Source organism: Flavobacterium sp. P21, from assembly GCF_050632225.1.
Taxonomy (GTDB): Bacteria; Bacteroidota; Bacteroidia; order Flavobacteriales; family Flavobacteriaceae; genus Flavobacterium.
Genome location: NZ_CP192585.1, coordinates 3,227,777 through 3,285,447, shown reverse-complemented (window position 1 = coordinate 3,285,447; position 57,671 = coordinate 3,227,777). Strand labels below are relative to the sequence as shown.

General features: G+C 32.9%; 39 protein-coding genes, 3 tRNA genes and 18 pseudogenes (2 of these 60 running past the window's edge). 27 read left to right on the top strand and 33 right to left on the bottom strand.

Annotated elements, in window-relative coordinates:
• The 4 genes and pseudogenes from ACQ9BO_RS16465 to aroB form a co-directional block, all read right to left on the bottom strand.
• Positions 1–54 (bottom strand): annotated as a pseudogene (locus ACQ9BO_RS16465) (deoxyhypusine synthase family protein) (it extends 916 nt beyond the left edge of the window).
• Positions 55–157: 103 nt separating this feature from the next.
• Positions 158–1,561 (bottom strand): arginine decarboxylase, encoded by a 1,404-nt coding sequence (locus ACQ9BO_RS16460; protein ID WP_431241604.1) that lies wholly within the window; start codon positions 1,559–1,561, stop codon positions 158–160.
• A 60-nt stretch (positions 1,562–1,621) separates the two neighbouring features.
• Complete coding sequence (locus tag ACQ9BO_RS16455; protein ID WP_026728688.1) at positions 1,622–1,801, bottom strand: hypothetical protein; 180 nt, start codon at positions 1,799–1,801, stop codon at positions 1,622–1,624.
• Between the two features lie 56 nt (positions 1,802–1,857).
• Positions 1,858–2,923: pseudogene (aroB, locus tag ACQ9BO_RS16450) on the bottom strand (3-dehydroquinate synthase).
• A gap of 264 nt (positions 2,924–3,187) precedes the next feature.
• Between aroB and ACQ9BO_RS16445 the strand changes: the two are divergent.
• Positions 3,188–4,358: pseudogene (locus ACQ9BO_RS16445) on the top strand (proline dehydrogenase family protein).
• 287 nt (positions 4,359–4,645) lie between these two features.
• On the opposite strand, the pseudogene ACQ9BO_RS16440 reads toward ACQ9BO_RS16445, so the two are convergent.
• A pseudogene (locus tag ACQ9BO_RS16440) lies at positions 4,646–6,437 on the bottom strand (ABC transporter ATP-binding protein).
• A 266-nt stretch (positions 6,438–6,703) separates the two neighbouring features.
• On the opposite strand from ACQ9BO_RS16440, the gene ACQ9BO_RS16435 reads away from it, so the two are divergent.
• The 4 genes from ACQ9BO_RS16435 to ACQ9BO_RS16420 all read left to right on the top strand — a co-directional run bounded on the left by ACQ9BO_RS16435 (position 6,704) and on the right by ACQ9BO_RS16420 (position 7,319).
• A tRNA-Val gene (locus tag ACQ9BO_RS16435) sits at positions 6,704–6,778 on the top strand.
• Between the two features lie 87 nt (positions 6,779–6,865).
• Positions 6,866–6,940: transfer RNA gene (locus ACQ9BO_RS16430), tRNA-Val, on the top strand.
• A gap of 26 nt (positions 6,941–6,966) precedes the next feature.
• Entirely contained in the window at positions 6,967–7,251 is a 285-nt protein-coding gene (locus ACQ9BO_RS16425; protein WP_431241603.1) for a GIY-YIG nuclease family protein, read from the top strand.
• Positions 7,246–7,319 (top strand) — tRNA-Lys (locus tag ACQ9BO_RS16420). Before ACQ9BO_RS16425 ends, ACQ9BO_RS16420 begins: the two co-directional genes overlap by 6 nt.
• Positions 7,320–7,393: 74 nt before the next feature.
• Here ACQ9BO_RS16420 and ACQ9BO_RS16415 read toward each other — a convergent pair.
• On the bottom strand, positions 7,394–8,179 hold the full coding sequence (locus ACQ9BO_RS16415; RefSeq protein ID WP_431241602.1) for a hypothetical protein: 786 nt from the start codon (positions 8,177–8,179) through the stop codon (positions 7,394–7,396).
• 398 nt (positions 8,180–8,577) lie between these two features.
• Between ACQ9BO_RS16415 and ACQ9BO_RS16410 the strand changes: the two genes are divergently transcribed.
• From ACQ9BO_RS16410 to ACQ9BO_RS16395, 4 genes and pseudogenes are all read left to right on the top strand, one after another.
• Entirely contained in the window at positions 8,578–9,186 is a 609-nt protein-coding gene (locus ACQ9BO_RS16410) for a hypothetical protein (RefSeq protein ID WP_431241601.1), read from the top strand.
• Positions 9,183–9,881, top strand: a complete 699-nt coding sequence (locus tag ACQ9BO_RS16405) for a M20/M25/M40 family metallo-hydrolase (RefSeq protein ID WP_431241600.1) — start codon at positions 9,183–9,185, stop codon at positions 9,879–9,881. The genes ACQ9BO_RS16410 and ACQ9BO_RS16405 overlap by 4 nt, the downstream gene beginning before the upstream one ends.
• Before the next feature lie 172 nt (positions 9,882–10,053).
• Positions 10,054–11,654, top strand: a pseudogene (gene lepB / locus ACQ9BO_RS16400) (signal peptidase I); the annotation flags it as partial.
• Between the two features lie 266 nt (positions 11,655–11,920).
• On the top strand, positions 11,921–13,129 hold the full coding sequence (locus ACQ9BO_RS16395) for a PQQ-binding-like beta-propeller repeat protein (RefSeq protein WP_431241599.1): 1,209 nt from the start codon (positions 11,921–11,923) through the stop codon (positions 13,127–13,129).
• 53 nt (positions 13,130–13,182) lie between these two features.
• Here the strand turns inward: ACQ9BO_RS16395 and ACQ9BO_RS16390 are convergent, their stop codons facing one another.
• Positions 13,183–14,028, bottom strand: a complete 846-nt coding sequence (locus ACQ9BO_RS16390) for a class I SAM-dependent methyltransferase (RefSeq protein ID WP_431241598.1) — start codon at positions 14,026–14,028, stop codon at positions 13,183–13,185.
• Positions 14,029–14,343: 315 nt separating this feature from the next.
• Here ACQ9BO_RS16390 and ACQ9BO_RS16385 point away from each other — a divergent pair, with 315 nt between their 5' ends.
• The 5 genes and pseudogenes from ACQ9BO_RS16385 to ACQ9BO_RS16365 all read left to right on the top strand — a co-directional run bounded on the left by ACQ9BO_RS16385 (position 14,344) and on the right by ACQ9BO_RS16365 (position 18,395).
• Positions 14,344–15,186, top strand: a complete 843-nt coding sequence (locus ACQ9BO_RS16385) for a chromate resistance protein ChrB domain-containing protein (protein ID WP_431241597.1) — start codon at positions 14,344–14,346, stop codon at positions 15,184–15,186.
• A gap of 80 nt (positions 15,187–15,266) precedes the next feature.
• Entirely contained in the window at positions 15,267–15,764 is a 498-nt protein-coding gene (locus ACQ9BO_RS16380) for a hypothetical protein (protein WP_431241596.1), read from the top strand.
• Position 15,765: 1 nt separating this feature from the next.
• A pseudogene (locus ACQ9BO_RS16375) lies at positions 15,766–16,887 on the top strand (chromate transporter); the annotation flags it as partial.
• A 123-nt stretch (positions 16,888–17,010) separates the two neighbouring features.
• Positions 17,011–17,580 carry a Crp/Fnr family transcriptional regulator gene (locus ACQ9BO_RS16370; RefSeq protein ID WP_431241595.1) on the top strand — a complete coding sequence of 190 codons (570 nt, stop codon included), beginning with the start codon at positions 17,011–17,013 and terminating at the stop codon, positions 17,578–17,580.
• Positions 17,581–17,658: 78 nt separating this feature from the next.
• Positions 17,659–18,395, top strand: a pseudogene (locus ACQ9BO_RS16365) (SDR family NAD(P)-dependent oxidoreductase).
• Positions 18,396–18,473: 78 nt separating this feature from the next.
• Here ACQ9BO_RS16365 and ACQ9BO_RS16360 read toward each other — a convergent pair.
• The gene (locus tag ACQ9BO_RS16360; RefSeq protein WP_431241594.1) at positions 18,474–18,632 is read right to left on the bottom strand and encodes a VOC family protein; all 159 of its coding nucleotides are present in this window, start codon (positions 18,630–18,632) and stop codon (positions 18,474–18,476) included.
• A 380-nt stretch (positions 18,633–19,012) separates the two neighbouring features.
• On the opposite strand from ACQ9BO_RS16360, the gene ACQ9BO_RS16355 reads away from it, so the two are divergent.
• A complete protein-coding gene (locus tag ACQ9BO_RS16355) occupies positions 19,013–19,456 on the top strand; it encodes a PepSY-like domain-containing protein (RefSeq protein WP_431241593.1) in 444 nt (147 codons plus the stop codon).
• Between the two features lie 275 nt (positions 19,457–19,731).
• Positions 19,732–21,183, top strand: a complete 1,452-nt coding sequence (locus ACQ9BO_RS16350) for a glycosyltransferase (RefSeq protein ID WP_431241592.1) — start codon at positions 19,732–19,734, stop codon at positions 21,181–21,183.
• A 69-nt stretch (positions 21,184–21,252) separates the two neighbouring features.
• Here the strand turns inward: ACQ9BO_RS16350 and ACQ9BO_RS16345 are convergent, their stop codons facing one another.
• The 11 genes and pseudogenes from ACQ9BO_RS16345 to ACQ9BO_RS16295 form a co-directional block, all read right to left on the bottom strand.
• Entirely contained in the window at positions 21,253–22,308 is a 1,056-nt protein-coding gene (locus tag ACQ9BO_RS16345) for a linear amide C-N hydrolase (RefSeq protein ID WP_431241591.1), read from the bottom strand.
• 132 nt (positions 22,309–22,440) lie between these two features.
• Positions 22,441–22,815, bottom strand: a complete 375-nt coding sequence (locus ACQ9BO_RS16340; RefSeq protein WP_132990985.1) for a hypothetical protein — start codon at positions 22,813–22,815, stop codon at positions 22,441–22,443.
• A 177-nt stretch (positions 22,816–22,992) separates the two neighbouring features.
• A pseudogene (locus tag ACQ9BO_RS16335) lies at positions 22,993–23,926 on the bottom strand (transglutaminase).
• 19 nt (positions 23,927–23,945) lie between these two features.
• Positions 23,946–24,796, bottom strand: a pseudogene (locus ACQ9BO_RS16330) (substrate-binding domain-containing protein).
• A 53-nt stretch (positions 24,797–24,849) separates the two neighbouring features.
• A complete protein-coding gene (locus ACQ9BO_RS16325; protein ID WP_431241590.1) occupies positions 24,850–25,323 on the bottom strand; it encodes a DUF4265 domain-containing protein in 474 nt (157 codons plus the stop codon).
• Between the two features lie 87 nt (positions 25,324–25,410).
• Positions 25,411–25,482 (bottom strand): hypothetical protein, encoded by a 72-nt coding sequence (locus tag ACQ9BO_RS16320; RefSeq protein ID WP_431245137.1) that lies wholly within the window; start codon positions 25,480–25,482, stop codon positions 25,411–25,413.
• A 10-nt stretch (positions 25,483–25,492) separates the two neighbouring features.
• Entirely contained in the window at positions 25,493–25,804 is a 312-nt protein-coding gene (locus ACQ9BO_RS16315) for a VOC family protein (RefSeq protein WP_431241589.1), read from the bottom strand.
• 6 nt (positions 25,805–25,810) lie between these two features.
• Positions 25,811–26,251 carry a DinB family protein gene (locus ACQ9BO_RS16310; protein WP_431241588.1) on the bottom strand — a complete coding sequence of 147 codons (441 nt, stop codon included), beginning with the start codon at positions 26,249–26,251 and terminating at the stop codon, positions 25,811–25,813.
• Between the two features lie 90 nt (positions 26,252–26,341).
• Positions 26,342–27,212 (bottom strand): annotated as a pseudogene (locus ACQ9BO_RS16305) (nucleoside phosphorylase).
• A 94-nt stretch (positions 27,213–27,306) separates the two neighbouring features.
• Complete coding sequence (locus tag ACQ9BO_RS16300; protein WP_026729839.1) at positions 27,307–27,639, bottom strand: translation initiation factor; 333 nt, start codon at positions 27,637–27,639, stop codon at positions 27,307–27,309.
• A 113-nt stretch (positions 27,640–27,752) separates the two neighbouring features.
• A pseudogene (locus ACQ9BO_RS16295) lies at positions 27,753–28,704 on the bottom strand (isopenicillin N synthase family dioxygenase).
• A 173-nt stretch (positions 28,705–28,877) separates the two neighbouring features.
• Here ACQ9BO_RS16295 and ACQ9BO_RS16290 point away from each other — a divergent pair.
• The 3 genes from ACQ9BO_RS16290 (at position 28,878) to ACQ9BO_RS16280 (ending at position 32,666) form a co-directional block, all read left to right on the top strand.
• Positions 28,878–30,854, top strand: coding sequence for an alpha-ketoacid dehydrogenase subunit alpha/beta (locus tag ACQ9BO_RS16290; RefSeq protein WP_431241587.1), 1,977 nt, complete (start codon positions 28,878–28,880; stop codon positions 30,852–30,854).
• Positions 30,855–30,922: 68 nt separating this feature from the next.
• Positions 30,923–31,438, top strand: a complete 516-nt coding sequence (locus ACQ9BO_RS16285; RefSeq protein ID WP_431241586.1) for a hypothetical protein — start codon at positions 30,923–30,925, stop codon at positions 31,436–31,438.
• Entirely contained in the window at positions 31,395–32,666 is a 1,272-nt protein-coding gene (locus ACQ9BO_RS16280; protein ID WP_431245136.1) for a DUF885 domain-containing protein, read from the top strand. Before ACQ9BO_RS16285 ends, ACQ9BO_RS16280 begins: the two co-directional genes overlap by 44 nt.
• Positions 32,667–32,993: 327 nt before the next feature.
• Here the strand turns inward: ACQ9BO_RS16280 and ACQ9BO_RS16275 are convergent, their stop codons facing one another.
• From ACQ9BO_RS16275 to ACQ9BO_RS16260, 4 genes are all read right to left on the bottom strand, one after another.
• Positions 32,994–33,869 carry a quinone oxidoreductase family protein gene (locus ACQ9BO_RS16275; RefSeq protein WP_431241585.1) on the bottom strand — a complete coding sequence of 292 codons (876 nt, stop codon included), beginning with the start codon at positions 33,867–33,869 and terminating at the stop codon, positions 32,994–32,996.
• A gap of 78 nt (positions 33,870–33,947) precedes the next feature.
• Entirely contained in the window at positions 33,948–34,283 is a 336-nt protein-coding gene (locus ACQ9BO_RS16270) for a Crp/Fnr family transcriptional regulator (protein WP_431241584.1), read from the bottom strand.
• A 263-nt stretch (positions 34,284–34,546) separates the two neighbouring features.
• Positions 34,547–35,026, bottom strand: coding sequence for a hypothetical protein (locus ACQ9BO_RS16265; protein ID WP_431241583.1), 480 nt, complete (start codon positions 35,024–35,026; stop codon positions 34,547–34,549).
• 8 nt (positions 35,027–35,034) lie between these two features.
• Positions 35,035–35,442 carry a glyoxalase gene (locus tag ACQ9BO_RS16260; protein ID WP_431241582.1) on the bottom strand — a complete coding sequence of 136 codons (408 nt, stop codon included), beginning with the start codon at positions 35,440–35,442 and terminating at the stop codon, positions 35,035–35,037.
• Between the two features lie 133 nt (positions 35,443–35,575).
• On the opposite strand from ACQ9BO_RS16260, the gene ACQ9BO_RS16255 reads away from it, so the two are divergent.
• Positions 35,576–36,022, top strand: a complete 447-nt coding sequence (locus ACQ9BO_RS16255; protein ID WP_431241581.1) for a hypothetical protein — start codon at positions 35,576–35,578, stop codon at positions 36,020–36,022.
• A gap of 61 nt (positions 36,023–36,083) precedes the next feature.
• Here ACQ9BO_RS16255 and ACQ9BO_RS16250 read toward each other — a convergent pair whose 3' ends face one another.
• The gene (locus tag ACQ9BO_RS16250; protein ID WP_431241580.1) at positions 36,084–37,343 is read right to left on the bottom strand and encodes a mechanosensitive ion channel family protein; all 1,260 of its coding nucleotides are present in this window, start codon (positions 37,341–37,343) and stop codon (positions 36,084–36,086) included.
• Positions 37,336–37,623 (bottom strand): DUF3817 domain-containing protein, encoded by a 288-nt coding sequence (locus tag ACQ9BO_RS16245; RefSeq protein WP_431241579.1) that lies wholly within the window; start codon positions 37,621–37,623, stop codon positions 37,336–37,338. The genes ACQ9BO_RS16250 and ACQ9BO_RS16245 overlap by 8 nt, the downstream gene beginning before the upstream one ends.
• A 105-nt stretch (positions 37,624–37,728) precedes the next feature.
• Here ACQ9BO_RS16245 and ACQ9BO_RS16240 point away from each other — a divergent pair, with 105 nt between their 5' ends.
• The 4 genes and pseudogenes from ACQ9BO_RS16240 to ACQ9BO_RS16225 all read left to right on the top strand — a co-directional run bounded on the left by ACQ9BO_RS16240 (position 37,729) and on the right by ACQ9BO_RS16225 (position 42,782).
• On the top strand, positions 37,729–38,262 hold the full coding sequence (locus ACQ9BO_RS16240) for a DUF6155 family protein (protein ID WP_431241578.1): 534 nt from the start codon (positions 37,729–37,731) through the stop codon (positions 38,260–38,262).
• 109 nt (positions 38,263–38,371) lie between these two features.
• Positions 38,372–39,911, top strand: a pseudogene (locus ACQ9BO_RS16235) (DEAD/DEAH box helicase).
• 185 nt (positions 39,912–40,096) lie between these two features.
• Positions 40,097–41,430, top strand: a pseudogene (locus ACQ9BO_RS16230) (DEAD/DEAH box helicase).
• Positions 41,431–41,513: 83 nt separating this feature from the next.
• Positions 41,514–42,782 carry an NAD(P)/FAD-dependent oxidoreductase gene (locus ACQ9BO_RS16225; protein WP_431241577.1) on the top strand — a complete coding sequence of 423 codons (1,269 nt, stop codon included), beginning with the start codon at positions 41,514–41,516 and terminating at the stop codon, positions 42,780–42,782.
• Between the two features lie 121 nt (positions 42,783–42,903).
• Here the strand turns inward: ACQ9BO_RS16225 and ACQ9BO_RS16220 are convergent, their stop codons facing one another.
• Both ACQ9BO_RS16220 and ACQ9BO_RS16215 read right to left on the bottom strand, forming a co-directional pair.
• On the bottom strand, positions 42,904–43,176 hold the full coding sequence (locus ACQ9BO_RS16220) for a DUF4242 domain-containing protein (RefSeq protein WP_320567445.1): 273 nt from the start codon (positions 43,174–43,176) through the stop codon (positions 42,904–42,906).
• 159 nt (positions 43,177–43,335) lie between these two features.
• Positions 43,336–44,565 (bottom strand): multidrug effflux MFS transporter, encoded by a 1,230-nt coding sequence (locus ACQ9BO_RS16215; RefSeq protein ID WP_431241576.1) that lies wholly within the window; start codon positions 44,563–44,565, stop codon positions 43,336–43,338.
• A gap of 226 nt (positions 44,566–44,791) precedes the next feature.
• Between ACQ9BO_RS16215 and ACQ9BO_RS16210 the strand changes: the two genes are divergently transcribed.
• The 3 genes and pseudogenes from ACQ9BO_RS16210 (at position 44,792) to ACQ9BO_RS16200 (ending at position 48,387) form a co-directional block, all read left to right on the top strand.
• Positions 44,792–45,130, top strand: a complete 339-nt coding sequence (locus ACQ9BO_RS16210; RefSeq protein WP_431241575.1) for a hypothetical protein — start codon at positions 44,792–44,794, stop codon at positions 45,128–45,130.
• Between the two features lie 737 nt (positions 45,131–45,867).
• Positions 45,868–47,787, top strand: a pseudogene (locus tag ACQ9BO_RS16205) (DUF294 nucleotidyltransferase-like domain-containing protein).
• Between the two features lie 3 nt (positions 47,788–47,790).
• Positions 47,791–48,387, top strand: coding sequence for a 3'-5' exonuclease (locus ACQ9BO_RS16200; protein ID WP_431241574.1), 597 nt, complete (start codon positions 47,791–47,793; stop codon positions 48,385–48,387).
• A gap of 176 nt (positions 48,388–48,563) precedes the next feature.
• Here the strand turns inward: ACQ9BO_RS16200 and acs are convergent, their stop codons facing one another.
• The 6 genes and pseudogenes from acs to leuB form a co-directional block, all read right to left on the bottom strand.
• A complete protein-coding gene (gene acs / locus ACQ9BO_RS16195) occupies positions 48,564–50,471 on the bottom strand; it encodes an acetate--CoA ligase (protein ID WP_431241573.1) in 1,908 nt (635 codons plus the stop codon).
• A 505-nt stretch (positions 50,472–50,976) separates the two neighbouring features.
• Positions 50,977–52,446, bottom strand: a pseudogene (ilvC, locus tag ACQ9BO_RS16190) (ketol-acid reductoisomerase).
• A gap of 59 nt (positions 52,447–52,505) precedes the next feature.
• Positions 52,506–53,027 carry an acetolactate synthase small subunit gene (gene ilvN / locus ACQ9BO_RS16185; protein WP_035643804.1) on the bottom strand — a complete coding sequence of 174 codons (522 nt, stop codon included), beginning with the start codon at positions 53,025–53,027 and terminating at the stop codon, positions 52,506–52,508.
• A gap of 87 nt (positions 53,028–53,114) precedes the next feature.
• Positions 53,115–54,804 (bottom strand): annotated as a pseudogene (ilvB, locus tag ACQ9BO_RS16180) (biosynthetic-type acetolactate synthase large subunit).
• A 122-nt stretch (positions 54,805–54,926) separates the two neighbouring features.
• Positions 54,927–56,599 (bottom strand): annotated as a pseudogene (gene ilvD, locus ACQ9BO_RS16175) (dihydroxy-acid dehydratase).
• Between the two features lie 272 nt (positions 56,600–56,871).
• A pseudogene (leuB, locus tag ACQ9BO_RS16170) lies at positions 56,872–57,671 on the bottom strand (3-isopropylmalate dehydrogenase); it runs 318 nt beyond the window's last position.

The window sequence follows — 57,671 nt, the reverse complement described above, 5'->3', positions numbered from 1 at the left end:
AGAATTAAAGTGCAAATAATGTTTTTCAATAAACTGACTGATTGGTCCTTTCATTTCCTCTTTTTTTGTTTTTTTTTGAATTAAAGATTTTAACCTTCTGTGTTGTATGCAAATTAAGCATTTTTAAAATATTAACATTTAATTTGCAGTTGTTTTTTTACATTTTTTTCTTGTATCCTAAAATCTTCAATACATCATCAGAAGTTTGTTGCTCTGAAAACACTTCGGTTGCTAAAATACCGTTTTCATCACGGTCTATTAGAATATGCTTAGGCTGGGGAATTAAGCAGTGGTGCAAACCTCCATATCCACCAATTGTTTCTTGATACGCACCAGTATTAAAGAAACCAATATACAATGGCTTTTCTTTGTTGTATTTAGGCAAATAAATGGCGTTCATATTTTGTTCTGAATTGTAATAATCGTCACTATCGCAAGTCAGTCCACCTAATAAAACCCGCTCGTAAGTATCATTCCAGCGATTGATTGCCAGCATGATAAAACGTTTATTTATTGCCCAAGTATCCGGCAAAGTAGTTATGAACGATGAATCGATCATATTCCATTTTTCTCTATCATTTTGTTGTTTTTGATACAAAATCTGATAAATAGCGCCACCGCTTTCGCCAACTGTGAACGAACCAAATTCTGTAAAAATATTTGGAACATCAACTTCAGCTTCTTCACAAGCAATTTTAATTTGATTGATGATTTCATCAATCATATATTGATAATCATATTCAAAAGCAAGTGAGTTTTTGATCGGGAAACCACCACCAATGTTCAAGCCATCTAGAGTAGGGCATTCCTTTTTTAGTGCAATGTATACTTTGATACATTTTACTAACTCATTCCAATAATATGAAGTATCATTAATTCCAGTATTAATGAAAAAGTGAAGCATTTTAAGCTCTAATTTGTCATTTTCCTGGATTTGTTTTTTATAGAACGAAACTATGTTTTTATAACCAATTCCTAATCTTGAAGTATAAAATTCAAATTTAGGCTCTTCCTCAGCGACGATACGAATTCCAATTTTAAATTTTCCTTTGATTTCGCCTTGAAGCAGATCAAGTTCTTCATAATTATCAATAATCGGAATAGTGTTTTTATGTCCGTTATTGATTAATCTTGCAATATTTGTAATGTATTCGTCTCTTTTAAAACCATTGCAAATAACATATGTGCTTTTGTTGATTTTTCCGTTTTCCAACAAATTCTCAACAATATTTACGTCAAATGCAGACGAAGTTTCAATATGAATGTTATTTTTAAAAGCTTCATTCATAATATATTCAAAATGAGAACTTTTTGTACAATAGCAATAGTAATATTTTGCTTCGTATTTATTCTTTTCCATTGCTTTTCTGAACCAAGATTTTGCCTTGTTGATGTTTTCAGAAATTTGAGGTAAATAAGTAAACTTTAAAGGTGTACCATATTGTTCAACAAGCTTCATCAAATCGATATTATGAAACTGAAGATTGTCCTTATTTAGTTTAAATTCCTCTTGCGGAAAATAGTATGTTTGGTTTATTAGATCAGAATATTTTGTATTCATTTAATTTTCAATATTTTAATTTGTATTTAAATTTAGTAAAAACGGCGCTAAATCTAAAATTCAAACTCTAATATTGGCAAAAATAATCGGCAGTTTTTCGTGCTCGGCTTTTGAACATAAGAAAACATCAAAACAAAACGGACTTTTACTATTATAAAAACGGTTCAGCATTCTTAATAAAGAACTGTTGAGTCTGTTTCTGTAAGAGCTGAAATGTCTTTGTTTTCTGTTTGTTTTCATCGAGGCAAATGTAAAAAATAATATATACCTAAAGCAATCCTTTTGATTAAAAAAAATTAAGATTTATAATCCTGAAACGCTTCTAGAATTAATTTATTTTCAACAGATTGGTTAATTTTTATTTTCCCGATTCCTTCAATTAATGCAAATTGAATTAATCCGTATTCATTTTTTTGTCGTGAATAAGCAATTCTAATATCGGATCAATGTCATTTTCTTCAAAAATCACATCATCATAAATACCTTTAATTATTGCTTTTATTTCTCTATATTCTTCTTGAGAAATCAAACCTTTTTGAAGCGAGATATAACTTTCTAAAATCATTCCAACTGCAATGGCTTCTCCATGCAATAAGGTAGTTTTTCCTCACTCTCTAAAAAGTAGCCTTCAATAGCATGTCCTAATGTGTGTCCAAAGTTTAAAGCTTTACGAATATTTTTCTCGGTTGGATCCTGAACAACAATTTCATTTTTAATTTCTACAGAACGATAAATCAATTGATCCAATTCGTCAAAAACAATTGATTTTAGATCTGAAAACTGTCTCCAGTACGGTGCATCGTATATTAAACCGTGTTTCAGCATTTCTGCTAAACCAGAACGCATTTCACTTTGTGGCAAAGTCTCTAAATATGCTGTATCAATTAAAACCATTTGAGGTACATTGATGACTCCAATTTGATTTTTAAGATTTCCTAAGTCAACTCCTGTTTTTCCTCCAACAGAAGCATCAACCATAGATAATAAAGTAGTTGGTACATTTATAAAATCTACGCCTCTTTTAAAAGTAGAAGCAACAAAACCTCCTAAATCAGTAACAACGCCGCCGCCTACATTAATAATAAGTGTTTTTCTGTCAGCTCCAAGTTCGGTCAGTATATTCCAGATCTCGATACAAGTTTCAATGTTTTTATTGGCTTCACCAGCTTCAAATTCTATGATTTCAATTGCTAAATCTGTTTCCAAAAGAGGAATGAATTTAGGCAAACAATATTCATTTGTTTGATCATCTACGATTATAAATATATTGGAGTATTTATTTTCTTTTAAATGTTTATTTAAAGCTTCGTAGGCATTTTGGTTGAAATGAACGAAATAATTATTGGCTTGAATAGATTTCATAATTTGCAAGTTAATTGAAACCGCAAAATAAGGCATTTTTTAACAAATAATATTCAAACTTTGATTCTAATTTGTTGGATAAACACCAGATTTTATTCCATAATTTATGTATCAAGCTACGTTACACGGATTGTGTGCTAATATTCTTAATTCTTTAAACTTTTGCTCCAAATGGTAACTTTAACTAAAAATATGCAAAATTATAATGCTGTTTTGTAAACAATATTCAAAACACTCTATATCTTTGCATAAAAATTAAACTTAATGGAAAAAATATTCGATAACACTCAAGTTGCATTTTCGCTAAAGAGTGATACAGAACTAGACAGAGCTTACTTTCTTTTTAAAATGATTGATAGTGAGCCACTTGTTAGGATTGGAACTGCTGTTACTAATTTTGCTATCAAAGCGCATCTTCCGGTAGAAGGACTTATTCGCGCAACTGTTTTTGATCATTTTTGTGGTGGTGTAAATGAAAATGACTGTCTTACAGTTGTTGACAAAATGTTTACTAAAGGTGTTTCATCTGTTTTGGATTATTCTGTTGAAGGAAAAGAAGAAGAGGAGCAGTTTGATGCTCGCTTTGGAAATGACATTAAGAACAGTAGAATTTGCAAAAGAACGTTTGGCGATTCCTTTCGCTGTTTTCAAACCAACTGGTTTAGGACGTTTTGAATTGTACGAAAAATTAGGTGAAAAACAAACTTTGTCTCCAGCTGAGCAAGAAGAATGGAATAGAGTAGTAGCTCGTTTTGATAAAATATGTAGTGAAGCGCATAAAAAAGATGTGGCATTGCTAATTGACGGTGAAGAAAGCTGGATGCAAGATGTCGCTGATGACTTAGTAACGGATATGATGCGCAAATACAATAAAGAAAAAGCAATTGTATTTAACACATTACAAATGTACCGTTGGGATCGTTTAGATTATTTGAAAAAATTACATGACATTGCAAAAACAGAAGGCTTCTTTATCGGAATGAAATTGGTTCGTGGTGCTTATATGGAAAAAGAACACAAAAGAGCCGAAGAAAAAGGTTATGTTTCACCAATTTGTGTTTCTAAAGAAGCAACTGACGTAAACTATGATGTTGCTGTACATTATATGCTAGAGCATTTAGATACAATGGCTATTTTTGCTGGGACTCACAACGAATTGAGCTCATACAAATTAATGGAAATGATGGATCAAAAAGGAATTGCTAAAAACGACAATAGAATTTGGTTTGGGCAATTATACGGAATGAGCGATAACATTAGCTACAACTTAGCTGAAAACGGATACAATGTTGCGAAATACTTGCCATTTGGGCCTGTTAAAGATGTTATGCCGTACTTAATTCGTCGTGCTGAAGAAAATACTTCTGTAGCTGGACAAACTAGTCGCGAATTATCGATGATTAAAGCGGAACGCAATAGAAGAAAAGGAAAATAGTTCGCAGTTTTCTGTGTCAGTTTGCGGCGCTCATTATAACAAAAAAAGCTCCAATTTATAATTGGAGCTTTTTTTGTTATTCTTTGTGTAAACTGGACTGAAGTCCAGCTCTACAATATGGTTTGTTCCTTCGGAACTGCTTAAGAGCCTTTGGCTCGATTTATATTGTCAGGTTGGACTTCAGTGCGGTTTATCGTGTTTATGCATAAATGAAAACCCGACAGGTTTTTAAAACCTGTCGGGTTTGCTCTTATATCTTTTTCCAAATTTGGAATTAGAATTTTTATTTATGAGTTGCTAAACTGCAAATTGCTTAAGTTTTTGTAAATTCCGTTTTCAAGATTTATTAGTTCTTGGTGCGTTCCTTCTTCGGAGATTTTTCCGTTATCTAAAACTAGAATTTTATCTGCGTTTCTAATAGTTGAAAGTCGGTGCGCGATGATGATGCTTGTTCTTCCTTCCATTAAAACTTCTAGAGCTTCTTGAACTAGTTTTTCACTTTCGCTATCTAAAGAAGATGTTGCTTCGTCTAAAATCAAAATACTAGGGTTTTTAAGCAAAGCTCTTGCAATTGCAATACGCTGGCGTTGTCCGCCTGACAGCTTCACGTCGCGTTCTCCCACCAAAGTCTCAAATTTTTCTGGAAAACCTTCTATAAAATTAAAAGCATTTGCTTGTTTTGCGTACCGCAACAATTTCTTCATTTGTAGCATCGGGTTTTCCGTAAGCTATATTTTCTCTAATTGTCCCTCCAAATAAAATCACGTCTTGAGGAACAATACTCATATTGCCTCGAAGGTTTTCTAGATCATAATCGTGAATGTCTTTTCCATCAATTAAAATTTCACCGGCTGTAATATCGTAAAAACGCAACAATAAGGACGAAATAGTCGATTTTCCAGCACCACTCGGACCAACAATTGCAATTTTTTGGCCAAATCCGGCTTCGAAATTTACATCTTTTAAAACCTGAACTTCTTTTCGTGATGGATAATGGAAAGCAACATTTTTAAAAGCCACATTTCCTTTGATTTTTTCTATAGTCGATGCATGTGGATTTGCATTGATTTCCTCTGGAGTTTCTTCTAATAATTCAAAAACGCGTTCTGTTGCGCCAACCGCTTTTTGAATTTGAGCATACATTTCGGCAATTCCTCCAAAAGATGCTCCAATAAAAGTGGTGTAAAGAACAAAAGAAATCAAATCTCCAACGCCTTCTACTTCTCCTTTGATTGTCAAAGTAATTCCGTACCAAACCACGGCAACTACACATCCAAAAAGACATAAAATGATAAATGAAGCAAAATATCCTCTGTATTGTCCGCCTTTGATAGCGATTTTTACAATTTCTTTGATTTTGTTTTTATAGCGCTGAATTTCATACCATTCGTTGGCAAAAGCCTTAACATTGCTAATTCCCTGCAATGTTTCTTCAACAATTACCTGGCTCTCGGCAACTTTATCTTGTGTTTTCTTTCCGTATTTACGAATGAATCTTCCAAAAACTACGGCGACGACAGCTACAACCGGAACAATAGCCAACATCATTAAAGTCAGTTTTGGACTGATACTTCCTAGAATTACAAATCCACCAATAATTAAGATAAATTGACGAAGAAATTCAGCAATTGTTGTTGTAAAAGTGTCTTGAAGTTGTGAAATATCTGCACTGATTCGGCTATTTAATTCTCCGACACGTTTTTGCGAATAAAACGACATTGGTAGTTTTACCAAATTCTCATATAATGCAAAACGGATGTTTGATAGTGAATTCTCGGTAAAATTAACAAAAAGCGAAATTCTGAAAAAAGAGAAAATTGCTTGTAAAGTCAGAATTCCCATTAATGCAAGCGCAATTTCATTTGCCTTGTCTAAATCTTTATTAGTGACGCAATCTACTAGCATTCCCATTAATTTAGGAAAGGCAAGGGCAGTGGCGCTAGTTAATAAAAGGAAAATCAAGCCTAGGAAAAATTTCCATTTGTGATTTTTGGCGTATTTAAAAATTCGGAGTGCTTTTTGAAGCGAGTTAGAGTCTAATTTAGCTTTCGGTAAATCATTTTCTTGAAATCTTGCCATTGGAGTTTACAATTAAAGTACGACAAAGGTATGATTATAGCAAGTCAATACAAAAGAATATTCTAATTTCCCTTTTGAGTTTGCCATTTTTAACTAAAATTAAGAAAAGGGGTGTTTTTTTTTCATTTTTTAATCAGCTCAAAAATAGAGTTCTAAATATTTTTTCGAAATTACTTTTAAATTTTTCCTCAAAAATACTTGCAAATACAAAATCTAACTGTACATTTGCACTCGCAATCACAAAATGATAGCAACCTAGTAAAATAGGGCGATTAGCTCAGCTGGTTCAGAGCACCTCGTTTACACCGAGGGGGTCGGGGGTTCGAACCCCTCATCGCCCACTAAGTTTTTTATAAAAAGACTTGTAAATACAAATTCTAAGTGTATATTTGCACACACAATCTTAAAGATTGCAACCTAGTAAAATAGGGCGATTAGCTCAGCTGGTTCAGAGCACCTCGTTTACACCGAGGGGGTCGGGGGTTCGAACCCCTCATCGCCCACAGAATTCCAAAAACTCCAAAGTCTTATGATTTTGGAGTTTTTTCTTTTATATACTTTTATGAATTTTATTGTTTATATCCTATTTAGCGAAAGCAAGAATAAGTTCTATATTGGCTATACTTCTAATTTAGAAGAAAGGCTTATTAGACACAATCAAAAGAGTAAAGGTTTTACAGGAAGCGTAAATGATTGGAAAGTAGTTTATACCGAAAATTATGAAACCAAGGAACTTGCACATAAAAGAGAATTGCAGATTAAATCTTGGAAAAGCAGGATTAAACTCCAAGAATTAATCAAAAGTAAAGATTAGCTCAGCTGGTTCAGAGCATTCCGATTTTTCATCGGAAGTGGTCGGGGGTTCGAACCCCTCATCGCCCACGAAGAAACTCCTTAAGAAATTAAGGAGTTTTTTTATTATTATCTTTTATATACTTATCCATTATCTAATATTTCTACAAAATCGGATCATATTCTATTTGTTTGAAGATGAAATTTTCAATTTTCAAAATAAAACCATAATCATTTTGGAGATAATCATACAAAGTTATCTCAGTAAGGAAATTATCATTTCTATCAATACTAATAGAAAAGTCTGAAATTCTTAAGCCATCAAACCAATCTGTTGACACATTTTGAAGTTTATCTATAATATCAGATCCATTATAAAAATCAATCATTTCGTCTTTTATCTGGCCCAACCATAATAAATATTCACTCAATAACAATAAAATATATAGATCTGGCCTTTTCTCTGAAAAAATAAAACATGCCTCATCTCCCCACACAGCTTCATTGGGAACATTCTTATTTAAAATGACTATGTTTTTAATTTTTTCTGAAATTTTAATATAATAGTTTCCATGACGAGTTTGAGAAACGATAAAATTTTCAATGATTACCTTTGTAAAATCTTTTTTCATTTTAGAATCACGTAAATCTCTATAAATTTTAGTATTCCAAACGTCACGACTTTCAATTTTTGATTGCAGTTCTTTTAATTTTAAAGTCTGGATCAAATCGCTTTCTTTTAAACTTTTATCAATAATTTTGGAAGCAATTATATTACTTCCTAATAGATTATAAACTTTAGCTAAAATATATTCTTCTTCAAAAGTCAATTTTTGCAAATTCTCTAAAAAATAAACAATGTCATATAATTTTTCAACACTTTTTTCAGAACCATTTGATTTAAAAAAATCGGATTCAGCATCAATAAACTCTTGAGTTATGCTTTTCATTTATTTTTTCTTTTTTAACGAATATAAGGAGAATTTTCCTAAGATCATTTATTCTAAATCCTTTTAAATCCTGTATAAAATGGTTCGTAAACAGCTTCACAAGAACCACTATAATTTAGAAACCTCCAAAGCCATTTGATTTTGGAGGTTTTATTATATATATCATGAATTTTATTGTTCATATCCTAGTTTAGTAAAAAAATAAATTCTATATCAGATTTATTTATAGTTTGCTTGAAAAACTTATTCTTCATAATTTAAAAAACAAACTGATTACAGGAAACGAGAACGACTAAAAAAGTTTATACTGAAGACCTCAATTTTTTCAATCCCGATAAATTTTTCAAATAATTAAAGTATTTTTGGTTTAACCAAAATGTTATTTATATAAGTAAAATATGAAAAAAATCATTGTAAGTATTCTTGTTCTAAGTCTATATTTGAATGCACATGGACAATCGAATGATAAAATTATAACAACCAAGGAAGTAACTCGTATTGAGAAAATACTTTCGGCCGATGATATGCAGGGCAGAAGGACTTTTACTCCTGGTATTGACAAAGCATCAGCCTTTATAGAATCAGAGTTTAAAAAAATTGGTTTGCAAACTTTCAATGGAGCGACAAATTACAGACAAGAATTTTCGATGACTGCCTCTAAAGCAGTTTCTTCAAAAATTACTATTGATGGCAAAGAAATAAATAATAATCAAGTTGTAACATTCTCATATCTTCCTCAGGTTTCTCTAACTGAAAAAAGCGATATTTCTGTTGTAAAAATCAATAAAGGGGATAACGTTGGGCAGAAATTTAATGAATATTATAAAAGTCCGAAAAATCTTTTGGTACTAGTTGACCCTTCATTCGAAAAAGTTTTACCAAATATCCAGCATATTGATCGAATAAATGCTAATCCTGGAAACAATACGGTTATGTTTGTTTTTGGAACTACGGAAGCGACTACTTTTTCTGTTGAATTGACAAATACAATCTCCAAAAAACATTGAATAATGTTGTTGGAATATTACCGGGAAAAACGAAACCAAATGAATATGTGATTTTTTCAGGACATTATGATCATTTAGGAATAGGCTCTCCTGAAGAAGGTGCGCCGCATACTGCAACAGATTCTATTTATAACGGCGCTAATGATGATGCCGCTGGAACAACAGCAGTAATTATGCTTGCGAAATATTTTAAAAAACAAAATAACAACGAGCGAACTATTATTTTTACCACATTTGTCGCTGAGGAAATAGGTGGCTATGGAGCCAAATATTTTTCGAAACAGCTTGTGCCAGAAAAAGTGATTGCGATGTTCAATATTGAAATGATAGGAACAGAATCTAAATGGGGTAAAAATTCTGCTTACATTACAGGTTACGAAAAGTCGGATATGGGGCAGATTTTACAAAATAATTTAAAGGGAACAAGTTTTACATTTTACCCAGATCCTTATCCAGACCAACAATTATTTTACCGTTCAGATAACGCGACATTAGCAAGGCTTGGAGTTCCTGCGCATACGATTTCTACTTCAAAAATGGATAATGAGCTAACGTATCATACAGTCGATGATGAATTTGAATCTTTAGATATTGACAACATGACCCAAATAATAAAATCAATTGCATTAAGTTCTTCAACAATTATTAATGGAAAAGATACGCCAACAAGAGTAAATACTACTCAATTGAAATAACATAAGTAAATTATAAAGAATCGAAAAGCACAGAAAACCAATTGTTTTCTGTGCTTTTTTTATTATTTTTTTGTTCTGTTTCTGATTTATGTAACAATTTTTCTAAAAAGCTACATATATAAAAACGATATAGATTTCGGACAAGCAAAACAACCATTAAAACTTCGGAAATATGAATTTATCACAATGGCTCATCTTTATTTTTATTCTACAAATCATCCATGGATTATCTACTTGGAAACTTTACATTAAAGCTGGAAGAAAACCCATAGAGTCATTTATACCGATTTATAATTTAGTAGTAATGATGAAAATCATAAAGCGCCCGCGTTGGTGGGTTGTTTTGCTTTTTATCCCTATTATTAATCTTTTGGTAATTCCAGTATTTTGGATTGAAATTGTAAGAAGTTTTGGAAAAAACTCCACAAAAGATACCATACTGGTTTTAGTGACATTAGGATTATATATCGCTTTTATAAACTATTCTGAAAAGCTAACCTATATTGAAAATAGAGATTTAACGCCTAGATCGAAAACAGAAGAAACAATAGGCTCGCTAATATTTGCAATCGTTGTTGCGACATTGGTGCACACTTATGTAATACAGCCATTTACTATTCCGTCTTCATCATTAGAAAAAACATTATACACAGGAGACTTTTTGTTTGTTACTAAATTTAATTACGGCGCAAGAACTCCTATGACCACCGTGGCATTGCCAATGGTTCATGACTCAATTCCTTTTTACGTAAAAAATCATATTTATTTAATGATGATGTAACAAAAAAGGAAACATCACTATTAAACAAGTTTCAATTGCCATATTTTAGATTCCCTGCAGTTGAAACCATACAACGAAACGAGATTGTAGTTTTCAATCAGCCGGCAGATACCTTGCGAGACATGGATAATTTTCATCCAGATAGAAATTATTATAAACCAATCGACAAAAAAACAAACTTGGTTAAAAGATGCGTTGGAATTCCGGGGGACTCTTTAGAAATCCGCCAAGGATATATTTTCATTAATGGTAAATTATCAATATTGCCAAAAAGCGCAAAGCCACAATACAATTTTCTGATAGATACAAAAGGGCAAACTATTGATCAAGACGCTCTTGTTCACAGATATGGAGCACGAGAAGGGGTAAAATATGAAAATGGAGTTTTTGCTTTGACCAATACTGGCGAGTATTTTTTGACGTTGACAGATGAAGAAGCTAAACTAATAGCAAGTAATCCAGTTGTAAAATCAGTTAAAAAACAATTAACGCCAAAAGGCGAGGATGGAGGCGTATTTCCGCATATTCCGTCATTAGGATGGAATATCGACAATTTCGGTCCTATTTATATTCCTAAAAAAGGGAAAACTGTGAAATTGACTTTAGAAACATTGCCTTTTTACAAAAGAATTATTCAGGAATACGAACACAATGATTTGAAAATCGACGATAAAAAAATTATAATAAACGGAAAACCAGCAGATACTTACACTTTTCAACAAGATTACTACTGGATGATGGGGGATAACCGTCAAAACTCTTTAGATGCTAGATTTTGGGGATTTGTTCCATTTGATCATGTCATAGGCAAGCCCGTTTTTATTTGGTTTAGTTGGGATAAAGATGGTAAAGGCATTAATAAAGTAAGATGGAATCGCGTTTTTTCTGTAGTTAACGGAAACGAACCGAAATCATATTTAATACATTTTCTGGTCTTTGTTGTTTTTTGTATCGTGATAAACAAATTCATAAAAAAGAGAAAAAAGCACAGCAATTACAATAATTCTAAAATATCAAAAGCTCTGAAAATTTATATGACAGAGCTTTTTTTGTGTTTGCATATAACGATTTATTATGCCTAAATCTGATAATAGTTTTTTAGTATATTTGGCATAGATATTGGTCGGTTTATTTCGATCAATTTCATCGAATTATTTTGAATTAACCAATTCTAAAACAATAATTTTCGATTTAATTAGTTACATTTTTTTCGTCAAATGATTTCCCCAAATCAAACTATAAAACCAAAATCTTAAAAATGAAACAAAAACTAACAACACTTCTATTTGTATTTACTTTTGTAAATATGTTTGGTCAAGTGTCACCTACAGCAAAAAACAGCCAAAGTACTGATCCAAATAACAAGGGTTTAATTTCAAATGATATTGTTACAAACAAAGCTATAAGCGCACTTAAAAAAGTTCCATTAGACGAGGCTTCAATTTTGCTTTATGATTACGATGGCACTCTTTTTTCGTTTGATTTAGAATCTGAAACCATTGTTTGGACCGTAAAAGCGTCCGATTCGCATACTGAAATGTGCGCAAATGCTGTAACTCTTCAAGATGGTGTTGTATATGTTCCCTTTATTAATGGCGAAATTTTTGCCATTGACAATCAAACTGGCGCAATTTTTTGGAAATCAAGAATCGGCAATTACACAGATCAAATTGTTTTAAAAGATCAAGCTCCAACGATAAATAATGGAAAATTATATATCAGTACTCAAAATCAGAACAGCGACATTTATGCTCTTGATATCAAAAATGGAAGTTTAGCATGGAGCTATAGGCTAGATGCTGAAGTCAATCACACACCAATTTTATTTTTTGAAAATAAAGTTTTCACACAAAGCGCTACCAACTTTTATTGTTTTGAAGCCAATACAGGAAAAGTAATTTATCAAAAAACTTTTGATGAAGCTATAACAGGAAAACCTGTGACAGATGGTCAATATGTGTTTGTAGCAAATGAAAAAAATACGCTTTACGCTTTAAGTGCCAATAAATCAGATATTATTTGGGAATTTAAATTTGATGAAAATCAGAACAATGTAAAGAATCGTATATTCTGCAAAGACAATAAAATATATTTTGCGGCCCAAGGCGCGAATACTACTTCTGTGTATTGTGTGGATTCAAAAACGGGAACACAACTTTGGAAAACTGATTTTAAAGACGATAATATAGAATATATTACTCAAGAAAATGACAATTTATGGGGATATACACGCGGAAAAAAACTTTTCCAAATACTTCTAGACAATGGTGAAGTTGTATTAGATAAAAAATTGACAACCATGCCGATTTCAAATATTGAGTTTCCTGTTGATGATAATCTGCTTATGTATTATTGCGATGCAGGTTTAGTTCAATATGATCTGAAAGAACAAGATGAAAACATGTTTTATATGCGAACGTCAATAAAAGATGATGTTTATAGCGCATTTATAAAAATAATTCGATAGAAAAAAACTCCTTAAAAAATTAAGGAGTTTTTTTTGCCAGTAATATAACTTTTCTATTTCTCCCCATAAATCACCCAAGTACTTGAATCGATAACAACATTTCCATCTGGGTATTTATCATTTACTTTTGCATACGTTTCTGTTTTTATTTTTTCGTTCATTTCGTCGCTTGCAGAATCCAGAGCGACTACAATTGGCGCGACCACTTCAGTCAGCATTCCCCAATAAGCATCGACAGTTTTACAGTTCAATTTTCCTGTAACTTCTACTTGGCTAATATTTTTCAATCCGGCCTTTGAGAATATATTTGAAATAAATCCGTCTTCGGCACAGCGGAATATTCCTGGTGAACCCGGTGGTGGAGGCTGTAGTTCTAAATTTTTATTAATTGTTCCCATAGTCGCTGTAATCCAAAAGTTTTTCTCCGGAATATTCCAAACGGCAGTCGCTATTTTTCCGCCAGGTTTGAGAACACGTACCATTTCATTGGCGACTAATTGCATATCAGGAAAAAACATAAATCCAAAACGGCGACTTATTGCATCAAATGTATTGTCTGGAAAAGGCAACTCGCATACATCACAAGCTACAGTTTCAACATTTTTAAGTCCTTTTAAAATTGCATTTTCATGGGCTATTTTCAACATATCATCAGCAAGGTCGGTAATTACAACTTTTCCGTTAGGCAATTTTCCTGCAATTGTCAGTCCAGGTTCTCCCGTACCTGAGGCAATATCAAGAACATAATCATTATTTTTTGGATCAAGTAATCGAATTATTTCATCTCCCATCGGTTTAAAAAAGTCCATTACAAGATCATCCCATTTCTTCCAGCCTCCAGAAAACTTGTTCCAAGATTGCTTTTGCTGTTCGCGAATTTCTTCAAGGTGTGGTTCCATTTTCTTAAATTTTGATTCTATAATTGTTTTTTTGTTTGTTCAAAAGTTAGAGAAGGGGCTAGCTTGTTTATACCAATTCCAAAAACAAATAAAATGGGGAGAAATGAAGTTTGATTACGGCATAAGTCAATATTTTCTAAAACAAACAAATTTAATCATTTTAAGAACACAAAGCACTGATTTTCAATTATCTGTTTTGTATGAATTCAATTAAAACATAATGTTTCAACTAAAGAAAATCATCCTATTTTTTAAATTATTAAAATGAAATGATTTTACTAGATTTGAGCATCCAAAATTTTTAAGATTTATCAAATGAAATGGATTACGAGAGAACGCCCAAAAATTGACCGAATTGCCTGTCCTTGGCTAATTCGGAAATTTGTTGACCAAGAAGCCGAATTTATTTATGTTCCTTTTAATGTAGTTTTAGAAAAAGCAAAAGAATTAAATGCGATTCCATTTGACATTCCAAATGTTGAATTTACCCACTATGACGATCAGAGCACATTTGATTATATTATCAAAAAATACGAAATCAGCGATCCCGCGATCTTAATTATCGCTGGAATTGTTCGTGGGGCAGACACAGATAGACATGATATTGCAAAAGAATCGGCGGGGCTTTGGGCGATCTCAGCAGGACTTTCTTATAATATTACCGATGATTATCAACTTCTAGAAACCGGAATGATTTTGTACGATTCATTATACAGCTGGGCAACGCATTTATACAAGCAAAATCATTTACAAAACAGTCCTTTTGAAAATTTGCTTCATGAAGTTTACACTAGATTTCTAAAAGAAAAGAAAACTTCAACAAAAACGCCATCTTGGGTCAAAGATTTAAAAGAAATCATTCAGGATCAAATAGATGCTCAATTTGCATTTGATTTGAAGAAAATCTCAAATGAATTGGATTTGAATCCATCGTATTTATCGCGAGAGTTTTCAAAACATTTTGAAGATTTAAATTTTGGCGAATATGTGAGGAAACTTCGTATTGAAAAAGCAATTCATCTTATTGGAAATTCATCTCATACCTTGACGGAAATAGCTTATATGACAGGCTTTTCAGATCAAAGTCATTTTACGAGAATCTTCAAACAGCACACAGGAAAAAATCCTTCAGGTTATCGAAAAAAAGCAAAAAAGTAAATCCTATACAAAAGGTAAATTTGATTCTATTTTAAAAAAGTGCAAGCGATTAGTTTTGTTTTATAACCAAAACTAAAACAATGTATTTAAAATCGACTTTGCTTTTTGCAGTATTCTTTTCCTGTTTTTCTGTTTTTTCTCAGACTGTTTATCCAAAAATAACAGGCTATTTTGGCATTATGCACCCAATTGTTACATTTAGCAGTGAAGAAACAACTGTGAATTTCAGAGACTATTATGCGGTAGGATTTCCAACAGGAATCAATATTTGGAAAAGCGAAAAAATAGGATTTTCACTTGAATTTGTTCCGAACATCAAAGACGACAACGGAACCGACAAAGTAACAAATTTGTTATTTCATCCAGGAGTTTTAGTAGCTTTAGGAAAAGGCTACACTTTTGCCGGAAGGGCCGCCTTTGAAACAAGCGGAAGATATGGTTTTACTCCAGTTTTAAATAAAACAATCATTAAAAACAAAACTTGTAGTTATTATGCCGCCGTTCCTTTGCCGGTTCGTTTTGGAAATAATCATCCAGCTACTTTTACAATAGGTTTTCAATTCGGAATTGCTTTTTAAAATGGAAAAAACATCAAAATACAGCTTGTTGCAATTGACTCTTTATTTCCTTAAGCTCGGAACTTCAGGATTTGGCGGTCCAGTTGCGTTAGTAGGCTATATGCACAAAGATTTAGTCGAAGACCGAAAATGGATTTCAGAAGAAGAATACAAACAAGGCTTAGCATTAGCGCAACTTGCGCCAGGGCCACTTGCCGCGCAACTAGGGATTTATCTTGGTTTTGTTCATTATAGTTTTTTAGGAGCCACTTTAGCAGGTTTTGCCTTCATATTGCCTTCTTTTCTAATGGTCGTTGCGTTGGGTATTATTTACCAATTGTATGGCGGTTTATCTTGGATTCAGGCTGTTTTTTATGGCGTTGGTGCTTCGGTGGTTGGGATTATTGCATTGAGTTCTTATAAGCTTACGGTGAAATCTATCGGCAAATTCAATCTAGAATCTTTTAAAACAAAATGGTTGCTTTGGCTATTTTTTATCACCGCTACAATTATAACTTTTATAACTGAAAAGGAGCAAATTTTACTCTTTATATTCGCGGGATTATTTTACATGATCATGACTGCTCCTCCAAAATGGTGGAACTTCAAAACCACAAATTCTTTGGTTTTATTTCAATTTGCTTTATGGAATTCAGAAGGATCGACACTTGTAAAATTGGCTGTTTTTTTGCAAAAGCCGGTGCATTTGTTTTTGGAAGCGGATTAGCAATTGTTCCTTTCCTGCATTCGGGCGTGGTAGCCGAAAATCATTGGCTGACAGAACAGCAATTTCTTGATTCAGTTGCTGTCGCAATGATAACGCCAGGACCTGTCGTTATTACAGTTGGATTTATCGGCTATTTGGTAGATGGATTTTTTGGTGCCTTAGTAGCGACTTTGGCAACTTTTCTTCCTTGCTATTTATTTACGATTTTGTTGGCGCCATATTTTAAAAAAATTGCTGACAATAAATTGGTTAAAGCTTTTGTTGAAGGAATTACAGCCGTTGTAATTGGTGCTTTAGTTGGATCTGTTATTGTCATTGCCTCAAGAAGTATTATCGATATTCCAACGGCATTAATTGCTGTTTTGACTGTTGGAGCTTTGCTTTATTACAAAAAAATCCAAGAGCCTTATATCATTTTAATTGCCGGAATTATTGGCGTATTTATAAAATTGATTTAACTCAGAGCAAAAAAAATACATCTGCATTATTTTTTTGCCAAATGACAAATTCTCGCCAAAAAGTTATGCTTAACTTTCGCATATGAAAGAATTAGTAAATTACATATTGCAATTTGGCAATTTGAATCAGCGACAAATTGATTTAATTTTATCAAAAGCACAAGAAAGAGAAATTCGGAAAGAAAACTATTTTGCAGAAGCAGGAAAAGTTGTCGCTGAAGTTGGTTTTATAATTGACGGAATAATGCGCGTTTGTTATTATGATAATAAAGGCGAAGAAATTACAAAATACTTTATTGAAGAAAATAATCTCGTTGTAGATTTAGAAAGTTTCGATAACGGCATTTGTTCGTCGTGTTATGTACAAGCAGTTACAGATTGCAAAATCATTGTTTTTTCAAAGAAAGATTGGCAGGAATTATTAGATACTATAATTGGCTGGGATACCATTGTCCATAAAATAATTTCGAAAGCTTTAATTCAGAAAGTTGCTAGAAGAAGCCCGCTCGTTTCTGAAGATGCTACGACACGTTATTTGTCTTTTATGAAAATGTTCCCGAATGTCATAAATAGAATTCCGCTTTCTTATTTAGCTTCTTATCTCGGAATCACGCAGTCTTCATTAAGCCGAATCAGAAAAAATATTCGTTAAATTGATTTTTTGCCATTTGGCAAATGTTTCTATTTTTTAGGATTGCAACTTTGTATTAATAATTTTAAAACGAAAAAAATGAAATCAGTATTAATAACAGGCGCAAACAGAAGCATTGGTTTAGAAATAGTTAAACAGCTTTCGAAAAAAGGATTATTTGTTTATTTAGGAAGCCGAAATCTAGAAAATGGAGAAAAAGTAGTTGCTGAATTAGCTCAAAACGGATTTAAAAACGTAAAGGCAATCCAAATTGATGTTACAGATCAGGAAAGTGTTCTAAAAGCTAAAAATAGTATAGAAAAAGAACAAGGTAAACTCGATATTTTGATCAATAATGCTGGCATTTTAGGAGCAATGCCACAAAATTCTTCTTCAACTTCAATTGAAAATTTACAAGAGACATTTGATACAAATTTTTTGGAGTTATTAGAGTGACTCAAACATTTCTTGATTTGCTTAAAAAATCGGACAGCCCAAGAATCAGCAATATTACATCTGGTCTTGGTTCACTTACTTTACACAGCGATCCAGCGTGGAAATATTATCCATTTAAAGCAGTTTCATATGTTTCATCAAAAGTCGCTTTAAACGCTTTTACAGTTACTTTAGCTTTTGAATTAAAAGATTTGCCATTTAAGGTCAATTCAATCGATCCAGGTTATACTGCAACAGACTTTAATAATTTTAACGGCCCTGGAAGCGTAGAAAGCGCGACAAGCTTCATCATCAAACATACTTTGACAGATGAAAACGGGCCAACAGGAAAGTTTTTCAGCAACGACATCGAAGACGAAAGCGAAGAAAGTCCGTGGTAAATTAAAATTTATAAATAAAGGAAAAGCTCCAAAATCAATTTGATCTTGGAGCTTTTCCTTTATTACATTATATCGCTATTAAAGCGGTTCCCAAAGTTCGATTTTATTGCCATCGGCATCCATAATATGAACAAACTTGCCATAATCATAAGTCGCAATCTCATCTAAAACTGTTACGCCGTTTTCCTTTAATTTGCTTATCAAACCTTCAATATTTTGAACGCGATAATTGATCATAAATTCTTTTTTGAAGGCGAAAAATAATCATCATTCTTTTTGAACGGACTCCATTGAAGCGCTTCTTTTATTTCAGGATTATCTAAATTTCTAGATTCAAATGTCGAACCCCAGTCATTGACTTCGAGTCCTAAATTTTTAGCATACCATTCTCTGGTTTCTTTTGGGTTTTCGGTAAAAAGAAAATACCGCCAACGCCTGTCACTTTTGGAATCGTATTGTCATTTTGCTTATTTGAATCTTCCATAGCTTTTGGTTTTTAAGATTTTAAATATACTAAAAATGTTTGCGGCAAACAATTAAAGCTTTCTTAATTTGATTTGAATCCATTGTTACTTATTGTAAATTAGCTAGATACAAAATTTTAAAAGATAGAAATCATGAAAAGTTATCATATAGTTGCCCTATTGCTTTTTAGTTTAGCAATATCGGCAAATGCTCAGAAAAAAATTGAAACTACAGAATTGCCAAAACCAGCTCAAGAATTTCTTCAAAAATATTTTAGCTATACCACTGTAGTAAAGGCACAAAAAGATGCTGAACACGGCGAAAAAGGGTTTGAAGTCAAATTAAAAGATGGAACTGAGGTTGAATTTTGGAAAGATGGCTCGTATCGAGAAGTCGATGGAGGAAAAAATCCAATTTCTACTGATTTTATTCCGGCAAACATCAGAGATTATATTTCAAAAAATTATCCAAATGAAAAAATCACGCATATTGATTATGGCCACAAAGATTTAGATGTTGATTTAACCAATTCTATTGATTTGGAATTTTCAAAAGATGGAAAAATTCTGAAGGACAAAAACAATATTATCAAATAAATTACGTTTTTAAAACCTCTGGAAAGCCTTATTTCTGGAGGTTTTTTCAAAAATATGAAGTATAAACTTTTTACACTTGTGTAAAGTTTACACATTCATTTTTGAACTAAAATTTGCTAAAACTCTCATTTTCAATTTTTAGTATTTGTGGCACAGCGCTTGTAAAATCGGTTAGAGTCGATTTCTTGTTTACTACGTTTTAATCTGTTTTTAACTGAAAAACGAACAAGAAAAATCAATTTAAAAGCCATTTTACGAATAAAGCAATAGCCCAAATGAAAAGTGAAACAATTACTTCAGAACAATTTTATAGTTCTGATAAAACCCTCAGCACAAAAGAACAATTAAACAAAAGTTCAATTTTTAGCCCCAATACAAAATCCTTAAATCAAGCAACCGAAAAAACATGTAGTCCGTTAGGTGTTGCAGTACTTACCGGTACTTTTTTATTGATGCTTGGTGGCGCTTTTTTAGTGTACCAACTTCAATCTGATTTTGATCAATTTCAATTAGACCGGATAAATTCAAGTTGGGGATTTCCATTCTTAATATTAGCAACCGTTTTATTCTTTTTCCAAACAGGTTCATTTTTATATAATCTGTATTTGTATTTCAGATACAAACCAATTGAATCTGTTTCTGACGATTTATTGCCAACTTGCACCGTAATTGTTCCTGCTTATAACGAAGGAAAATTAGTTTGGCAAACTTTGATGAGCCTTGCAGAAAGCGATTTTCCTAAGCAAAAACTTCAATTGTTAGCCATTGATGATGGAAGCAAAGATGATACTTGGTACTGGATGCAACAAGCAAAAATAAAGCTTGGAGATCGTCTTGAAATTTACCAACAACCTGAAAACAAAGGAAAACGTCACGCCTTATATCGTGGATTTGAACTAGGAACGGGTGAAGTTTTTGTAACCGTTGACAGTGACTCAATTGTAAAAAAGGACACTTTACGAAATCTTGTAAGTCCTTTTGTTGTCGATGAAAAATGCGGTGCAGTTGCAGGAAATGTGCACGTTTTAAACAATAAAAAAGCTTTGTTGCCAAAAATGTTGAATGTAAGTTTTGTGATGAGTTTTGAGTTCATGCGTTCTGCAGAAAGCATGTTAGGATCTGTTTTATGTACACCTGGCAGCATTGCGACTTATAAGAGAGATGCTGTGTTTGCTTGTCTTCCCGAATGGATTAATCAAACTTTTATGGGGCAACCATCAGATATTGGTGAAGACCGAGCAATGACTAATATGATTTTGAAACAAGGTTTCCATGTTTTGTTCCAAAGAAATGCTTTGGTATTGACAAATGTCCCTGAAGAATACAAAGGTTTATACAAAATGTTTATTAGATGGGGCAGAAGCAATGTGCGTGAAAATATCATGATGGCACAATATGTTTTTAAAGATTTTAGAAACGAATCTAAATTTGGTGCAAGACTTTTATTTTTGAATCAGTCTTTAAAAATAATTATGTCATATCCTTTTTTATTATTTATGCTCTTTTTTATAGCAGTTCATCCAGTGCTGTTTTTTAGCTCAACGCTTTTAAGCATTATGATTGTATCTACTTTTTCAGTATTGTTTTATGCTAAAAGATATAGTTTTTCAGATGCTTTTTGGGCATATTCCTATAGCATATTTTATACTTTCAGCTTATTTTGGATAACGCCTTACGCTATTGCAACAGCCAATAAAAAAGGTTGGTTAACACGTGGTTTATCTTAAACTATATCGACTTTTTGAAATACAAAAACCTTCAGAACCTTAAATCTAAAGTTCTGAAGGTTTTTATTTTTAATCTAAACCTGCAAATTTAAAAGGTGCCATAGCCTGGAAATTCATTGAAGATTCTCCAGAATAATTTTCATTATTTGCTAAACTTAGTTTTCGAACTTTAGCTTTCTCGCTGAAATCAAGTTTACTGAATTCCACCCAAACCACATTCGGATTTAATACATTATCGAAATAATACACTAGATTTTTTTGATCTGCAACAGTTCTCCATCTCGTGGATGATATATTTGGTTCTGTTGCTGAAGAAATTCCGAGTGGCACAGAACAATTTCTAATTACGCCAAAAACACTAGCAAGGGCAGTTCTTATGTTATCCGTTTTCGGAATCGCGTCAATGTAATAATGAGCACGAACAAAACGATCGGTCGCTCTGTTGGTTCCTGGTAGCATAATAGTTCCTGGAATACTTTTCCAATAGGTATTTATTGCCAATTGTTCATCAAAAATAGGGGAATTCGTCATCGCAACATAGCTTCTGTCATGATGAATAACCAATTTTCCATTTATGTATTCAAAAATCGCATTATCTCCAGAAGCATCCGAAATCGACAAATGTACCGTTGCAAAAATATCAGTTCCAGGAATATGTGACGATGTTACCGTAAAGTCATTTTTGCTTAAAGCATTTACAGCTTCAGAAACAGTAGAAAAATTATCCAAAACATATTGAAGCCACAACGAAACTGCCAAGCCTTTGGTTTTGCTGTTTTTCTCAAATTGCGGATAGGTAGATTCAGCTAACCAAAGCAAATTTCCAACTAAACCTTTTTCATTCATTCCGTCAGACGAAGCAATATCCCAAGAACTTGTTACAACGCTTCCGTACTTTGATTTCCATTTAACCGAATTATTTCCCGCTTCGCCAAACCTTTCTATTCCTCTTGGAAAAACCCATAAATTGGCCGGAATTTCACCTCGCCAGTCCATTGAACGTGCTGTAAGAATTGTGCCATTTGGTCCTTGATAAACGATTCTTGTGCAAGCAAAAGTTTTTCCATTATAAATTATTGCGCTTAAAAAAGCAAAAACGATAAAAATTCTAATTTTTGTCTTCATATAACTTATTTTTATTTTGTTAAAAAAACTCGTTTGGGACGCTATAAAATAAAACAACTCCTAAACACTGAGATTATTTAGGAGTTGTTTTGATTTTGTGTGGGTTATGTTTTTATTTCGTGAGAAACAATTTTAAATCTTTTTAAGAGTCAATTTTACTTCTTCAGCCTCTAAAATTAGCTCGTCTTTGGTGATTGTGCTTACACAAGGCCACGGAGTACCAGTTTCGTCTTTAATTACAAGACTTTTCCCTTTTTTAGTTAAAGCATAAGTACCATCTGTCATCTCTCTTAGTAAAAATCCTGTTACATGACCATCTTCAGTAAAAGTCAATTGACCATTAGTAAGAATTACATTTTTCAATGAATCAGAAAGTGGTTTTTTATTTGCTTCAACAGCGGTAACTTTCCAAGAACTTACTAATTCATTTCTTTTTGCTTTATTGCAAGAAAGAATTAATACTGCAGATAATAAAATTCCGAAGATAAATAATTTAGATTTTTTCATAATTCTGTGATTAAAAAATTAGACAGGAAAAGTTACAAAAAAAAACAATATTTAACATCTTTGTAATCAAATATTTAAATTCGTTTGAAAAGCCTTGAATCTACTAGGAATTTCCATTTTAACAAGTGACATTTTATTAATTTCTTTATTATCTAGGCTTGCCTCAAATCGCAAATTTTAATTCAGCGTAAGCTCTCCAAGAATTTCTTCGTACAAAAATGGTCCACCAGGATATGTGGCAGTATAATCTAGATTCATCCAGACTTGGCCACGCTCATCGATATGATAATGAATGGTTTTGCCATAACTTTCTTTGACAAAAAGCACATTTTTTATAAGATAATTTACTTTCTCCAGATCAATCATGGAACCTATTAATATTTCTGGGTAAATATGCCCTTTTGTATGAATAAGTCGTGGGGTTCCGCCAATGGCACGAATCGTCTGCTGCCATTAAAATAGAATGATCGTCGCAGTCTCCAGAGAAATACTCTAAAGATTCGCTTGCCGTTGCAATATAATCACCGTCTTTCGGATCATTTACATAATTCCAGCGTCCATTGATTTCTTTAAACACAGCAAAACACTGAATAATAGTTCTGTAATCTGAATATCCTCTAATTCCTTTGAAATGCTTATTGGCACTCATAATGGCGAAATTGCGCACTTTTGGATTTTGATATTCAATTGCATTAATAATTTTAGATCGGTTTGGAAATGGAAGTAATTTTGCTACAATAATGTCTTGCGGATAAGGATTATCAGACATGGTATAAATCATCGAATTGTAATCTTCAGATATTTCGCTGAAACCATAATTCCCAATTACAGTTCCATAAAATAAAACCAGCAAATAAACTGCGACACAAAGAATAATTATAGTTCTAAGCAACATCAGTAAAAAGAATATTGCGGCAAAGACAAATATAAAAATGAAGACGCGATCTAAATTGAAAGCCCAATTTAAATCGCGGAGATTTTGATGCAGAATGATGAAAATCGGAATTGTAATCAAAAGACTCAACAGCATAATAATAATCCTGTCATACGGCGATTTTACCTGTAATTTGGATTTTAATTGCGGAAAGTCAATTTTGGGAATTTTCATCATAAAATAATCAAAGCGTTTATTACAGCGCTTTTACCGTTTCAACAAAAGTACTTTTTTTATCAATAATTCCGAGATCAAATAATTGATTTTGAATTTTAATAAAAGCTTTTTCGCTCAAATGCTTTTGTGACCACTGTGTCAGTTTCAACCACTCGCGTATATCTTCTTTTTTTGTTTAAAAAGTTCTGCTAATGTTTTGTCAATATTCGGAATTTGGGCAAAATCCTGTGTTGTTTTGTTGATCACTTCAAGGATTTTTTCCATCACTTTTGGATTCTTTTTCAAAAATTCATCTCTAACAGCGATCACAAACGATGGCCATGGAGTAGGGCAATCGCCAACACGTCTGAAAATCCCTTTATCGACAAGAGGTTTTGTCATAAAACGCTCCCACATAAAATAATCTGCGGTTCCGTTTGTTAGAGCTTCAACAGCACCATCAATTGTGTTGATAATCTCAAATTTCAATTCATCTTGTTCCCAACCCTGTTCAGCGACATTTACGTATGCCATCAACTGTGAACCAGATCCAATTCTTGAAATCGCTACTTTTTTGTTTTCTAAATCCTTTACAGTCTGAAAATCTGATTTTGCGGCAACATGAATTCCCCAAATTAACGGAGACTGCACATAAATCTGAACAATTTTGCTTGGATTTCCTGCCAAAATATCTTTGACAATTCCCTCAGTCAATATTACAGCTATATCAGCATCGCCGTCACGCGACATTTGGCACATTTTGCCCGTTCCTTCCGGAATATCCTTCCATTGCAAATCAATATTTTCAGCTTCAAACTCGCCATTTTCAATGCATAAATGCCATGGCAAATTGAAGTGTTCGGGAACACCCACAATGTTTACGGTTTTCATTACAGTTTTAAGTTTAAGTTAAGTTTGGTATGTGTATTCTTAAGTTTGTTTGTTTAGTTTTTCAATAAATCAGTTCGATGTTTGTCTGAAAGACATGGCTCAGCATATTCAATTATCTCTTGACCTTCATATTCATTCAAAATACTTCTAACTAACGAATAATCGACATCGCGAACTATTTCAACCGCAAATAAAGTTTCGTTTAAACCTTCGGATTGGCAATTAATCGCTTTTAATTTTTCTCTGATGATTTCCTGATCAAAACCTTTTTCTAAAATTAAGACCTGAACAATTGAATTACCCGAGTTTTCAATTGTTTCCTTATATACAAAACGATTTTCCTTTTCATCAAATTCAGCGTAAAACAAATCTTCTGTTGCAATAAGCGGTCCAAAAAATGGAATATTATCCAATTTAAAAAGGCCTTTTTCTAAATCTATAATTTCAGCCCACATGGTTTCTGAAACATTGTCTTCTAAATAATCGCTGTAGTATTTAAAAAGTATTTTTTTGTGTGTTTCTGACATTCTTTAATCTAAAATTTTAAAAATTATATAATCTCGGCAGAACCATAGATTATCTAATTTTCAAATTGACTTAATTCTCTAATTTTTTTACTCAATCTCGCTTATTTCAGCTTTTAATGGTGATACAACAATTCTGTATCCATCCGGATCTTGAATCATTTTTCCGTTTTCATTCCAAAATGGATTTGCTTGCAGTTATAGTTGAGATGTTGTGATGTTCAAGTTTGTTTAACAAATTATTATAATCTAAAATTGATTTAGGATATAGCACAATAACATCGTCTTCATCAAATGTATGTTTGGCTTTGTTATTTGACTGCGTAAATTCAAAATGCCAATCTAAACCAGATTTTCCAATAAAAATTCCGTTGTAATTATTGTGATTCTGAAACTCTCCCAATTGTTCAAAACCAAGAACATTTACATAAAAATTTTCAATTTTCTTTAAATCATCGGTGTGTCGTGCAACTCTTAAAAACATAACCTTTTAGGATTTTATCTGATTGATATGATGTTCTAAATGTTCAACATAATCCGTCATAAGAAATCTTAAATCGATAACAGATTCGTCACTTAAAACAATTTTAAAATTCAAAGCTTCCTCAGTAACAGATTTCATAATCCTAACAATTTGATTGTTCAATACAAACCATAATTGGGTCAATTCCTCAATATCCATTTCCTGATACTGATTTATATTTACTAAATCTGTTTGATTATACGGCCTGTGTCTATACGGCTTGTCTACATAATTAATTTCAGTAAAACGTACCAAATTATGAACCGCCGAATCTACTAAATGTCCTAAAATCTCTTTTTTAGACCATTTTCCAGGTTTTCTTTCTTCTAAAACATTTTGACTAATTTCGGGAAAAAAGTTTACATTTTCCTTCAATAATTTTTCAAATTTTAGAATTGCATTTTCCATGAATTAATTGCTTATAAATTGATTTAAATATTTATCCTTCAATTTTTACCAGTGATAATTATCAAATTATCTTATAGGCAAATTTTCTAATTATTTTCCAGCCAATTTGTTCAATGTATAAGCAATAAGTTCATCTACAGCTTTATAAGGATCTTCACTGAAAGTTCCAGATGCACGATTCGCAATAATTGCATTTAATGATAACGCATTATGTCCCAAAAGTGCAGAAAGGCCATAAATAGCGACTGTTTCCATTTCTAAATTAGTGATTTTTGTTCCGTCAAAATCGAAATTATCCATTTTATTGTTTAATTCTTCATCTTGGATATTCAAACGCAAAACACGTCCTTGAGGGCCGTAAAAACCGCCGGCAGTTGCTGTAATTCCCTTAAAAATTCGATCTGATTCAATGAATTTTTCTAATTTTTCAGAACACGCAATTGCATAAGGTCTTCCTTTTCTAATATCCCAATTGGTATGCATGATAAAAGCATCTTCAATAGCGAGCATTTGAAACATCATCGATCAAATAGGAGCGAAGCATATTGTCAAGTCCAAGTCCGAATTTCGACATTACGAAGCTGTCAACAGGAATATCTTCCTGCAGAGAGCCTGAAGTTCCAATTCTGATAATATTCAAAGAAGTCAACTTTTCTTTTGGTGTACGCGTTTTTAGGTCAATGTTTACCAATGCGTCTAATTCATTCAAAACAATGTCAATATTGTCTGGGCCAATTCCGGTTGAAATTACAGAAAGACGTTTTCCTTTATAGATTCCGGTTTGAGTCTTAAATTCCCTTTTTTGTGTGGAAAATTCAATCGAATCAAAAAATTGAGTGATTTTTTCCACTCTATTTTGATCTCCAACAAATATGATGTCGTGCGCAATATGTTCAGGACGAAGGTTTAAGTGATAAACACTTCCGTCTGGGTTAAGTATTAATTCTGAGTTTTGTATCATTTTTTAAGGTACTAAGGTTCTGAGATGCTAAGGTTCTAAGGTTTACAGTTGAATATTTTCTAATCTAAAATCTACAATCAGAAATCTAAAATTATTAGCCACCTACACGTTTTGTTTTAAATCCTTTTTCTTTTAAGATTGCCATGATTTTGTCGCGATAATCACCTTGAATAATGATTGAATCGTCTTTAAAAGTTCCGCCAACGCTTAATTTTGTTTTGATTTCTTTGGCTAAGATTTTAAAATCTTCATCCGAACCTTCATAACCTTCAATAATTGTGGTTGCTTTTCCTTTGCGTTTCTCAAATTTACAAATCATTGGCTCTTTTTGAACATACAATACATGTTCTTCGGCCTGAATTTCTTCGGGTTCATTTGATTCAACGTGATCAGGAAATAAGTTTTTTAATTGATCTTTAAAGTCCATAATTTTCTATTCTAAAAAATAAATTCCAACTATAAAAGTATTTAAAAATTAAATTCCAAACTCCAATAAAGCTTGGAATTTGGAATTTTAATATTAAAAATCTATTTAAGTTTTTACTTTTTGATTAAACCTAAATCTACTAAACGTTCGTATAAGTAATCTCCCGCTGTGATATCTTCAAATTTCTTAGGATTTTCAGCATCAATACAGTTTTCTAAACAATCCAGTCGCATATCGCTCACTGGGTGCATAAAAAACGGAACAGAATAACGAGATGTTCCCCATAATTCTCTCGGCGGATTTACTACTTGGTGAATCGTCGATTTTAATTTATTGTTAGTATGTCTAGACAACATATCGCCAACATTGATAACTAATTCATCATCAGCTGCAATAGCATCAATCCATTCGCCATCATGATTTTGAACTTGCAATCCTTTTCCTTGCGCTCCCATCAACAGCGTAATCAGGTTGATGTCACCATGAGCAAGCAGCACGAATTGCATTTTCTGGCTCAGAAGTAATAGGAGGATAGTGGATTGGTCTTAAAATAGAGTTTCCTTCTTTTGCATATTGATCAAAATAAAACTCATCTAAACCTAAATGCAAAGCTAAAGCTCTCAGTACATAAACACCTGTTTTTTCAAGCATTTGGTACGCTTCTTTACCCACTTCATTAAAGCGTGGCAATTCTTTCACTTCAACATTATCTGGGTATTCTGAAGCCCATCTTGAATCCTTGTCAACATATTGTCCAAAATGCCAGAATTCTTTCAGATCTCCCTCTTTACGTCCTTTAGCATGTTCTTTTCCAAAAGATACATAACCTCTTTGTCCGCCAATACCAGGAATTTCATAATTATGCTTAGTTTCTATTGGCAAAGCGAAAAATTTTCTAATTTCGCTATAAAGCTCGTCTACCAATTGATCATCTAAGAAATGACCTTTTAAGGCTACGAAGCCAATGTTTTCAAATGCACTGCCGATTTCATTTACAAATTTTTGTTTACGTTTCGGGTCGTCCGAAAGGAAATCACGTAAGTCTACACTAGGAATGTTTTGCATACTTTACATTTTTTATTTAAAGATGAAAGGTGTCGAAAAACCTTTCAGAAACAAAGGTAGAGAATATTTTAGAATTGAATTTTAAAAGTTATATAAAAATTGAAATTTCATAACAAAAACAAATAAAATTGTTATATTTTTCTATATTTGAAATCATAAAAAAACATAAACCAATGATCTTTTACAGAGAAAACCTGACCGACGCTCAATTATTAGACTTATATAAGAAAATTTTAAAACCTCGATTAATCGAAGAGAAAATGCTGATTCTGATTCGTCAGGGCAAAGTGTCAAAATGGTTTTCCGGAATTGGGCAAGAAGCTATTGCTGTTGGAGTTACATCTGTTTTGGATGAATCAGAATATGTATTGCCAATGCACCGAAATCTTGGTGTTTTTACAACCCGAAATATTCCTCTTCATCGCTTATTCTCACAATGGCAAGGAAAGGCAAACGGGTTTACAAAAGGAAGAGACCGCAGTTTTCATTTTGGAACGCAGGAATATAAAATAATCGGAATGATTTCGCATCTCGGACCACAATTAGGAATCGCAGACGGAATTGCATTGGCCGATAAACTTCAGAATAACAAAAAAGTAACTGCCGTTTTTACGGGAGAAGGCGCAACCAGCGAAGGAGATTTTCACGAAGCTTTAAATATTGCGGCTGTCTGGAAATTGCCTGTAATGTTTGTTATTGAAAATAATGGCTACGGACTTTCGACACCTACAAACGAACAATATTTATGCGAAAATCTTGCGGATAAAGGCATTGGTTACGGAATTGAAAGCCACGTTATTGACGGAAATAACATATTGGAAGTTTACAACAAGCTTTCTCAACTGAAAAGAGAAATGCAAGATAATCCGCATCCTGTTTTATTGGAATTCAAAACCTTCAGAATGCGCGGACATGAAGAGGCGAGTGGTACTAAATATGTACCGCAGGAATTAATGGATGAATGGGTCGCTAAAGATCCTATAACAAATTATAGAAAATATTTGACCGAAACAGGAGTTTTGACAGCTGAATTTGACGAACAGCTTCACAACGAAATCAAACAAGAAATCGATGAAAATTTAGCTGTTGCAAATGCAGAACCAGAGATTGTCCCAACTTACAGTGGAGAATTAAATGATGTTTATAAAGATTTTGAATATGAGGAATATACCCATGGAGAAGAAGTAAAAAACATTCGTTTTATTGATGCCATTCGCAACAGTTTAGAACAATCTATGTGGCGCAATAAAAATCTTGTGATTATGGGACAAGACATTGCCGAATATGGTGGTGCTTTTAAAATTACAGAAGGATTTGTAGATGCTTTTGGAAAAGAACGAATTCGAAATACGCCAATTTGCGAAAGTGCTGTTGTTTCAACCGGAATGGGATTGTCAATCAACGGTTACAAAGCAATTGTAGAAATGCAATTTGCTGATTTCGTTTCTACCGGCTTCAATCCGATTGTGAATTTATTAGCAAAATCACATTACCGCTGGGGAGAAAAGGCTGATGTAGTGGTTCGTATGCCTTGCGGCGGAGGAACTCAGGCCGGACCTTTTCATTCACAAACAAACGAGGCTTGGTTTACAAAGACTCCAGGTCTAAAAGTGGTTTATCCAGCATTCCCTTATGATGCAAAAGGACTGCTCAATACTTCTATAAATGACCCAAATCCGGTATTATTTTTCGAACATAAACAGTTATACAGAAGTGTTTATCAAGATGTTCCCATGGATTATTATACACTTCCTTTAGGAAAAGCCTCTTTGATTAAAGAAGGAAATTCGGTGACTATTATTGCTTTCGGAGCAACGGTTCACTGGGCTTTAGACACTTTAGAAAAAAATCCACAAATTGATGCTGATTTAATTGATTTGAGAACGCTTCAACCTCTTGATACCGAAGCTATTTTTGCTTCTGTTAAAAAGACCGGAAAAGCTATAATTTATCAAGAAGACACTATGTTTGGAGGTATTGCAAGTGATATTTCGGCTTTGATTATGGAAAACTGTTTTGAATTTTTGGATGGCCCTGTAAAAAGAGTTGCTAGTTTAGATTCTCCTATTCCGTTTACAAAAGCTTTGGAAGATCAATTTTTGGCTAAAGATCGTTTTGAAGAAACCTTATTGGATTTACTAAAATACTAAGCTAAAAGGAATATGGTTTTGAAGAAAGAACATTTTTTCTATCTTTAAAACCAACTTAAACCCAAACTATGAAAAAACTGCTTATTCCTATTATTGCTGTTTCATTGCTTATTTCCTGCAATAAAAACAGCAAAACAACTGTTGATAAAAACTTAGATCGAAAATTCGACAAGTACAAAGACAATTTTGTCACTGATTTATGGAAAATCTATCCAGGATGGGCTTCTGGAGTTGGGTATCATAAATTAGACAGCGTTTTGGTTGTGCCAGATGCCAATGCCAAAAGAGCGGAACTTGATTTTGCCAACGCACAATTAGATTCTTTAAAACATTATGACATTGAAAGACTTTCGGACAATAACAAGACCGACTTTCAGATGATTAAAAACCAACTTGAAGGTGCTATTTTCAGTATAAATGAATTAAAATCAGCTGAATGGAATCCTGCAGAATATAATGTTTGCGGAGCTTTTGCCGAAATCTTAAATGGAAAATATGATTCTTTAGACGTTCGTCTTCAAGCTTTTAACATCAAAATGAATAATATTCCTGCTTATTACGAAGCGACAGAAAAAGAATATTAAAAATCCAACTATTGAGCATACAGATCTAGCAATTTCCCAAAATATTGGAGGATCAACTGTTTTTGAAGGCGAATTGAATGATGCTTTAAGCAAAAGCAAATTGAGCGAAACCGAGAAAAAAGAAATACAAGAAAAGGCGAAAATTGCTGTAAAAGCAATTAAAGATTATGCAGAATGGTTGAAAAACTTACCAAATAAAACGCCTCGTTCTTTTAGATTAGGAGCCGATTTATATGCTAAAAAATTCAATGTAGATATTCAATCCAGCTATTCTGCTGATGAAATCTATAAAATTGCTGTTGACCACAAAAATGATCTTCATGATAAAATGTTTGTTTTAGCGGATAAGCTTTGGAAAAAATACAATGGAAATGCTCCAAAACCTGCAGACAAATTAGACTTGATCAAACAAGTTATTGATAAAATTTCGCTTCATCATACAACGCCGGAAAAGTTTCAATCGGAAATTGAAAAGCAAATTCCAGAACTTACTGCTTATGTAAAAGCGAAAGATTTATTGTATATCGATCCATCAAAACCACTAGTAGTTCGCAAAGAACCGGCATATATGGCAGGTGTTGCTGGCGCTTCGATTTCGGCTCCTGGACCTTATGATAAAAATGCAAATACGTATTACAACGTTGGAAGCATGTCTGGTTGGACTGCTGAAAATGCTGAAAGTTATTTACGCGAATACAACGACTATATTCTTCAGATTTTAAATATTCACGAAGCAATTCCGGGACATTATACACAGTTAGTTTACAGCAATCAATCGCCAAGCATTATAAAATCAATTTTAGGAAATGGCGCAATGGTTGAAGGCTGGGCAGTTTATGCTGAAAAAATGATGCTAGAAAGCGGTTACAAAAATTCTGACGAAATGTGGTTGATGTATTATAAATGGAATTTGAGAACGACTTGCAACACTATTTTAGACAACAGTGTTCATACTAAAGAAATGTCTAAAGAAGAAGCCATGATTTTGCTTACTAGAGAAGCTTTTCAACAACAAGCTGAAGCAGAAGGGAAGTGGAAGCGCGTAACTTTATCTCAGGTTCAATTATGCTCTTATTTCACAGGATATACAGAGATTTACAACTTAAGAGAAGAACTTAAACAGAAAGAAGGCGATAAATTCAACTTGAAAAAATTTCATGAGAAATTCTTAAGTTTTGGAAGCGCTCCGGTTAAATATATTAAGGAATTAATGCTTTCAGAAAATTAAAATTCTGAAGCTTTGAATTCAAAAAGGTTTGGCAAAAATGATTGCCAAACCTTTTTTTATGTTTAAACCCAATATTGTCATTTCGAACGAGAAATCTCCACGAGTAGCTCTGTACAGAATTTCGCCAATCTTTGTAGAGCTACTTACGAAGATTTCTCGTACCTCGAAATGACAAACAATACGGATTGTTAAAACTCATAAAAAAAACGTTTAATCCGTGTTCAATATTTTTAGATAAGAACAACAAGACGTTTTCCATCTGAAACTTCTTTTGCCCACATTTCTTCAATATCAATTAAATTGCCAGTTTCAATATTAACTTTCAATTTATTCTGAGCTGACCAAAAGAAACATTTCTGGAAGTATTTCTGAAAATAATAATTTCACTTCTTCTTTTGACCAGCTTCCTAAACCGGAACCTGATAATTGCAGATCTACGCTTCTTAAAATACCTGATGACAATTGAATGCTGTCGCCGGCCATTCCGCCAATGGTTACATATCTTATTTTATTGGTGAATGATCCGTTTCCTTTTAAGACAGAAAGAATCAACTCCGCAGGATGTCCCCATAAATAATCCAATATAATATCAATTGGTGAGTTTTGATGAATTTCTTTTAATTGAGAAGTAAATGCATCATCATTTTGTTTTAATGAAATTGTTTCATCTGCGCCTAATTCTTTTAGACTTTGAAATGTTATTTCATTTCTTCCGGTAACAATTACCTTTTTTGCGCCATAATATTTTGCAATCTGAATCGCCATTTGACCTGTAAATCCCGTTGCTCCGTTGATCAAAACAGTGTCGCCAGCTTTTATATTAGCACGAAATCGCAAAGCCATTGCTGAACCTGCAACCGCATTAGGAAGCGAAGCCGCAACTGCATCGCTAATTCCATCAGGAAGCGGTACAAAAATGTTTTTATCAATAATCGCTTTTTCGGCTATTGTTCCTGAAATTCCACGAGCATAAACTCTAGTTCCGTTTTCGAACAAACCAACGCAATCGCTTCCAACTACAAAACCATTTTCATTATTGTTTTCTGAAGAATAATGTTTTCCAGATGCTTTTCCTTTATCAAGATTTGTAATTCCAACGGCTTTTACCGAAATTAAAATCTGATTTTCATTTTGAACAATTGGTTCTGCAAATTCTGCATATTTTGGCAATTCTCCTTTTGTATAAACTACTGTCGCTTTCATAATTATTTAATTTTATGAGGCAAAGTTCCAAACTTCATTTTCGGCAGACGATAACATTTGTTATCAAATGCAAAAGGGCTATTTTTTGTGTACTAATTTGCTTTTGATTCGGCTTAAATGAACGGTGCTCACACCAAGATAAGAGGCAATATAATGTTGCGGAACTCTTTGGATAATTTGAGGTCTTTCATTAATTAAATTCAGATAACGCTGTGCAGGATCGTCTTTTATGAAAGAAACAAAATATTTCATATAATCAAATGTTCTTTGAAAGAGCATATTGATTAAAGCATCGCGAAGTTCTGGAATTTCTTTTATTTCTTCAAGAATTTTATCTAGATCGTTTTTATGAATCCACCATAAAATGGAAGGTTCAATTGTTTCGACCACAACCGGACTTGGCAATTTTTTCATAAAACTTTCAATTGAAGCCACACTTTGGTTTTCAAAAAAAATTGCGTTGTCAAATCTTTCCCATTATTATTGAACCAAACCCTAATACAACCTTTTTCAATTATAAAAAGCTTTTTAGAAATTTCTCCTTCCTCTAAGAGAACCGTTTTGGCTGGAACTTCGATTCGATTAAAATAACCAGTGTATACGTTCCATTTTTCATCTGTTAAAGGGAATTTATTTCGGAATTGGCTAAACATGGGTTTTCTTTGTAAATAAATTTATTATACTGAATTAGAATTATACCCGGTTCTAGTTGATAAAATGTGAAATATTATCGAATCCAGAAACTCTTCATACTCTAGATTTAGATTTAGAGACATTTTTTGAGTGGAAGTCCAAAATTTTAATTTTATATCTGCTATTTTAATTTTATTAATAAAATAAGAACTTTTTAAGTTAAATGAGAAATGATTTTCTCCAATTCTTCTGATAGTTTGGTTGTGATCAAATGTTAGATAAACTTCAGTAATTTCATTTATATCGTTTGTTTTGTCTTTATTCTGAAACAAAATTTCAAATTTAGCCGAACTAAATGGCGTTTGATAACTTTTAAGCTCTAAAACCAGTTCGTCATTTGAATCAAAGATTTTGATTATGTTCTTCCTGAGAAAATTAAATTTTATAGTGGAATAAAACAACAATTCTCCATTTTTATAAACAAATAAGCTTTGTTTATTATTCTCTATAATTTCTATTTCCATTTAAAATCTTACTTCAAATCTGATTCCACTTCAAATAACTGCACCTGACTTTTCAATCGGTCAATTAATAAATTCATCATTCTTTTATTCAAACTAGATGAATTCTGAATATAGGCTTCATATTCCTCAAGCGTAAAAAGAGCCATTACAATTCCTTTTAATGAATTACGGAACTTAATATCTTTTTGAATGGAATTTTCAATCGTCTGAAGTTTCTTTTCGACTGAATAGGAGTAAAAATCGGCTTTGTTTTTATTTATGTAGTTTATAAAAACTGCAATAAACAAATCATTTTGAAGTTTTAAAATAGGCCTAATCGTCTGATTTTGAAAAATCTCATCTGCAGAAGATTGAGCGCTTACAGTTCCTAAAGTTTCGCCTCTGAATTCTCTTAAAAAAATGTCTCTAGCTTCCATGTGTTTTTCTTTAAATTTAGAAAAAAATCAAATACAAAATAGTCTATTTTTGTTTTTTAATAAAAAAAGAATGAACCATATAAGCGATAAAAAAGTTTATAAGTTTTTCTTTAATCGAGCTTAAATTACTTATATGATGAATACTTCCATGATGAATAAAACAACTATAATTTTTCTTTTATTGGTTTCGATTTTGATTGTTTCTTGCAATTCAAAAGAAGACAAAAACAGTTATAAAGAAATTGTTTATCGTGCTGTACATCAAAAAGACACTGCTATATTGACACTTAATATCAACGAAAAACGTTTTTTTGGCCGATATGAAATCCTATATCATCAAATTGGAAAAGATTCTGGAGATGTAAGGGGAGACGTTAAAGGAGATACTTTAAGAGGTGATTTTCATTATATTTCAAATGGAGGAAGCTGGAAGAGAATTCCTTTAGCATTACTCAAAAAAGACAAAAAACTAATTTTAGGAAACGGAGTAATAGGAACGTATATGAGTCTTCCGTGCTTTATTCAGGGAACCTTAAATTATAATGACCCAACATTTGTTTTTGACGAGATTAAAAAATAATTTTTCAGTCGCAGTCGCAGTTTTCAGTTTATAACTGTGACTGAATACTGCAACTGAAAACTTAATTGTCTAAACTTCCAATCTTAGACAGAAGTTCAAATATTTCAAGATCAAAATATTCTACTGAAGCCATAACATGGTCAAAAATATCCGCCATGATGTATTCGTAATTTGCCCAACGTTTGTCACTCGAAAAAGCATAAATTTCCAACGGAACTCCATGCGCAGTTGATTGTAGCTGGCGACACATGATATGCATGTCTTTATTCAATCCTGGATGTGTTACCAGATATTGCATAATATATTTTCGGAACAAACCTAGATTAGTCATATTTCGGCCATTGAGAGCAAGTGTTTTATCAACTCCTCTAAGATCATTGTATTTTTCAATTTCGGCTTGTCTTGTCTCTATATAAGATGAAATCAGCTGTACTTTTCTCATTTGAGCCAAATCTTCATCAGTCAAAAAACGAATCGTGCTACTTTTGATCAAAACGTGTCTTTTGATTCGGCGTCCAGCAGATTTTTGCATTCCGCGCCAGTTTTGGAAAGAATCCGAACTCAAAGCATAAGTTGGAATTGTTGTAATGGTATTATCAAAATTTCGGACTTTTACTGTTGTCAAATTGATTTCGATAACATCTCCATCGGCACCAAATTTATCCATCGTAATCCAGTCACCAATTCGAACCATATCGTTTATCGCTACCTGAACACTTGAAACAAATCCGAGAATTGTATCTCTGAAAATCAAGATAATAATTGCCGAAAGCGTTCCTAAAATGGTCAGCAATTCGCCTTTTTTGATCCCGAATAAAGTCGAAATAATCATGGCAACTCCAAAAATCCAAAGCACAATCATGATAACCTGAACGAAACTATCAATAGGCTTGTCGCTGTATTCTGGTTTTTGCTTTAAGTAATCACGTAACGAATTAAAAACAGTCCTAACGATCCATAATCCCAACAATACAATATAGATTCCTACGATTTTTCCGAAAATAGATTCCCAATATTCGTATTTGTCCAAAATTACAGGAACCGCTTTGTAAATAAAGAAAAACGGAATCAAGTATGCGGTATATCGCGTTGTTTTGTTCTGAATTAAATAATCGTCAAATTTGGTTTTGGTGCGTTGCGCGAAAATAGCTGTCAGCGTAACCAAAACGAATTTGGCCACATAATAAATAACATAGGCTAATGCCACCAAAATGGCAATATTAAAAATAAGACTGGTATATGAGGCCACATTACGACTCATTCCCCAATCTCTGAAAATCGGATATAAAAAGTTAAATATTTTATCCAAAAGCTTATGCATTATTCTCTAAATATTTCTTTTCAATATAAAAAGTTCCGAAAGGAATAAGAGAAGCAACTAAAATGATTCCGAAAGTTTTCGCATCCCAATTCATTGGCTTTTTCAATAAAAAAGCAAGAATAATATATCCTATAAATAAAACACCGTGTGTCATTCCCAACGGACGCAATAATGTATGATAAAGTTCTGGATTGTTGGTTTTTATGAAAAGCATATTAGCAAATAATACTAAATAAGATATTCCCTCTAAAATGGCAGTAACTTTAAAAATCTTGAGCATATAGATGTATTTTTTGAATTTATAGAAGCAAAATTAAGTATTAGTATTGGTTTTTAGGTTATGTGTCAGAAAAGTAATTTATTTTTACAGTCTTAAACTTTGATAATGAGCAAACGCGATTTAAAAAAATATTTAGCCGAATTGACCAAAGAACAACTTGAAGAACAATTGATCGAGTTGTACGAAAAATTTAGTCCGGTAAAAGTCTATTATGACTTTGTTTTTAATCCGAAAGAAGACAAACTTTTGCAGGAATCGAAAGTTAAAATCTCGCATGAATATTTTCCAATAAAAAAGCCAGGAGCAAAATGGCGTCCGAAGGCAAAAATGCGTCGTTCTGTAGCTCAAAAAATCATCAAACATTTTATTTCTCTCGGCGTTGATTCATTTATTATTGCCGATTTGATGTTGTACAATATTGAAATTGCACAAACATATTCTTCTCAAAATCTCATCAAGCAAGAATTATTTTACAAAAGCATGTTTAATTCATTTGAACAAGCAATCAATTTTTTGATTTCTAACAATATTTTGTTTGACTATAAAGCAAGAATTCATGCAATTTATGATGAAATTGTTCAACAAAAATGGAAAAACAAATACGATTTTGAGACAATTTTGGACAAAATCGACCTATAAATGCACTTCTCATAAAAAATCTTTATTTAAAAAAAACATTTATTTTAGGTTAAATAACGATGAATAACTGTTTTTTCGATGTATTTTTGCAAAAATCCAAAAATAAACAATGTCTCAAAACACTTTAGAAATAGAAAGAGAAGAGAAAAAGAACTTTATGCGTACCAAAAAGGCGATATTGATGCCATTTTTGACCGTTTAGACAATGCTCCTCCAAAACACCATTTATTATATCAATTGCCTACTGGTGGGGGAAAAACAGTAATATTCTCAGAAATTGTACGTCGTTATTTATCTAATAATGACAAAAAAGTGGTTGTTTTAACACACCGTATAGAGCTTTGCAAACAAACGTCAAAAATGTTGAAAGGTTTTGGCGTAAGCAATAAAATAATCAACAGTAAAGTAAAAGAACTTCCTGACCAAAATGATTATTCTTGCTTTGTGGCAATGGTTGAGACTTTAAAAAACCGTATTAATGATGAAAAATTGCATCTGGACAATATTGGTTTAGTTATTATTGACGAGGCACATTACAATTCATTCAGAAAGTTATTAAACTCATTCAAAAATGCTTTTATTCTTGGGGTAACAGCAACACCTTTGAGTTCAAACATAAAATTGCCAATGCACCAGAGTTACGACGAACTTATCGTTGGAGATACAATTGGTTCATTGATCGACAAAGGATTTTTGGCAAGAGCAACAACTTATAGTTATGACGTTGGTTTGACTTCGTTGAAAGTTGGTATCAATGGTGATTATACTGTAAAATCTTCTGACGATTTGTATACTAATACTATGATGCAAGAAAAATTGCTTCACGCTTATACAGAACGTTCTTTGGGTAAAAAAACTTTGATTTTCAATAACGGTATCCACACATCATTATATGTATATGATACTTTTAGAGAAGCAGGTTATGATATCAGACACCTTGACAACACTAGCGACTCTGAAGAGCGTAAAGATATTTTGGCTTGGTTCAAGAAAACTCCAGATGCGATTTTGACTTCTGTAGGAATCTTAACTACTGGATTTGATGAACCAACTGTTGAAACTATTATTTTGAACAGAGCAACAAAATCGCTGACATTATATTTCCAGATGATTGGTCGTGGATCTCGCAAATTACCAGGAAAAGACGAATTTACAGTAATTGACTTAGGTAACAACGCGAGCACGTTTTGGATTATGGAGCGAGCCTGTAAACTGGCAACATATTTTTAAATCTCCGGAATTTTATCTTGAAAATCTTCGAGATGATACTGAAATCGAAATGTTTTTCAAATACAGCATGCCACCTGAATTAAGAGCAAAATTCAGCAAAACGGCTGACGTCACTTTTGATGTTGATGAAGAACATAAATTAGCAATCAAACAAAATTTGCGTTCGAAAATTGTTTTAGACAAATCGTTAGAACAACATGCGGCAATGTGTGTCGATAATACTGAAACAGCCGCAGGAAGCGAAATTACTAGCAAAAGAGCTAGACGACGATATTGAATGCCGAATCAAGCGTTATGCTAAATGTTTGAGCCAATGCAGTAAAAACTACCGCGAATGGTTGGTTGATGATTACAAAAAGAACATGACATTATTAATCGGTAAAAAATACCGTGAAAAAATCATGAACGAACCGGATTAATTTCGTTAAAAAGTTTCAGGTTTCATGTTTCAAGTTGTTGGAATCTAAAACATTATTTATAATTTTAAAAGGAGAAATTGCATTTCAGAATAATTCATTTCGAATGTGATTTCTCCTTTTTCTAATCTATTAAGTTTCTCAATAACTTGAAACATGAAACTTTAAACAAAAAAAAACAAAAAACCATGTCTAAACAATTCTCAGCATTAGGAGTTTCAGCGCCAATTTTAAAAGCTTTAGGCGAATTAAATATTGTCGAACCAACAGAAATTCAGCAAAAAACAATTCCGTTGCTTTTATCTGAAAGCAATGATGTTGTTGGTTTGGCCAAAACTGGAACTGGAAAAACTGCCGCTTTTGGTTTGCCACTTTTACAATTAGTAAAGACAGAATTGCCTGTTGTACAAGCTGTGATTTTAGTTCCGACAAGAGAACTTGGACATCAAATTTTTAGAAATTTAGAAGATTTTTCAAAACATATTCCGAATATTTCAATTGCCGCAACTTGTGGTGGAATTCCGATTAAGCCACAAATTGAACGCCTTACGCGACCTACACATATAATAGTAGCAACTCCGGGCCGATTGATTGATTTGATTCAGAGAAAAGCTGTCGATTTAAGTCACACACAATATTTAATTTTAGATGAAGCCGATGAAATGGTTTCTATTCTAAAAGAAAGTCTAGACGAAATTATTGCAGAACTTCCAAAAAACATCGCACGCTTTTATTCTCGGCAACTTTGCCAGGAACAATTAAACAACTGGTTCAGAATTATTTAAATAAAAATGTAGTTCAAATCAGTGCGAGCATGGAAACATCAGGAAATCAAGGAATTGATCATCAATATACTGTGGTTGATCCAATTGAAAAATTGGATGTTTTAATGCATTTCTTAAATTCTAGAGAAGGCGAGCGCGGTATTATTTTCTGCAAAACAAAAGTCGCTGTAAATAAATTAGCAAAAAATTTGGCCATAAATCGCTTTTCTTCGGGAGCACTCCATGGAAGTTTGACTCAAGGAATTCGTGACCGAATTATGGACCAATTCCGTGAAGGACATATCAATATATTAGTTGCGACAGATCTTGCCGCAAGAGGAATTGACGTAAAAGAAATCGCTTATGTCGTAAATTATCATTTGCCAGATACTTACGAAAATTATGTTCACCGAAGCGGAAGAACCGCTAGAGCTGGGGCAAAAGGACTTTCATTAACAGTTTTGCAGGAAGAAGAAGTTGTCGAAATTCCCGAATTTGAAGAAGAATTAGGAATTAAATTTACCAAATTCGAAAAACCTTCTGCTTTGAGTTTAGAAGAAAACAATACGCTTTTATGGGCAAAGCAAATCTTCAAAACAAAGCCGAATCACGATATTTCTTCTGACCTAAAAACAAAAGTGAAAACTGTTTTTCATCATTTAACAAAAGACGAATTGATAGAAAAATTGCTTGCCAATTATGTTTTGCAAAACAAAATCGATGTAGTTGAAAAACCTGTTAAAAAATTCAAAAAGTAATAAATTCAACAATTGTCATTGCATATTAAAGTTGTATATTTATAAGGAATTATTTTATAATCCTCGTAACAACAACATATAATATGAACATAGTCATAATAGGAGGAGGCTTTGCGGGAATCAATCTCGCAAAGGAACTTGTAAACCATCCTCAGATTCAAGTAACCCTTGTAGACAAAAACAATTATAACTTTTTCCCACCACTAATATATCAAGTTGCAACAGCCTTTTTAGAGCCTTCGAGCATTAGTTATCCTTTCAGAAAATTTTTTGCAGGGAAAAAGAACTTGAACTTTCGTTTAGGAGAATTGCTTTCTGTTGTTCCAGCAGAAAACAAAATCATTCTAAATAATGGCGAATTGACATACGATTATCTTGTTTTTGCAACTGGTGCAGAAACAAGTTATTTTGGTATGGAAAACGTAATGAAAAACGCTATTCCGATGAAGACCTTAAATGATGCCATCGAAATGCGAAACACACTGCTTAAAAACCTTGAAAAAGTCGCGATCTGCAAGGAAATGCGCAAACGACGCAAACTATTGACGATTGTAGTGGCAGGAGGAGGACCTACGGGAGTAGAAGTTTCTGGAATGTTTGCCGAAATGAGAAAAAGTATTCTCCTTAAAGAATATCCAGAATTAGATACTTCTGCTAGCAATGTTTATTTAGTTGATGGAGGAGATGCACTGCTTTCGCCAATGAGTGAAGCTTCTCAAAAAGACACTTTGAAAGCATTGACAGATCTTGGTGTTGTTGTAAAATTAAACAGTCGCGTAACAGATTATGTTGACGACACTGTATTTTTTGAAAATGGAGAAACCATCAAAACCAAAAATTTAATTTGGGCCGCGGGAGTTTCTGCAAAACTTTTTGACGGAATTCCGAAAGAAAGCTATGGTCGTGGAAGACGTATGGCTACAGATCAATATAATAAAGTCAACGGTCTGGAAAATATCTATGCAATTGGAGATACGGCAATTTTAGCGGGAGATAAAAATTTCCCAGACGGACATCCTCAAGTGGCGCAAGTTGCAATACAACAAGGAATAAATTTAGCTAAAAACTTCATGAATATGGTCGCCGGAAAACCGCTGAAACCTTTTGCATATCATGACAAAGGATCGATGGCTATTATAGGAAGAGCAAAAGCCGTTGTTGATTTACCTAGTCCAAAATGGCATTTTAATGGATTTTTTGCTTGGGTCATTTGGTTATTCATTCACTTGATTTCTTTGATAACCTACAGAAACAGATTAAATACGTTCTGGAATTGGATGGTTGCTTATTTCGCAAGAGATCAATCTCTTAGAATGATCATCAGGCCTGATAAAAGACAATCTGCGGAATAAACAAATGAAATTCCAAATCTAAAATTTCAAACTACAAAAAGTGACTACGAATTTTGAAATACGAAAGCCAAAATCAAATGATTTTGGCTTTTTAGTTTCCAATAAATTGGAATTTGGAATTTTATTCTGCTGTAGTTGGGTCAATTATTCCAACCACTTCATTTACTGAATTAGCTGGAAATCCACCCAATTTAGCATGTTCATAAACCATTTCCTTATTTGGCGCTATATATACACAATAAAGCTTGTCATTTGTAATATAGCTGTGTTGCCATTGAATTTGCGTTCCTAATTGATTAAGTACACCACAAGAAGCCTGCGAAATACTTTTTAGTTGATCAGATGTAAGTTTACCAGCATTTGGGATTTCCCTTTCAATAACATACTTAGGCATAATAATTCGAAATTTATTCCTACTCATGTGGCTTTTCGGCTTCGCCCCGTTTTTCAAAATGGTCTCTGGATTCCATTATTTTTTAAGTACTATAAAATTAATGAATTAAAAGAAAATAAATTGCTAATTATTGGTTTTTAAACAAATAGAACTCTTAAGTTAATGAACAACTGCAACATCATCGTCAACAGAAATCTCGACTTTATTTTTTATAAATCTCTTTCCGATATTTAAAACTATAAAAGCAATTATAGTAGTAAATGTCATTATAACAACCATAGGCGCTACAGAATCTTTAACAAAGATTCCAACGGCAAACGACGCGATAGATCCTAAACCTAATTGAATAGCACCCATTAAAGCTGAAGCACTACCGGCATTTTTAGCAAATGGAGCCATCGTTAATCCCGCGGTATTTGGATTTGAAATTCCCAAACAGCCTAAAAACACGAACAACATTGCAATAGTTTCATACAATCCTAATAGATTATTTAAAGAAAGCACGAGAAAAACAATACTTACAAGAGATTGCAAAATTAATGCTCTAAAAATTATTTGTTCGCTTGAAAATCGTCTTAACAAAAGCGAATTCAGTTGACTAGAACCTATAAAACTAACCGACATAAAAGCAAAAATCCATCCGTAAGTTTTGGCATCAACATGGTAAATATCCATAAAAATGATAGGCGAGGCCGCCACATATGTAAATAATCCAGAAAAAGCAATTGCTCCCGTAAATGCATAAGTAAAAAATTGAGGTTCCTTAAGTACTTTTAAAAAGTTTGAAATAATAGGTTTTGGCATTAATGATATAGAAACATCTGGCTTATAACTATTTGGCAAACCAATTTGAGAAGCAAATAAAATAGAAATTCCCATAATCATTAAGATAAAAAATACACTATGCCAACCATAATCCTGTGTTACATAACCACCAATCGTAGGCGCAAGCATTGGGGAAAGACCTAGAACAAGCATTAAAAGTGAAAATACTTTAGGAATATCTTTTACAGGAAATAAATCACGAACCATAGCTACAGAAGCAACAGTTGCTGCATGACTCCCAATTGCCTGAATAAATCTCAAGAATATAAACAAATCAATATCAGACACATAAACACAACTCAGCGATGCTAATATATAAACCATCAAACCTACAAACAAAGGTTTATTTCGCCCAAAACGATCCAACAAAGGCCCATAAAGCAATTGTCCAGCCGAAATTCCAATAAAATAACTCGACAAACTCATTGAAACTTTAGCGACTGTGGTATTCAAATCCTTTGCAATATCTGAAAAACCAGGCAAATACATGTCGATTGAAAAAGGACCAAGTGCAGTTAAAGAACCTAAAATTAAAATAAGTTTGATGTATTTTTTTGTTGTCATTATTCTTAAAAAAATCTAATAAATTTCCTGTAAAGGTATAGTTTTCATAACTTATAGTGACATTAAAGAGAATTTATGGCAAATTTTAGTATTTCATGCTGATAAAATTTGCATTACCGATTTATTAACCAAAAAATTTAAAAAATTATGAAAAAGTACATCTTATTAGTAGCGATTCTATTTTCATCCGTTTCATTTGCTCAGTCCATTACGTCAAAAATAGAAGATGCAAACGCAAGCACAATACGAGCTTCTTAAAAAAGTAAATGAATATTACCCGGATATCACATTAAGCAAAACCGTTACTAATTTTTATGCTGACGGAAACATTATTGACACACAACAACAATTTGATTTAAAAGGAACAAAATTTTCAAGCTATAAATTAGGAATTGATCCAGGAAACAAAAAATTATTATTTGAATATGTTTCAGACGAAACTGGAAAAGTTTTTGGCGATGTACAACTTTTTAAAGGAAATGTTTTGCGAACAACATTTTCAGACAAAACAAATCAGATCGAAATTTCATTGAACGGAAAATCTGTTTATTTGAAAAAATTATAAAAAAATTTTCAAATACGAGAAATTTGAAGCATCACCAATACGTGATGCTTTTTTATATTTAAAAATGAAATTGCCGAGAATCTGATATTTGAGAAAAAATATATTTAATTTTCAAATATGGAAAATTCATGACATTTAGTAATGATCATTTTTAAACAAACACGTTTGACTGAAAATTCAATATTCGAAGAAAAATAATTTATTTTTTTAAATATGGAAAATTCAGGAATATACATTAGGTCGACTTAAAAAAGAAAGCTTGATACAAGTTTAACAATAGATCGAATAATTGAAATAGAAAATCAAAGTTTTCAAATAGACGAGATAAAATGTATCGCGTACGGTAATATTGATTAAGCTTCATAATTCTAAATTTTACAAATATCATTTTGACCTATAATTTATATTATGTAAAATAGAATATTTCAAAACTTCTTCGATTCAGTATTACGTCCTCGACCTAATATTTAATTAAAATATAGTTTTGAAACACGCATACTCTTTTTCAAACAATTGTAAATGAGAATTTTACTAAAAAATAAAAAAAGATAAACTTACACAAAATACATTTTAGAGTAATAATTTAAATTTTAAACGTAAAAAAAACATTTTAAAGCCTTGAAAACAGTAATTCTTAACATTTCTTTAAAATAATAAGTTTCTGCTAAAGATGCTGTCATTGTAAGACTTTATTTTCTTATTTTTACATTCGATACTTTAAAAAATTTATCAAACGTATGAATACTATTGCTGAGCATATTGCAGATTTTTTAAAAGAATACCCGCCATTTAATAATTTGACTTTTCAGGAATTATCTGATATTGCAACAAATATTCGTGTATTAAATTTAGAAAAACACACTGTACTGTTTCAAAACAATGATACACTGCACGATAGCTTTTATGTTGTAGCTTCAGGAGTCATTAATTTGACTACAATTGCTGATGCCGAAGAAACTATTATCAACAAATGTCATGAAGGCGATATTTTTGGCTTAAGACCCTTTTTTGCTAAAAACAACTATATGATGACGGCAAAAGCGCGCGAAGAAAGTATAATATATGCTATTCCGATTGCCGTTTTCAGACCTTTCGTTGCTAATAATTCCGATGTTTTGAATTTCTTATTAGAGAGTTTTGCAACAAATTCAAGACATACAAAAGACAGCGTCAATTCTAACGGAAAAATGATTTCTGACACTTCTTTTTATGTAGATCAACAGTCTGAAATGCAATACATTCAGTCACTTAACTACAACAATTCCCCTTTAACTACAGAAGCTACTCATGTTGTTAAAGATGTTGCTATTTTAATGACCGAGGCAATGGTTGACAATATTATAGTTTGTGGAGAAAAAACAGACCGATAGGTATTGTAACCGCTACTGATCTAGCTTCTAAAATTGCCACCGGACGCTATCCTATTACTGAAACTATTGATAAAATCATGTCGTCTCCAGTGGTAACGGTAATTGAAAATGTTTCGCTTGCCGAAGCGCAATTGCTTATGCTAAAACATAATGTAACGCATTTGTGTGTGACAAAAGACGGTACGAGCAAATCTGCAGTAAAAGGAATTATTTCTGAACATGATTTAATTGTTGCTCAAGCCAGTAACCCTGGTGTCTTAATTAAAGAGATTAAGCGTTCGCAGTTGCCCAAAGACTTAAAACAAATCCGTGATCGCCTTTCTGATTTGATTCAGAATTCGATTCAAAAAAACATTCCAATTTCGCATGTAAGCAATATTGCGAGCGAAATCAATCTAGCAATCATCAAGCGTTCTGTTGAATTATCTATTTTAGATTTGGGCTCACCTCCTGCTCGTTTTGCCTGGTTAAGCATTGGGAGTCAAGGACGTAAAGAGCAATTATTGCTTACAGATCAAGATAGTATTTTGATTTTTGAAGATGTTGCTCCTGAAAAATATAGAGAAGTAAAAGATTACTTTTTAAGGCTGGCAAAAAGAGCTACAGCTATATTAGAAAAAGTAGGATATGAATTTTGCCCTAACGGCCATATGGGAAGCAATATGTTGTGGTGTAAATCATTGACAGACTGGACAAAACAATATAACAGCTGGATGAATACTCCAGGTGAAAACAGTAATGATTTGAGCAGTATTTTCTTTGATTATGAAATTGTTTTTGGAGAGCCAAAAATTGAAGAGGTGATCGAAAACGTAATTTTCAAAAATGCGGTAAATAACACCTTATTCTTTGACTTTTTAGGAAATGATGCCTTGAAAAAGAATTCTCCTTTAAGTTTCTTCAAAAAATTCATTATTGAAGAAGAAGGCCCAAATAAAGGAAAATTTGATATAAAAAATCGCGCTTTGATGCCATTAATTGATGCTCGCACGTTTGCTGATTTTAAATGCCAACATTAAAGGAATCAAAAATACTTATTTGAGATTCAAACAATTGGCAATAACAGATTCTAAAAATGCTGAAATATATCTGAGCTGTGCTGAAGCATTCTTGATACTTTCAAAATTTAGAACTGTTGAAGGATTAAAAAATGATGATTCTGGACAATATATTAATGTAAGAGATATGTCTAAAACAGACAAAGAGAAGTTAAAAAATGCCTTGACCCCAATGAAAGATCTTGAGGAATTAATTAAGAGTAAATTTCAACTGACACAATTCTCGTAAAATATGCTAGACTGGCTTAAAAATATTAATAAAGAATATCCAGATTTTTGGAAAGATTACCTAAATAAATTCGAAACAAAACCTAACAGATTCGTTGTTTTATCAACAGAAACTTCGGGTTTGAATCCGAATAAAGATGTTATTCTTTCTTTGGGAGCTTTTTCTGTAATTGATGACGGAATTGTAATAAAGGATAATTTTGAATGCGTTTTGCTACAATACAAATTCTTGCAGGACAACGGACTTTCAAACGAGTTTATCATTGAAAGTAAAATGAGCAAAATGCAGGAACCAGAAGCACTTGAAGCATTTGTGAATTTTCTTGGCAATGCTGTTCTGATAGGACATCACATAAATTTTGATATTGAAATGCTCAACTCCTCTTTAGAGCGCCTCGACTGTGGCCGACTAAAAAATGAGGCTCTTGATGTCGATGTTATGTACAGAAAATTAATGGATATTAATGACAAACAATTTTCGCTAGACGATTTATGCGAAATCTATAAAATTCCAAAAAGTGATAGAAATTCTTCTGCTGAAGATGCATATAGAATCGCGTTGCTGTTTTTAAAATTAAAATCTAGATTGGGGATTAAGTAAAAAATATTTAGAAATCCGTAATTATCAGACTGAGCGAAGTCGAAGTCTCTCATGCTGAATCACAATATTGCTGGACTTCGACTTCGCTCAGTCTGACAAACATCTGTTCTCTGCTAGACTTAAAAAAAATGCCTCTTAAAAATCTTAAGAGGCATTTTTTTTATCAGTAGAAATTATTAAATCTTTCCTTTTGTAATTTCTTCCACCACTTCAGGATTTAATAAAGTCGAAGTATCTCCAAAATTAGAGAAATCACCTTCAGCTATTTTACGCAATATTCTACGCATAATTTTTCCTGAGCGTGTTTTTGGCAAACCAGACACAAATTGAATTTTATCCAATTTTGCAATTGGCCCAATATGATCTGCAATATATTGATTGATCTCTTTTGCCAAGTTTTCTTTATTTCTAACTTCACCAGTTTCTTTCAAGATAACATAACCATACAAAGCATTCCCTTTAATATCGTGTGGGAATCCAACGATTGCAGATTCAGCAACTGCAGGATGTTCGTTGATTGCATCTTCAATTGGAGCAGTTCCTAAATTGTGTCCAGAAACGATAACAACATCATCAACTCTACCTGTAATTCTGTAGTACCCAACTTCATCTCTTAAAGCGCCGTCACCAGTAAAGTATTTTCCTGGGAAAGCTGAGAAATAAGTTTCTTTATAGCGATCGTGATTACCCCAAATTGTTCTGGCAATTCCAGGCCAAGGGAATTTAATACATAAACTTCCAACAACTTGATTTCCTTCAATTTCATTACGTTTTTCATCCATTAATACTGGCTGAATTCCTGGCAATGGCAATGTTGCATAAGTTGGTTTTGTTGGCGTCACAAAAGCAATTGGCGAAATCATGATTCCTCCAGTTTCTGTTTGCCACCAAGTATCTACAACCGGACATCTCTTATCTCCTACGTGGTCATTAAACCAGTGCCACGCTTCTTCGTTAATTGGCTCTCCAACAGATCCAATTACTTTTAGAGATTTTAGAGGATATTTTTGGATATAATCTAAGCTTTCTTTTGCTAATGAACGAATCGCCGTTGGCGCAGTATAAAATTGAGTGATTTTATGTTTTTCAATAATATCCCAAAAACGGCTAAAATCCGGATAAGATGGAACTCCTTCAAAAATTACTGTTGTAGCTCCATTCAATAATGGTCCGTATAATATATAAGAGTGACCTGTGATCCATCCGATATCTGCAGTACACCAGAAAATATCATTTTCCTCATAACTGAAAACATTTTTAAATGTATATGCTGTATATACCATGTATCCTGCTGTAGTATGAACCATACCTTTAGGCTTCCCTGTTGATCCTGAAGTATATAAAATGAACAACGGATCTTCAGCATCCATAATTTCAGCAACACTGTTATCCAAAGCCACATCTAATAATGGTTGCAACCAAATATCACGGCCATCTTTCATTTTCACATCAGTATTAGTTCTTTTAGCCACTAACACTTTTTCTACCGAAGGACAAGTTTCAAGAGCTTCATCAACAATTCCTTTTAAATCAATTGTTTTGTTTCCTCTATATCCTCCATCAGAAGTAATTACCATTTTACATTCACAGTCATTAATTCTTGCTGAAACTGCCGAAGCAGAAAATCCAGCAAAAACAACAGAATGTATTGCTCCAATTCTAGCGCAAGCCAAAACCGAAACAGCCAATTCTGGAATCATTGGCAAATAAATACAAACTCGGTCTCCTTTACGTACGCCTTGCTCGCGCAAAACATTCGCCATTTTTGAAACTCTTTCGTATAATTCATTGTATGTTATATGCAAAGCTTCCTCAGACGGATTATTTGGCTCAAAAATAATAGCTGTTTTTTCGCCTCTTTTGCTTAAATGTCTATCGATACAATTTTTTGTAATATTAACTTTAGCGTCAGTAAACCATTTTACTTCTGCATCAGCCATATTAAAATCAACTACTTTTTCCCATTGTTGGTACCAAGTAAAATTTTCTTCAGCAATTTTGCCCCAAAATTTTCTCGGTTCCCTTATTGACTTATTGTAATGCTTAAAATATTGTTCTAAATTTTCAATTTTATAATAACTCATATGTTTCTTGGAATTTTTTTTATAAATGTATTAAATCTCTGTGTATTCTTAAAATTATTTAATTCATAAATTTTGACAAATAAAAACACATATTAAAAAAAATATCTCTTTTTATTGTGTTTAATTCAAAAATATACTTTTTTACATCAAAAAGCATATTGCAAAAAAGGCGCAGTAAACAAATACTGCACCTTTTTATTTTTAACAATTTCAATAACAATTAATTTCGTAATTATAGAATTACAATACTTTTCTCTATTTTGAAAATAGTAGCATCTTTATTAACTAAAATAGAAATTTCAACAAGTATATTTCTACCAAAAATATACCCCATTATATAAGGGATTAGCTTCACTTAACTTACTCTCACCGAAGTTAAGTGAATGCAACATGCATCTATATCTAGTTTCTTAATAAGTGCTTACTAATTCAAAATATTACAAATCATGATACAGTGCAAATCTCACAAAATCGAATTTCGCTAGATTTCCCCCAACTTTTTTAATTATCCAATTTTTTTCATTGCTGTCATAGATTCTCTCAACCAAGCTCCCACTTCTTCGATAGGATGTTGACGAATTTCTCTGTTTACAGCAATTAATACTGCATTGTCTACTCCGTTTGAAGTTGAAAATGGTTTTCCGATAATGTTAGTTTCTACTTTTTTCATGAATTCAGTCAATAATGGCTTACATGCATGATCAAATAAATAACATCCATACTCAGCAGTATCAGAAATTACGCGGTTCATTTCGAATAATTTCTTTCTTGCAATTGTGTTAGCAATTAATGGCAATTCGTGTAATGACTCATAATAAGCAGATTCTTCGATGATACCAGCTTCAGTCATTGTTTCGAAAGCTAATTCAACACCAGCTTTTACCATTGCAATCATTAATACGCCATTGTCAAAATATTCTTGCTCAGAAATTGGAGCTTCTTGTGGTGCTGTTTTTTCGAAGTTAGTTTCTCCTGTCGCGACTCTCCATTTCAATAAGTTAACGTCGTCATTAGCCCAATCAATCATCATTGTTCTTGAGAATTCTCCAGAAATGATATCATCTTGGTGTTTTTGGAATAATGGACGCATGATATCTTTCAATTCTTCAGCCAATTCATAAGCTTCAATTTTTGAAGGATTGCTCAAACGATCCATCATATTTGTGATACCTCCGTGTTTCAAAGCCTCAGTGATAGTTTCCCATCCATATTGAATCAATTTAGAAGCATAAGTCAGCATCGATTCCTTTTTCAACCATTTTATCGAAACATAAAATAGATCCTGTTTGCAATAATCCACAAAGAATTGTTTGCTCACCCATCAAATCAGATTTTACTTCTGCTACGAAAGATGATCTTAAAACTCCAGCTCTGTGTCCTCCAGTTGCTACAGCGTAAGCTTTTGCTTGATCTAAACCAAATCCGTTTGGATCATTTTCTGGGTGAACTGCGATAAGAGTTGGAACTCCAAATCCTCTTTTGTACTCTTCACGAACCTCAGAACCAGGACATTTAGGAGCACACATAATTACAGTGATATCTTTACGAATCTGCATTCCTTCTTCAACAATATTGAAACCGTGAGAATATGCTAAAGTTGATCCTTGTTTCATTAATGGCATAATTGCAGTAACTACAGCAGTATGTTGTTTGTCTGGAGTCAAGTTGCAAACTAAATCAGCAGTTGGAATCAATTCTTCATAAGTTCCTACTTTAAAACCATTTTCAGTTGCATTTTTATATGAAGCTCTCTTTTCAGCAATTGCATCTGCACGCAATGCATAAGAAATATCTAAACCTGAGTCTCTCATGTTTAAACCTTGATTCAAACCTTGTGCACCACAACCTACGATAACAACTTTTTTCCTGCTAAAGTCGCGATTCCGTCTGCAAATTCTGACTGCTCCATAAATTCGCAAACTCCAAGTTGCTCTAATTGTAATCTAAGTGGTAATGTGTTGAAATAATTTGCCATTTTTTTTATTTAATGAATGTGTAATTTAATAAGTAATTTATATTTAAGTATGAATGATATTATTTGAAAGTTTCTAGTAATGTTGAAATCTCCATTTTTTCTTTAGAAACCGAAATTCTTCCTGAACGTACAAATTGCATGATTCCGTAAGGTTTGAATTTTGCGTACAATTCTTCAATTTCAGAACGTCTTCCCGATTTTGAAATCACGAAGAAATCACGAGAAACTGTCACAATTGTCGATTGGCTCTCTTTAATTATATTCTGAATTTGTTTCTCATCAAACAACAAATTAGAAGCAATTTTGAATAAAGCATTCTCTAGATAAATTGTCTCTTCATCTGTATGGTAAAATGCTTTTATTACTTCAATTTGTTTTTCAATCTGTCCAACGATATTCTGAACCCATTTTTCAGTAGTGTTTACTACAATGATAAATCTTGAAACATTCTCTATCTCTGATTCTGAAACATTTAGACTTAATATATTAATGTGACGCTTTAAGAATATTCCTGATATTCTATTCAACAAACCAACATTATTTTCTGAGTATACCGATATGGTAAATGTTTTATCTTCCATTTGTTTTTTAGTTTTATTTGTTTCAGGTTTAAAGTTTCAAGTTTTGCATAACTTGGAACATGAAACCTGAAACTTGAAACTTTTTTCTTAGCTTAATCTAATTTCTGAAACACATGCTCCTGTTGGAATCATTGGGAAAACATTGTTTTCTTTTTCCACCATGACTTCTAAGAAGTAAGAATCTTTTGAAGCAAGCATTTCTGCAACAGCCTCGTCTAAATCTTCGCGATTCGTTACTTTTTTAGATTTAATATGATACCCTTCTGCAATTGCAACAAAATTTGGATTAATCATTTTGGTTGAAGCATATCTATTATCAAAGAACAATTCTTGCCATTGGCGAACCATTCCTAAGAATTCATTGTTTAAAACCACTATTTTAACTGGAACTTCAGTTTGGAAAATCGTTCCAAGTTCCTGAATCGTCATTTGGAAACCACCATCACCAATTATCGCTACTACTTCACGTTCTGGTTTTCCCATTTTCGCTCCAATTGCTTGCTGGAAGCGCAAATCCCATTGTCCCTAATCCACCTGAAGTAATATTACTTTTAGTTGAATTGAATTTCGCATAACGGCAAGCAAACATTTGGTGCTGACCAACATCTGAAACTATAATTGCATCACCTTTTGAATGTTTATTGATCATTTCAATAGTTTCTCCCATTGAAATTCCTTTACCATTCGTTGGGTTCAATTCTTCTTTAATTACTGAATTGTATTCAACTTCTGCCAATGCTTTAAATTCATTATGCCATAAATCGTGTGATTTCGCATCCAATAACGGCAATAAAGTCGCTAAAGATTCTTTTACATCACCTAAAACTGCTATTTCAGTTTTAACGTTTTTATCAATTTCTGCTGGATCAATTTCGAAATGAACAACTTTTGCTTGTTTTGCATAAGTGCTTAATTTGCCTGTAACTCGGTCGTCAAAACGCATTCCGAAAGCAATTAATACGTCACATTCGTTTGTCAATAAATTCGGAGCATAGTTTCCGTGCATTCCAAGCATACCAACATTTAAAGGGTGATCTGTTGGTAAAGCCGAAAGACCTAAAATTGTCCATGCCGCTGGAATTCCAGATTTTTCGATTACCGCTTTAAATTCTGCTTCTGCTTGGCCAAGAATAATTCCTTGTCCAAAAACGATTAATGGTTTTTTAGCACTATTAATCAATGCGATCACTTCGGCAACTTTATCCAAATTCAATTTTGGAACAGGAACATAACTTCTGATTCCTGTACATTTTTCATAACTAAAATCAAACTCATCAAACTGAGCATTTTTAGTAATATCGATCAAAACCGGCCCTGGACGTCCAGAACGAGCAATGTAAAATGCTTTTGCAATAATTTCAGGAATTTGAGAAGCTTCAGTTACCTGAAAATTCCATTTTGTAACAGGAGTTGAAATTCCAATAATATCCGTTTCCTGAAATGCATCAGAACCTAATAAATGTCTTCCTACTTGTCCCGTAATACAAACCATTGGAGTTGAATCGATTTGAGCATCGGCAATTCCTGTAACCAAATTCGTCGCTCCTGGTCCAGAAGTAGCAATTGCCACTCCTACTTTTCCTGTAGCTCTTGCATAACCTTGAGCCGCATGCGTTGCACCTTGTTCGTGACGTACTAAAACGTGGTGCAACTGATCTTGAAATTTATATAATTCGTCGTAAACTGGCATGATTGCTCCACCTGGATAACCATAAATCAAGTCTACACCTTCTGCTAACAAACATCTTATAACGGCTTCTGCCCCTGATATTCTCATAGTATATCTTTTTTTCAAAAATCAATCCCAAGTTCAATTTCAAAATTTAATAGAAATATTTTACTATTTACAATTGAATTTGATATTGTCATTGTTATTGTAATTGATATTTATTTTTATAATTAATTATCGGTTACACATCCTGTTGATGCACTAGAAACCGATCTAGCGTATTTAAGCAAAACTCCTCTGTCAACTTTTAAAGGAGGCTGAACCCAAGCCGCTTTACGAGCGACGAATTCTTCGTCAGATATCTTCAGGTCAATTGTATTTTTCTTAGCGTCGATAGCGATAATATCTCCATCTTTTACTAGTGCAATACCACCACCATCATATGCTTCTGGTGTAACGTGGCCTACCACGAATCCGTGTGAACCTCCGGAGAATCTACCGTCTGTGATTAGTGCACAGGTGCTTCCTAATCCGGCTCCAATAATCGCAGATGTAGGCTTAAGCATTTCAGGCATTCCCGGACCACCTTTTGGCCCACAACCTCTAATGACGACTACATTTCCTGGTTTAATTTTTCCGGCTTGAAGACCTGGGATTACTTCAAATTCACCTTCAAACACTACAGCCGGACCTTCGAAATATTCTCCTTCTTTTCCGCTGATTTTTGCTACAGCACCTTCAGAAGCAAGGTTTCCGTATAAAACCTGAATATTTCCTGTTGGTTTTAGCGCTTTTTGAATTTCATGAATTACTTCTTGTCCATCTTGTAAATCTGGAGTTGAAGCTAAGTTTTCAGCAACAGTTTTTCCAGTTACAGTCAAACAATCTCCATGAATAAGTCCAACTTTTAATAAATATTTCATTACCGATGGAATACCTCCAACTTCATGAATATCTTCCATCATATATTTACCACTTGGTTTCATGTCAGCAAGAACAGGAGTTCTGTCATTAATTGCTTGAAAATCATCCAAAGTGATTGTTATTCCAACAGAATGTGCCATTGCGATTAAGTGCATAACTGCATTTGTAGAACCTCCTAAAACTGCTACAATTGTAATAGCGTTCTCGAAAGCCTTGCGCGTCATAATATCTCTTGGCTTAATATCTTTTTCTAATAAAATTTTAATAGCGGCTCCAGCGGCAAGACATTCGTCTCTCTTTTCCTGACTCAAAGCAGGATTTGAAGAACTGTATGGCAAACTCATTCCCAACGCCTCAATTGCAGAAGACATAGTGTTGGCAGTATACATACCACCACAAGCTCCAGCTCCTGGACAAGCATTTTGAATTACTCCTTTAAAATCTTCTGGAGTGATTTCTCCTTTTACTTTTTTCCTAAAGCTTCAAAAGCTGAAACGATATTCAAAGATTCTCCTTTCCATTTTCCAGAGTGAATAGATCCTCCGTAAACCATCATTGACGGGCGATTTAATCTTCCCATCGCAATAAGAGCTCCAGGCATATTTTTATCACAACCAGGAATTGCAATAATACTATCGTACCACTGTGCGCCTGCAACTGTTTCAATAGAATCTGCAATTACATCACGAGAAACTAATGAATAACGCATTCCTTCAGTTCCATTTGAAATTCCGTCACTAACACCAATGGTATTAAAAATAAGTCCGACCAGATCAGCATCCCAAACACCTTTTTTGACATCTTTAGCTAAATCATTCAAGTGCATGTTGCAAGTGTTCCCATCGTAACCCATGCTCACAATACCTACTTGTGCTTTCTTCAAGTCTTCTTCAGTTAAACCAATCCCGTATAACATCGCTTGAGCCGCAGGCTGTGTTTGATCTTGAGTGATGGTCTTGCTGTACTTATTTAATTCCATTATGTATTATTTTATTTTAATTTTTGTTCAAAAAAAACCTTCCAGTATTTGGAAGGTTTATAATATAGTCTTTCAATTATATTTATAACATTCCTGGCGCAGATGTGCTAATCACATTGACAACAACGACAGAAGTAATAATAATAACTGAGATTTGCATCTTTCTCTATTTTTTAGTGTCACAAAAGTAAACAAACTTTAAGAACTAAAAAAATAAAATCTCAACATTTTAAAGACTTCTTGTTATTTCCTCTACGTTTTAACAAAAAATATTAAACAATTGTCGATTGTCCAATACTTACATTGTCATTATTAAAATAAAGCAGATCATCTTTGCTGAAAATAAAATTAGAAACAAACTCCCCTACTTCATTGGTACCGAATTTCGAATCTGGTTTTAAATCAACCGTTACTACTTTAAATTCTATTGCTTTTTCTATCGCTTTATAAATTACATTAGCTTCTTTAGTTAATCCAAAATGCTCTAACAAAAGTCTCTGTGACCAAAATCGAAGCAATCGGATTGGCAATATTTTTTCCTTTTGCCTGTGGATATGATCCGTGGATTGGCTCAAACAAAGCATTTTTTCTCCTAAAGATATTGATGGCAATAAACCGATAGAACCTGTAATTACACTTGCTTCATCAGATAAAATATCTCCGAATAAATTTTCTGTCAAAATCACATCAAATTGTTTCGGATTCAAAATCAACTGCATTGCCGCATTATCCACAAATAAGAAATCAAGTTTGACATCTGGATAATCTTCGCTCACTTTCTGAACTACTTTTCTCCATAATCTTGAAGTCTCCAAAACATTTGCTTTATCTACCATTGTTAGCTTTTTGCGGCGTTTTTGTGCCGATTTAAAAGCTAAATGTGCAATTCGAGTAATTTCTTCTTCTGAATATTCACATAAATCTGAAGCATGTGTTCCTTCTTCATTAAGTGTTTTTGTTCCAAAATAAGCACCACCTGTTAATTCTCTAAAAATGGTAAAATCAGCTCCTTCAATAATTTCTCTTTTAAAGGAGAAGATTCAATTAAGGCTTTATAAGGTTTAATAGGACG

Excerpts from the sequence above, each read along its gene's own strand:
- ACQ9BO_RS16275 (WP_431241585.1), bottom strand. The coding sequence starts at position 33,869 with ATGAAAGCGACAGTAGTTTATACAAAAGGAGAATTGCCAAAATATGCA.
- ACQ9BO_RS16300 (WP_026729839.1), bottom strand. The coding sequence starts at position 27,639 with ATGGACTTTAAAGATCAATTAAAAAACTTATTTCCTGATCACGTTGAA.
- ACQ9BO_RS16240 (WP_431241578.1), top strand. The coding sequence starts at position 37,729 with ATGAGCAAACGCGATTTAAAAAAATATTTAGCCGAATTGACCAAAGAA.
- ACQ9BO_RS16225 (WP_431241577.1), top strand. The coding sequence starts at position 41,514 with ATGAACATAGTCATAATAGGAGGAGGCTTTGCGGGAATCAATCTCGCA.
- ACQ9BO_RS16315 (WP_431241589.1), bottom strand. The coding sequence starts at position 25,804 with ATGTTTTTAAGAGTTGCACGACACACCGATGATTTAAAGAAAATTGAA.
- ACQ9BO_RS16410 (WP_431241601.1), top strand. The coding sequence starts at position 8,578 with ATGAAAAAAATCATTGTAAGTATTCTTGTTCTAAGTCTATATTTGAAT.
- ACQ9BO_RS16425 (WP_431241603.1), top strand. The coding sequence starts at position 6,967 with ATGATTTTGGAGTTTTTTCTTTTATATACTTTTATGAATTTTATTGTT.
- ilvN (WP_035643804.1), bottom strand. The coding sequence starts at position 53,027 with ATGGAAGATAAAACATTTACCATATCGGTATACTCAGAAAATAATGTT.
- ACQ9BO_RS16220 (WP_320567445.1), bottom strand. The coding sequence starts at position 43,176 with ATGCCTAAGTATGTTATTGAAAGGGAAATCCCAAATGCTGGTAAACTT.
- ACQ9BO_RS16370 (WP_431241595.1), top strand. The coding sequence starts at position 17,011 with ATGAAAGAATTAGTAAATTACATATTGCAATTTGGCAATTTGAATCAG.
- ACQ9BO_RS16290 (WP_431241587.1), top strand. The coding sequence starts at position 28,878 with ATGATCTTTTACAGAGAAAACCTGACCGACGCTCAATTATTAGACTTA.
- ACQ9BO_RS16460 (WP_431241604.1), bottom strand. The coding sequence starts at position 1,561 with ATGAATACAAAATATTCTGATCTAATAAACCAAACATACTATTTTCCG.
- ACQ9BO_RS16265 (WP_431241583.1), bottom strand. The coding sequence starts at position 35,026 with ATGGAAATAGAAATTATAGAGAATAATAAACAAAGCTTATTTGTTTAT.
- ACQ9BO_RS16350 (WP_431241592.1), top strand. The coding sequence starts at position 19,732 with ATGAAAAGTGAAACAATTACTTCAGAACAATTTTATAGTTCTGATAAA.
- ACQ9BO_RS16380 (WP_431241596.1), top strand. The coding sequence starts at position 15,267 with ATGTATTTAAAATCGACTTTGCTTTTTGCAGTATTCTTTTCCTGTTTT.
- acs (WP_431241573.1), bottom strand. The coding sequence starts at position 50,471 with ATGAGTTATTATAAAATTGAAAATTTAGAACAATATTTTAAGCATTAC.
- ACQ9BO_RS16455 (WP_026728688.1), bottom strand. The coding sequence starts at position 1,801 with ATGAAAACAAACAGAAAACAAAGACATTTCAGCTCTTACAGAAACAGA.
- ACQ9BO_RS16325 (WP_431241590.1), bottom strand. The coding sequence starts at position 25,323 with ATGTCAGAAACACACAAAAAAATACTTTTTAAATACTACAGCGATTAT.
- ACQ9BO_RS16250 (WP_431241580.1), bottom strand. The coding sequence starts at position 37,343 with ATGCATAAGCTTTTGGATAAAATATTTAACTTTTTATATCCGATTTTC.
- ACQ9BO_RS16215 (WP_431241576.1), bottom strand. The coding sequence starts at position 44,565 with ATGACAACAAAAAAATACATCAAACTTATTTTAATTTTAGGTTCTTTA.
- ACQ9BO_RS16360 (WP_431241594.1), bottom strand. The coding sequence starts at position 18,632 with ATGATCAATTATCGCGTTCAAAATATTGAAGGTTTGATAAGCAAATTA.
- ACQ9BO_RS16340 (WP_132990985.1), bottom strand. The coding sequence starts at position 22,815 with ATGAAAAAATCTAAATTATTTATCTTCGGAATTTTATTATCTGCAGTA.
- ACQ9BO_RS16310 (WP_431241588.1), bottom strand. The coding sequence starts at position 26,251 with ATGGAAAATGCAATTCTAAAATTTGAAAAATTATTGAAGGAAAATGTA.
- ACQ9BO_RS16260 (WP_431241582.1), bottom strand. The coding sequence starts at position 35,442 with ATGGAAGCTAGAGACATTTTTTTAAGAGAATTCAGAGGCGAAACTTTA.
- ACQ9BO_RS16270 (WP_431241584.1), bottom strand. The coding sequence starts at position 34,283 with ATGAAAAAATTGCCAAGTCCGGTTGTGGTCGAAACAATTGAACCTTCC.
- ACQ9BO_RS16385 (WP_431241597.1), top strand. The coding sequence starts at position 14,344 with ATGAAATGGATTACGAGAGAACGCCCAAAAATTGACCGAATTGCCTGT.
- ACQ9BO_RS16200 (WP_431241574.1), top strand. The coding sequence starts at position 47,791 with ATGCTAGACTGGCTTAAAAATATTAATAAAGAATATCCAGATTTTTGG.
- ACQ9BO_RS16285 (WP_431241586.1), top strand. The coding sequence starts at position 30,923 with ATGAAAAAACTGCTTATTCCTATTATTGCTGTTTCATTGCTTATTTCC.
- ACQ9BO_RS16210 (WP_431241575.1), top strand. The coding sequence starts at position 44,792 with ATGCAAACGCAAGCACAATACGAGCTTCTTAAAAAAGTAAATGAATAT.
- ACQ9BO_RS16255 (WP_431241581.1), top strand. The coding sequence starts at position 35,576 with ATGATGAATACTTCCATGATGAATAAAACAACTATAATTTTTCTTTTA.
- ACQ9BO_RS16395 (WP_431241599.1), top strand. The coding sequence starts at position 11,921 with ATGAAACAAAAACTAACAACACTTCTATTTGTATTTACTTTTGTAAAT.
- ACQ9BO_RS16345 (WP_431241591.1), bottom strand. The coding sequence starts at position 22,308 with ATGAAGACAAAAATTAGAATTTTTATCGTTTTTGCTTTTTTAAGCGCA.
- ACQ9BO_RS16245 (WP_431241579.1), bottom strand. The coding sequence starts at position 37,623 with ATGCTCAAGATTTTTAAAGTTACTGCCATTTTAGAGGGAATATCTTAT.
- ACQ9BO_RS16390 (WP_431241598.1), bottom strand. The coding sequence starts at position 14,028 with ATGGAACCACACCTTGAAGAAATTCGCGAACAGCAAAAGCAATCTTGG.
- ACQ9BO_RS16355 (WP_431241593.1), top strand. The coding sequence starts at position 19,013 with ATGAAAAGTTATCATATAGTTGCCCTATTGCTTTTTAGTTTAGCAATA.
- ACQ9BO_RS16415 (WP_431241602.1), bottom strand. The coding sequence starts at position 8,179 with ATGAAAAGCATAACTCAAGAGTTTATTGATGCTGAATCCGATTTTTTT.